Annotated in this window: 51 protein-coding genes and 3 pseudogenes (2 of these 54 running past the window's edge); 25 read left to right on the top strand and 29 right to left on the bottom strand. The window is 70.9% G+C overall.

All coding sequences use genetic code 11. The features are described from left to right. A protein-coding gene (locus B1L07_15880; protein ID AUZ56310.1) for a hypothetical protein crosses the window boundary here: on the bottom strand, window positions 1-431 show its 5' portion. It extends 430 nt beyond the left edge of the window; 431 of the gene's 861 nt are visible here — the first part of the coding sequence; it begins with the start codon at window positions 429-431; the stop codon falls past the left edge of the window. Between the two features lie 26 nt (window positions 432-457). Continuing rightward, entirely contained in the window at window positions 458-718 is a 261-nt protein-coding gene (locus tag B1L07_15885; GenBank protein ID AUZ56311.1) for a hypothetical protein, read from the bottom strand. A gap of 165 nt (window positions 719-883) precedes the next feature. On the opposite strand from B1L07_15885, the gene B1L07_15890 reads away from it, so the two are divergent. After that, window positions 884-1078 carry a hypothetical protein gene (locus B1L07_15890; GenBank protein AUZ56312.1) on the top strand — a complete coding sequence of 65 codons (195 nt, stop codon included), beginning with the start codon at window positions 884-886 and terminating at the stop codon, window positions 1076-1078. A 25-nt stretch (window positions 1079-1103) separates the two neighbouring features. Here B1L07_15890 and B1L07_15895 read toward each other — a convergent pair whose 3' ends face one another. The 5 genes from B1L07_15895 to B1L07_15915 form a co-directional block, all read right to left on the bottom strand. Continuing rightward, window positions 1104-1301 (bottom strand): hypothetical protein, encoded by a 198-nt coding sequence (locus tag B1L07_15895; GenBank protein ID AUZ56313.1) that lies wholly within the window; start codon window positions 1299-1301, stop codon window positions 1104-1106. 62 nt (window positions 1302-1363) lie between these two features. Further along, window positions 1364-3976, bottom strand: a complete 2613-nt coding sequence (locus B1L07_15900) for a glycerol-3-phosphate 1-O-acyltransferase (GenBank protein AUZ56314.1) — start codon at window positions 3974-3976, stop codon at window positions 1364-1366. After that, window positions 3976-4953 carry a hypothetical protein gene (locus B1L07_15905; GenBank protein ID AUZ56315.1) on the bottom strand — a complete coding sequence of 326 codons (978 nt, stop codon included), beginning with the start codon at window positions 4951-4953 and terminating at the stop codon, window positions 3976-3978. Before B1L07_15905 ends, B1L07_15900 begins: the two co-directional genes overlap by 1 nt. A gap of 257 nt (window positions 4954-5210) precedes the next feature. After that, window positions 5211-5930: an orotidine 5'-phosphate decarboxylase gene (locus B1L07_15910; GenBank protein ID AUZ56316.1), complete on the bottom strand. Its 720-nt coding sequence runs from the start codon at window positions 5928-5930 to the stop codon at window positions 5211-5213. After that, window positions 5927-6829, bottom strand: coding sequence for an acid phosphatase (locus B1L07_15915; GenBank protein ID AUZ56317.1), 903 nt, complete (start codon window positions 6827-6829; stop codon window positions 5927-5929). The genes B1L07_15910 and B1L07_15915 overlap by 4 nt, the downstream gene beginning before the upstream one ends. A 119-nt stretch (window positions 6830-6948) precedes the next feature. Here B1L07_15915 and B1L07_15920 point away from each other — a divergent pair, with 119 nt between their 5' ends. Next, a complete protein-coding gene (locus tag B1L07_15920; GenBank protein ID AUZ56318.1) occupies window positions 6949-7608 on the top strand; it encodes a hypothetical protein in 660 nt (219 codons plus the stop codon). A gap of 152 nt (window positions 7609-7760) precedes the next feature. On the opposite strand, the gene B1L07_15925 is transcribed toward B1L07_15920, so the two are convergent. From B1L07_15925 to B1L07_15935, 3 genes are all read right to left on the bottom strand, one after another. After that, window positions 7761-8705, bottom strand: coding sequence for an IS481 family transposase (locus tag B1L07_15925; GenBank protein ID AUZ56319.1), 945 nt, complete (start codon window positions 8703-8705; stop codon window positions 7761-7763). A gap of 83 nt (window positions 8706-8788) precedes the next feature. Beyond that, window positions 8789-9310 carry a hypothetical protein gene (locus tag B1L07_15930; protein AUZ56320.1) on the bottom strand — a complete coding sequence of 174 codons (522 nt, stop codon included), beginning with the start codon at window positions 9308-9310 and terminating at the stop codon, window positions 8789-8791. A 71-nt stretch (window positions 9311-9381) separates the two neighbouring features. Further along, entirely contained in the window at window positions 9382-11331 is a 1950-nt protein-coding gene (locus B1L07_15935) for an ATP-dependent DNA helicase Rep (GenBank protein AUZ56321.1), read from the bottom strand. 1024 nt (window positions 11332-12355) lie between these two features. Here B1L07_15935 and B1L07_15940 point away from each other — a divergent pair. Further along, window positions 12356-12976, top strand: a complete 621-nt coding sequence (locus B1L07_15940; GenBank protein AUZ56322.1) for a thymidine kinase — start codon at window positions 12356-12358, stop codon at window positions 12974-12976. 57 nt (window positions 12977-13033) lie between these two features. Here the strand turns inward: B1L07_15940 and B1L07_15945 are convergent, their stop codons facing one another. The 5 genes from B1L07_15945 to B1L07_15965 form a co-directional block, all read right to left on the bottom strand. After that, on the bottom strand, window positions 13034-14479 hold the full coding sequence (locus B1L07_15945) for an MFS transporter (GenBank protein ID AUZ56323.1): 1446 nt from the start codon (window positions 14477-14479) through the stop codon (window positions 13034-13036). A gap of 260 nt (window positions 14480-14739) precedes the next feature. Further along, the gene (locus B1L07_15950; GenBank protein ID AUZ56324.1) at window positions 14740-16335 is read right to left on the bottom strand and encodes a glucan biosynthesis protein D; all 1596 of its coding nucleotides are present in this window, start codon (window positions 16333-16335) and stop codon (window positions 14740-14742) included. 106 nt (window positions 16336-16441) lie between these two features. Continuing rightward, window positions 16442-17254 carry a DNA-formamidopyrimidine glycosylase gene (locus tag B1L07_15955; GenBank protein AUZ56325.1) on the bottom strand — a complete coding sequence of 271 codons (813 nt, stop codon included), beginning with the start codon at window positions 17252-17254 and terminating at the stop codon, window positions 16442-16444. A 245-nt stretch (window positions 17255-17499) separates the two neighbouring features. After that, window positions 17500-17871: a hypothetical protein gene (locus B1L07_15960; protein ID AUZ56326.1), complete on the bottom strand. Its 372-nt coding sequence runs from the start codon at window positions 17869-17871 to the stop codon at window positions 17500-17502. Continuing rightward, a complete protein-coding gene (locus B1L07_15965) occupies window positions 17868-19070 on the bottom strand; it encodes an acyl-CoA desaturase (protein AUZ56327.1) in 1203 nt (400 codons plus the stop codon). The genes B1L07_15960 and B1L07_15965 overlap by 4 nt, the downstream gene beginning before the upstream one ends. A gap of 142 nt (window positions 19071-19212) precedes the next feature. On the opposite strand from B1L07_15965, the gene B1L07_15970 reads away from it, so the two are divergent. The 6 genes from B1L07_15970 (at window position 19213) to B1L07_15995 (ending at window position 25132) form a co-directional block, all read left to right on the top strand. Beyond that, window positions 19213-20037 carry an ABC transporter ATP-binding protein gene (locus B1L07_15970; GenBank protein AUZ56328.1) on the top strand — a complete coding sequence of 275 codons (825 nt, stop codon included), beginning with the start codon at window positions 19213-19215 and terminating at the stop codon, window positions 20035-20037. A 58-nt stretch (window positions 20038-20095) separates the two neighbouring features. Next, window positions 20096-20938: a phosphatase gene (locus tag B1L07_15975; GenBank protein AUZ56329.1), complete on the top strand. Its 843-nt coding sequence runs from the start codon at window positions 20096-20098 to the stop codon at window positions 20936-20938. 132 nt (window positions 20939-21070) lie between these two features. Beyond that, entirely contained in the window at window positions 21071-22180 is a 1110-nt protein-coding gene (locus B1L07_15980; GenBank protein AUZ56330.1) for a hypothetical protein, read from the top strand. An 87-nt stretch (window positions 22181-22267) separates the two neighbouring features. After that, window positions 22268-23281 carry a TIGR00266 family protein gene (locus tag B1L07_15985; protein AUZ56331.1) on the top strand — a complete coding sequence of 338 codons (1014 nt, stop codon included), beginning with the start codon at window positions 22268-22270 and terminating at the stop codon, window positions 23279-23281. Between the two features lie 103 nt (window positions 23282-23384). After that, a complete protein-coding gene (locus B1L07_15990) occupies window positions 23385-23981 on the top strand; it encodes a hypothetical protein (protein AUZ56332.1) in 597 nt (198 codons plus the stop codon). A 116-nt stretch (window positions 23982-24097) separates the two neighbouring features. Then, window positions 24098-25132 carry a Patatin gene (locus B1L07_15995; GenBank protein AUZ56333.1) on the top strand — a complete coding sequence of 345 codons (1035 nt, stop codon included), beginning with the start codon at window positions 24098-24100 and terminating at the stop codon, window positions 25130-25132. A 16-nt stretch (window positions 25133-25148) separates the two neighbouring features. On the opposite strand, the gene B1L07_16000 is transcribed toward B1L07_15995, so the two are convergent. Next, window positions 25149-26378, bottom strand: coding sequence for a hypothetical protein (locus tag B1L07_16000; GenBank protein AUZ56656.1), 1230 nt, complete (start codon window positions 26376-26378; stop codon window positions 25149-25151). Between the two features lie 133 nt (window positions 26379-26511). Continuing rightward, window positions 26512-26997, bottom strand: a complete 486-nt coding sequence (locus B1L07_16005; GenBank protein AUZ56334.1) for an AsnC family transcriptional regulator — start codon at window positions 26995-26997, stop codon at window positions 26512-26514. A gap of 128 nt (window positions 26998-27125) precedes the next feature. Between B1L07_16005 and B1L07_16010 the strand changes: the two genes are divergently transcribed. Beyond that, window positions 27126-28016 carry a phenylalanine 4-monooxygenase gene (locus B1L07_16010; protein AUZ56335.1) on the top strand — a complete coding sequence of 297 codons (891 nt, stop codon included), beginning with the start codon at window positions 27126-27128 and terminating at the stop codon, window positions 28014-28016. 78 nt (window positions 28017-28094) lie between these two features. Here B1L07_16010 and B1L07_16015 read toward each other — a convergent pair whose 3' ends face one another. Further along, window positions 28095-28781: a hypothetical protein gene (locus B1L07_16015; GenBank protein ID AUZ56336.1), complete on the bottom strand. Its 687-nt coding sequence runs from the start codon at window positions 28779-28781 to the stop codon at window positions 28095-28097. Window positions 28782-28847: 66 nt separating this feature from the next. On the opposite strand from B1L07_16015, the gene B1L07_16020 reads away from it, so the two are divergent. Both B1L07_16020 and B1L07_16025 read left to right on the top strand, forming a co-directional pair. Further along, window positions 28848-30065, top strand: coding sequence for a hypothetical protein (locus B1L07_16020; GenBank protein AUZ56337.1), 1218 nt, complete (start codon window positions 28848-28850; stop codon window positions 30063-30065). After that, window positions 30062-30697: a DNA-binding response regulator gene (locus tag B1L07_16025; protein AUZ56338.1), complete on the top strand. Its 636-nt coding sequence runs from the start codon at window positions 30062-30064 to the stop codon at window positions 30695-30697. Before B1L07_16020 ends, B1L07_16025 begins: the two co-directional genes overlap by 4 nt. A 12-nt stretch (window positions 30698-30709) precedes the next feature. Here B1L07_16025 and B1L07_16030 read toward each other — a convergent pair whose 3' ends face one another. Beyond that, window positions 30710-31672: a cation transporter gene (locus B1L07_16030; protein AUZ56339.1), complete on the bottom strand. Its 963-nt coding sequence runs from the start codon at window positions 31670-31672 to the stop codon at window positions 30710-30712. 46 nt (window positions 31673-31718) lie between these two features. Here B1L07_16030 and B1L07_16035 point away from each other — a divergent pair, with 46 nt between their 5' ends. From B1L07_16035 to B1L07_16055, 5 genes are all read left to right on the top strand, one after another. After that, window positions 31719-31991 carry a transcriptional regulator gene (locus B1L07_16035; GenBank protein AUZ56340.1) on the top strand — a complete coding sequence of 91 codons (273 nt, stop codon included), beginning with the start codon at window positions 31719-31721 and terminating at the stop codon, window positions 31989-31991. A gap of 92 nt (window positions 31992-32083) precedes the next feature. Continuing rightward, window positions 32084-32815 (top strand): hypothetical protein, encoded by a 732-nt coding sequence (locus tag B1L07_16040; GenBank protein ID AUZ56341.1) that lies wholly within the window; start codon window positions 32084-32086, stop codon window positions 32813-32815. A 10-nt stretch (window positions 32816-32825) separates the two neighbouring features. Continuing rightward, window positions 32826-35222, top strand: a complete 2397-nt coding sequence (locus tag B1L07_16045) for a DUF802 domain-containing protein (GenBank protein AUZ56342.1) — start codon at window positions 32826-32828, stop codon at window positions 35220-35222. Continuing rightward, window positions 35219-35866 (top strand): hypothetical protein, encoded by a 648-nt coding sequence (locus tag B1L07_16050; GenBank protein AUZ56343.1) that lies wholly within the window; start codon window positions 35219-35221, stop codon window positions 35864-35866. Before B1L07_16045 ends, B1L07_16050 begins: the two co-directional genes overlap by 4 nt. Beyond that, the gene (locus B1L07_16055; GenBank protein ID AUZ56344.1) at window positions 35856-36530 is read left to right on the top strand and encodes a hypothetical protein; all 675 of its coding nucleotides are present in this window, start codon (window positions 35856-35858) and stop codon (window positions 36528-36530) included. The genes B1L07_16050 and B1L07_16055 overlap by 11 nt, the downstream gene beginning before the upstream one ends. A 124-nt stretch (window positions 36531-36654) precedes the next feature. Here the strand turns inward: B1L07_16055 and B1L07_16060 are convergent, their stop codons facing one another. The 3 genes from B1L07_16060 to B1L07_16070 all read right to left on the bottom strand — a co-directional run bounded on the left by B1L07_16060 (window position 36655) and on the right by B1L07_16070 (window position 38588). Then, a complete protein-coding gene (locus B1L07_16060; protein AUZ56345.1) occupies window positions 36655-37050 on the bottom strand; it encodes a hypothetical protein in 396 nt (131 codons plus the stop codon). Window positions 37051-37149: 99 nt separating this feature from the next. After that, window positions 37150-37503, bottom strand: a complete 354-nt coding sequence (locus B1L07_16065) for a hypothetical protein (GenBank protein AUZ56346.1) — start codon at window positions 37501-37503, stop codon at window positions 37150-37152. 380 nt (window positions 37504-37883) lie between these two features. After that, complete coding sequence (locus B1L07_16070; protein AUZ56347.1) at window positions 37884-38588, bottom strand: hypothetical protein; 705 nt, start codon at window positions 38586-38588, stop codon at window positions 37884-37886. A gap of 131 nt (window positions 38589-38719) precedes the next feature. On the opposite strand from B1L07_16070, the gene B1L07_16075 reads away from it, so the two are divergent. Together B1L07_16075 and B1L07_16080 are read left to right on the top strand one after the other, a co-directional pair. Beyond that, window positions 38720-39649: a LysR family transcriptional regulator gene (locus B1L07_16075; protein AUZ56348.1), complete on the top strand. Its 930-nt coding sequence runs from the start codon at window positions 38720-38722 to the stop codon at window positions 39647-39649. A 334-nt stretch (window positions 39650-39983) separates the two neighbouring features. After that, window positions 39984-40268 (top strand): hypothetical protein, encoded by a 285-nt coding sequence (locus tag B1L07_16080; GenBank protein ID AUZ56349.1) that lies wholly within the window; start codon window positions 39984-39986, stop codon window positions 40266-40268. A 100-nt stretch (window positions 40269-40368) separates the two neighbouring features. On the opposite strand, the gene B1L07_16085 is transcribed toward B1L07_16080, so the two are convergent. The 6 genes and pseudogenes from B1L07_16085 to B1L07_16110 all read right to left on the bottom strand — a co-directional run bounded on the left by B1L07_16085 (window position 40369) and on the right by B1L07_16110 (window position 51040). Next, window positions 40369-40614, bottom strand: a complete 246-nt coding sequence (locus tag B1L07_16085) for a hypothetical protein (protein AUZ56657.1) — start codon at window positions 40612-40614, stop codon at window positions 40369-40371. 43 nt (window positions 40615-40657) lie between these two features. Further along, complete coding sequence (locus tag B1L07_16090; GenBank protein ID AUZ56350.1) at window positions 40658-40948, bottom strand: CopG family transcriptional regulator; 291 nt, start codon at window positions 40946-40948, stop codon at window positions 40658-40660. A 100-nt stretch (window positions 40949-41048) separates the two neighbouring features. Further along, complete coding sequence (locus tag B1L07_16095) at window positions 41049-42986, bottom strand: exodeoxyribonuclease V subunit alpha (protein ID AUZ56351.1); 1938 nt, start codon at window positions 42984-42986, stop codon at window positions 41049-41051. Then, window positions 42983-46609, bottom strand: a complete 3627-nt coding sequence (locus B1L07_16100) for an exodeoxyribonuclease V subunit beta (protein ID AUZ56352.1) — start codon at window positions 46607-46609, stop codon at window positions 42983-42985. The genes B1L07_16095 and B1L07_16100 overlap by 4 nt, the downstream gene beginning before the upstream one ends. Further along, window positions 46606-49961, bottom strand: a pseudogene (locus tag B1L07_16105) (exodeoxyribonuclease V subunit gamma). The gene B1L07_16100 and the pseudogene B1L07_16105 overlap by 4 nt, the downstream one beginning before the upstream one ends. 47 nt (window positions 49962-50008) lie before the next feature. Continuing rightward, a complete protein-coding gene (locus tag B1L07_16110; GenBank protein ID AUZ56353.1) occupies window positions 50009-51040 on the bottom strand; it encodes a hydroxyacid dehydrogenase in 1032 nt (343 codons plus the stop codon). A gap of 253 nt (window positions 51041-51293) precedes the next feature. Here B1L07_16110 and B1L07_16115 point away from each other — a divergent pair, with 253 nt between their 5' ends. The 6 genes and pseudogenes from B1L07_16115 (at window position 51294) to B1L07_16140 (ending at window position 55469) form a co-directional block, all read left to right on the top strand. Next, the gene (locus B1L07_16115; protein ID AUZ56354.1) at window positions 51294-52082 is read left to right on the top strand and encodes an ABC transporter ATP-binding protein; all 789 of its coding nucleotides are present in this window, start codon (window positions 51294-51296) and stop codon (window positions 52080-52082) included. Then, entirely contained in the window at window positions 52082-52831 is a 750-nt protein-coding gene (locus B1L07_16120) for an ABC transporter permease (protein ID AUZ56355.1), read from the top strand. The genes B1L07_16115 and B1L07_16120 overlap by 1 nt, the downstream gene beginning before the upstream one ends. A 107-nt stretch (window positions 52832-52938) precedes the next feature. Then, window positions 52939-53421, top strand: a pseudogene (locus B1L07_16125) (outer membrane lipid asymmetry maintenance protein MlaD). A gap of 34 nt (window positions 53422-53455) precedes the next feature. Then, window positions 53456-54124, top strand: a complete 669-nt coding sequence (locus B1L07_16130; protein ID AUZ56356.1) for an organic solvent ABC transporter — start codon at window positions 53456-53458, stop codon at window positions 54122-54124. Beyond that, window positions 54114-54422, top strand: a complete 309-nt coding sequence (locus B1L07_16135; GenBank protein ID AUZ56357.1) for an anti-sigma B factor antagonist — start codon at window positions 54114-54116, stop codon at window positions 54420-54422. The genes B1L07_16130 and B1L07_16135 overlap by 11 nt, the downstream gene beginning before the upstream one ends. 1 nt (window position 54423) lies before the next feature. After that, a pseudogene (locus tag B1L07_16140) lies at window positions 54424-55469 on the top strand (hypothetical protein). Window positions 55470-55559: 90 nt separating this feature from the next. Here B1L07_16140 and B1L07_16145 read toward each other — a convergent pair. Beyond that, window positions 55560-55672: the 3' portion of an antitermination protein NusB gene (locus B1L07_16145; protein AUZ56358.1), read on the bottom strand. It continues 70 nt past the right edge of the window; 113 of the gene's 183 nt are visible here — the last part of the coding sequence; the start codon falls outside the window, past its right edge — the gene reads right to left on this strand; it ends in the stop codon at window positions 55560-55562.

Below are 55672 nucleotides of genomic sequence, written 5' to 3' on the forward strand. Positions count from 1 at the left end.
GCATGTCGCTCGTGCTCCCGGGCCAAGGCCTTTTCGATGTCTTCCGGGGTCTTCGGTGCAAGCGACACCTGGTCGGAGAACACGATGAGCCGGTCCGTTCGCGCCGGACGGGAGGCCCATTTGCGATCAGCGTCACCGATACCGGGAGCGTAGGTGTCCACCTTCAACGATGTGATCACCGTCGAGAAGTCCGGCGCCATGCTATAGGCTGCCGACAGTACGTGGCGGCTGGTCTTCGTATCGACCACGTCATCGATGTCGCTGTTCCCGCTGAGCACCACGTGCTGCGGGGAGACGCCCCGGGCCCACGGCGCGGCAGCCATGCTCTCGCTCACCGCGCTCGCGAGCGCCTGGCCACCGGGCAGGCGGCAGCCGGCCTCCTGCAGGCTCAGGTGCGCCGGCTCGACCAGCGACTTCGCTTCCTCCTTCATGGCGGCAGCGATGATGGCACCGGCAATCAGCCCCCCGCTGCGCCTGCCGCCATCATCTGCCCCATTGAGGCCCCGGGCACCGTGCTCAGTGTATTGGCGACCGCATTCTGGGCGAGCTGCTGGGTGAGATACGGGTCGTGGACGGAGCTTCCATACGGCAATTGCGTGCGCAGCTCCTCGTTCAGTACGACCACATGCCGCTGAAGACCGCCCAGGACCTGGGCATGTTCGACATAGAAGCCGGCAGGCTCCGCGGCTTGCACCGCATTCGTGGTCAACACCAACAATACACCTGCCCAGAATGGACAGGAAACGGCGGATCTCATCGATCATTCTCCGGTACGGTGCGTGCGGGTCCCCACCCGCTGCGACGACTCTACGGCTTTGAGCGTCCGCCTGCCATGGCCGGCCGTCACTCCTCTTGGGGGTATGCTTGCGCCGTGAACTCCCTCATGCCGCCCGCCGAGATCAGCCAGCGCATCGCCGAACTGCGGGCCGAGCACCGCAGCCTGGACGAACGTATCGGCAGGCTCGCCGCCAACCCGGATGACGAACTGGACGCGAAGCGGCTGAAGAAGCGCAGGCTGCAGCTCAAGGACTGCATCGCCCGCCTGGAAAGCATGCTGATTCCCGACGAGCCGGCCTGAACCGCAGCGCCGCCACGCCCGCCACTCAGGCCGCGTGGCGGGCGATGACCCGCTTCGCTTCCAGCAGCGATGCACCGCTTTGCCGGCGGTAGGCCCGGATCGCGGCGATCCTGTTCCCGCTGCGCAGCAGCGCCTTCACCGCGTCCGACGGGTCGGGCAAGGCGGAAACATCACGCGGCGGGCGCAGGGCGTGCAGCGCGGCGAACACGCTGGCGATCGCCACCCCCAAAAAAAATCCGATGGCCGCATTGCCGTCTCCTTCCACTGCCCGGTGCAGGGGAATCTTCAGCCCGCCGCCGGTTCCTCCGGCTTCACCGCCTCCGGGCTCACCCGCTCGATGGTGTGGCGCAGTTCGCGGCCGAGGATGAACTTGGCGTCCTTGGCCCAGGCGTCCAGGCGCTCGTCGAACAGCAGCTTGCTGTTCTCGTCCGGCCACACCAGGCGCAGCTCGCGCATCTTCTGGATGAAACCGCGGAACAGGGTTTTGTCGAAGAACTCCGGCGCGGCCGGAGCGTAGAGCAGGCTCAGGCGCTGCGCGGCCTGCTGGCACAGGCTCTCCAGTTCGGCCGCGCCGAGCACGCCGGGGCCGTTCTTCACCAGCACCGAGATGGCGATGTAATAGCGCTCGAACGCCTGTTGCAGCGAGTGGCCGATGGCGCGCAGGCGGAATACTTCATCGGTCTGGCCGGTGCTGCGCGCGAGCATACCGCCCTCGTCCTCGCCCACCTGCTGCAGCAGGCCTTCGCGCACGAACACGTTGATGGTCTGCTCGATGCGCGCGGCGAATTCGTCCTCGGTCCACGGCAGGAACAGCTCCTGCTGCAGGAACGGGTACAGCCCGCGGCCCAGCCGCAGCAGGCCGGCGCGGCTCATGCGGCGGTTGTTCTGGAAACAGCAGGCCACCCACGAGGACGCGGTGAACAGGTGCAGCACGTTGTTGCGGAAATAGCTCAGCAGCACCGCGGTATCGCCGCTGACGCTGAGCACGTCGCCCAGCGGGTGCTTGACCCGGGTGAGGACGTTGATCTCCTCGGCGTGGGCGATGATGCGCTCGGGCGAATGCGGGGTGACCGTCACCCGGTCCGAATACGGCAGCTCCACCAGCAGCTTCTTGCACAGCTCGATCTGCGCGATCAGGTCGGCCTCGCCCATGGCGTGCTTGGGCGTGGACAGCAGCGCCAGCGCCAACAGGTTGATCGGGTTGACGTCGGCGGCGCCGTTGATGCGCACCTGGATCTGCTCGGCCAGGGTATCGACCGTGCTCGACAGCCACGACGGCTTCTCGTCCTCGGACACCGGCTGGCCATCCCATTCCGGCGCCTTCTCGGCCAGCACGTCGTTCAGCGCGATCGGCTCACCGAAGTTGACCACCACCTGGCCGTAATTCTGCTTGAGCACCTTGGGGATGCCCCACAGCAGCGCCCAGATCGACTCCTTTTCCTTCGGCCGCCCGGACAGCTCGTCCAGGTAGCTGTTGCCCTCCATCAGCTTCTCGTAGCCGATGTAGATGGGCTGGAACAGCACCGGCTTGCGCGGCTGCCGCAGGAACGCGCGCAGGGTCATCGAGATCATGCCGCCCTTGGGCTGCAGCAGGCGCCCGGTACGCGAGCGCCCGCCCTCGACGAAGTACTCGATCGAATAGCCACCGGCCACCAGCTGCGCCACGTATTCGCTCAGCACCGCCGAGTACAGCGCGTTGCCGCGGATGCTGCGGCGGATGAAGAACGCGCCGCCCTTGCGCAGCAGCGTGCCGACCACCGGCAGGTTGAGGTTGATGCCGGCCACGATGTGCGGCGGCACGATGCCGCGGTCGTACAGCAGGTAGCTCAGCAGCAGGTAGTCCATGTGGCTGCGGTGGCTGGGCACGTAGATCACTTCGTGCCCGGGCGCGGCTTCCTTGAACTTGTCCAGGTGGTGGACCAGCACGCCGGCGTAGATGCGGTTCCAGACGTGGGTCAGCATGAAACTGGCCGAGCGCACCACCGGGCTGGAATAGTCGGCGGCGATCTCCCAGGCATAGCCCTGCGCCTTCTTCCAGGCATCGGCCGGCCGGGAGTTGTCGCGCTTGGCCTGGGCGGTGATGGCCTCGCGCACCGGCTCGGCTTCCAGCACCTTGTCCACCAGCAGGCGGCGGGTGGACAGGTCCGGGCCGATGATCGATTCACGGATGCGGCGGAAGTGCGCGCGCAGCACGCGCTGCAGCTTGCGCACGGTGCGTTCGGGCTCCAGCCCCTCTTCCACGGTCTCGCGCAGCGAAATCGGCGCGGCGAAGCGCACGATGCTGTCGCGGCCGTTGAGCAGCACCGCCAGCAGGCGGCGGAAGCGGCCGACCAGCGCCCAGTTCTCCGAGAACAGCACCGCGAACCAGCCGCTCTGCTTGTCCGGCGCGCGGCCGACGAAGATCGACACCGGCACCAGCTGCACGTCCAGCGCCGGGTTGGCGCGGTGCGCCTGCAGCAGCCGCGCCAGCGAGTCGGAGTGGGTGCGGGCGCCGCGCTGCTCGGGGATCAGCGCGTTGTTGCTGGAGCGCCGCGACAGCGCGACGTAGGCGCGCTTGCGCCCGGTCGGGTCGCCGGCCAGCGGCACCAGCGGCGACGGCAGCCCGGCGTCGCGGCAGGCCTTGTCCAGGATCAGCGCGTTGGACAGTCCGTAGTCCTCCAGCACGTAGACCACCGGCTGCGCCGGGTCGTGCTGCAGTTGCTCGGGCTCGATCTTCAGGCCGAGCCACGGCTCGATCAGGCGGCCCAGCAGGCGCGCCCACAGCGGGCGCCGGCCCGGGCGTACGGGCGGTCGGCCGGCCGTGGCCGGCAGGGGGGAGGCGGCCGCGGCGCTGGTGTCGCCCGGCGGCAGGAGTTCGCCCTGGTCGGGCCCTGGATTCTGTTTCGACATCGGCGACATTATGGCGTAGCTGCCGCCGCCCGGCTGTTCCCGGCGTGGGCATCCGCGTCGGCGGCGGTGCCGGCCCCGGGGGACACGGTGTCCGCCGGTGGCGGCGCGGCGGCACGCGCGGCCGCCAGTACCGCGTCCACTTCGGCCAGGGTGCGGGCCAGGTACCAGTGGCCCTCCCGGCGCTGCAGTGCCACCTGCAGGTCGATGTCGTGGCCGGCCAGCGGGTACTGCACGTGGACCACGGCATGGTCGCCGTCCTGGCTGGCCAGGCCGGTGCGCATCTGCGCCACGCTGTCGTCCAGCGACAACCCGTAACTGGCCAGCACCTGTTTGCTGGCCGCGGCGAACGGTGACAGCCGCTGCAGGCTGCCGGTCATGCCCGCCGCCTGCAGCGCGGCGTCGCTGTCCAGGCCGGTGGCGCGCGCGGCGGTGGTCAGGGTGGTGATGGTCGAGCGGGCCAGTTTGGGATCGGACAGCGGCGCGGCCTGGGCCCAGGCGCTGAGCGCCTTGACCAGCTGCACGTAGTGGGCGCGCTCGTCGTCGCTGTAGTCGCCCTGGTGGCTGATGTACTGCTCGCCGAACAGGCCCAGCGAGTGCGCGGCCTGGCGCACGCCGGCGGCCTGCCCGGCGATCTGCGCCTTGAACGCGCGCTGCAGCCGGGTTTCGGCATCGGGCGCGGACAGCGTGGCCAGCAGCGCCGGCAGTTTGTCGTGCAGGGGCAACTGGTCCAGCGGCCAGCGGCTGTGGCCCTGGGCCCAGGCCGCCTCCAGCTCCGCGTACTGCGCCGGCGGCACCGCCGCGCGGGCATAGCCGGCCAGGTCGTTGTCGTGCAGGTGCTGGACCAGCTGGCGCACGGCCGCTGCCGGCTCAGTGGCCGCACCCGGCAAGGGCTCGGGCGTGCGCCGGCACCCGGCGGCGAGGACCGCCACGGCGCACAGGGAGAGCAGGACCAGACGCGAACGGCTGCGAGATGAACGGCGTGGCATGGCGTCGTTGGTCCTCCCCCGGGGCCGTCGCATCTTGCGGCCTGCACGGTGACAGCGGCAAGCGCGGACGCGAAACCGGCGCCGCCCGGGTTGCAGGCAAAAAAAAGAGGCCGCCCCGTTGCCGGTGGCGAACCTCCTCAAGCCGGCGGAGCCGGGGACATGTGACACATCACCGGCAGGGCCGGGACGGGGCACAGCCTACGCGCCCGCTTCAGTTAATGCAACACTTCATAAATCAATACTTAACTCATTGATTTTCAATTGAAGAAATCCGCAATCTCGCGCTGCATGGCCTGGGCTGCGGCGCGCGGATCCGGCGCCAGCCGGATCGGCCGGCCGACGACGATGGCGTCGGCGCCATCGGCGAACGCCTGGTCCACGCCGACGGTGCGCTGCTGGTCGTCACCCACCGGGCCGCCGGGACGGATGCCCGGGCAGACGATGGAGAAACCACGGCCGGTGGCGGCGCGGATCGGCGCGGCCTCCTGGCCGGAGGCGATCACGCCGTCGATGCCGGCGCGCTGCGCGGCCAGCGCGCGTTCCACCACCACGTCCACCGGCTCGCGGTCGATGCCCATCTGCGCCAGGTCGGGGCGGCCCATCGAGGTCAGCACGGTCACCGCCAGCAGCCGCATGTCCGAGGTGTTGGCCGCGGCGGCAGCCTGCATCATCGCCGGATGCCAGCCGTGGATCGTGCAGTAGCTCACCGGCCACTGCGACAGCCGCCGGATGACGCCGGCGACGGTGGCCGGGATATCGAAGAACTTCAGGTCCACGAACACGCGCTTGTCGCGCCTGGCCAGTTCGTCCAGCACGGCGAAGTACTCGCCCGAAGCCAGCAGTTCCATGCCGATCTTGTAGAACGACACCGCATCGCCCAGCCGCTCGACCCAGTCGATGGCCTCGGCGCGCCCAGGCACGTCCAGCGCGAAGATCAGGCGCTCGTCGGTGCGCAGCGGCATCGGCCCGCGGCTCATTGGGCCAGCTCCAGCGCGGCGCGCTTGGCGGCGCGGCGCTCGGCTTCGGGCAACGACCAGGCATTGTTGAACTGCGCCGGCTCCCAGCCGCCATAGGTGGGATTGGACAGCATCCACCAGCGCTGCCCGAACCAGCCCTGGTGGGCCTGCAGCAGCGCATCGCGGCCGGCCTGGGTGTTGACCCCGATCGCGGCGAAGTCGCTGAGCTGGTCGCCGAACTGCATCAGCACCCGGTACTGCCGCGCCACCAGCTGGCGGCGGCAGGCCTTCTCGCTGCCTTCCTGCTCGCAGCCGGCCACGTACTTGTCCAGGCCCAGGTAGACGTCGTCGCCGGCCACCGGGAAGCCCAGCCGGCGCAGGTTGGCCAGGGTGACGTCCTTCATGTGCTCGGTGCGGTTGGTGACGTAGATCATGGTCACGCCCTTGGCCGCCGCGGCCTGCGCGAACTCGACCGCGCCCGGCACCGCGCCGGCCTTGCCTTCGGACACCCAGGCGTCCCAGCTGACGTCGTCGTAGCTGCCGCCGTTGCGCACCAGCCGCGCCTGGTAGGGCGAGTTGTCCAGCACGGTTTCGTCCACGTCCACCACCACCGCCGGCTTCAGCCCGGGCGACTGCTGGCTGCCGCCTTCCTGCGGCAGCAGCGCGGTCCAGGACGGGTCGGCGAGCGCGCGGTCCAGCTGCGCGGCGGCGGCACGCCAGGTCTGCAGGGCGTTGGCGCGGTATTCCTGCGAGCGCTGCACCCACAGCACCGCGTTCAGGTTGTCATTGGGGCCATCGCTGGCGGCCGCCAGCGGCGCCGGGACGGCGGGCTCGCCGTGGACCAGGGGCCGGGACGTGCTGCACGCGGCCAGCGACAGCAGCGCGCCAGCGAGCAGGAGGGAGTGGCGGATTCGGGACATGGGCACGGCTACCGGACAGAACGAAAACCCGGCAAGTTTACCGGCTCGCCACCCGCCCGGCGTCGGCGACGCGCCCTCGGCTATGCTTGCGCCCCCTCGCGCGACCGGATGCCGACACGATGACCGACACCCCTGCCCCCTTGCCCGTACCCGTGCTCGACGCCGCGCAGATGCGCGTGCTCGGCTGCCTGGTCGAGAAGGAAGCGACCACGCCCGAGACCTACCCGCTGACCGTCAACGCCGCCCAGACCGCGGCCAACCAGAAGACCGCGCGCGACCCGGTGATGAACCTGGATGCGGGTACCGTGCAGCACGCCCTGCGCCAGCTGGAAGCGATGGGCCTGGCGCGCCAGCATTTCTCCGCGCGCGCCGAACGCTATGAACACCTGCTTGGCGGCAAGCTGGACCTGCCACGGCAGCAGGTCGCGCTGCTGGGCCTGCTGTTGCTGCGCGGCCCGCAGACCGCCGGCGAGCTGGCCACGCGCAGCGAGCGGATGGCGAAGTTCGCCGACGCCGAGGACCTGCGCCACCAGCTCGGGCGCCTGATCCAGCGGGGGCTGGCGGTGCAGCTGCCACGCGCGGCCGGCCAGCGCGAGGACCGCTACATGCACCTGCTCGGCGGCCCGGTGGACGTGGACGCGCTGGCGGCGCAGTTCCGCGCACCCGCGGGCGCGGCCGCGGGCAACGGCGCGCTGGAAGACCGCGTGGCGCAGCTCGAAGCCACCGTGGCGGCGCTGCAGGAGCAGCTGGCACAGCTGCAGTCCCGGCTGGACGATTGAGCCAACGTAGCTGCGGGGCTTGCCCCGCAGGGGGCATCACCGTGGACGCCCCGCCAGCGGCCAAGGCCCACCGCCGCGCCGCGATGCATGCCGCGGCCATGCCTCCGGCAGGCGCGCCCCGCCGCCCGGGCACGTCCCAGGTGCGGCGCGGCCTAGGTGTGTAAACCCAGCAGGTTGTTCAGTGGTATGCGGGAGATGGGTGGTTTGTAGCCAAGACTGGCGTGAGGGCGGTGCCAGTTGTAGTGGTGCAACCAGCCATGGAGGGCATCGGCGCGCTGCCCGGAGTTGTCATAGGCGCGGGCATAGGCCCATTCGCGCAGGCTGGTCTGCACCAGACGTTCGGCCTTGCCGTTGGTGCGGGGCGTATAGGGACGCGTGCGCAGGTGGCGCAGGCCGAGCCGACGGACCAGGCGCTGGAAGCGGCGCGACCTGTAGCAGGTGCCATTGTCGGTCAACACCCGCTCGAAGCACACGCCCAGGCTGCGGTAGTAGCGCACCGTACGGATCAGGGCCTTGCAGGCACTGGTCCCGCGCTCGTCCGGCTCGATGGAGGCGAAGGCCACGCGCGAGTGATCGTCGATGGCCAGGTGGACGTATTCCCAGCCGATGCCCCGGTGCCGGCGCGACCGGTCGCCGGTGACACGGTGGCCGGGGGAGCCGATCCGCCCCAGCTTCTTGATATCCAGATGCAGCAGTTGGCCCGGTAGGGCGTATTCGTAGCGGTTGTGCGGCAGCGCCGGTTCCAGTTCGGCCAGCCGATGCAGGCCGGCGCGGCGCAGCACCCGGGCGATGGTGCTTGGCGCCACGGACAGGCGCTGGGCGATCTGGCGATAGGTCTGGCGTGAGCGGCGCTGCTCCAGCACCTGCGCCACGATCACCGGGGATAGGGCGTGGGGACTGGAATGCGGTCGGGAGCTGCGGTCCGTCAAACCACCCGGACCCTCCTCCCGGTAGCGCTTGAGCCACTTATAGGCCGTGCGTACGCTCACGCCGGCCGCGTGGGCGGCCTCTTCGATGCGCAGGCCCTGTACCAGGATGCGGTCCACAAGCAGGGCTCGACCGCGTGGGCTCAAACGGGCATGTTTATGCAGGTTCATCCGGGGCTCCTGGGGGCTGGTTGGCTTCGTAACCCCCATCTTCCAGCGATGCCCCGGATGAACAACCTACTGAGAGATCACAGCTAGCCCGTCGCCGGCGTGTTGAGGAACAGCAGCAGGTCCTCGTCCTTGCCGGGCAGGCGCACGCTGCCGTTGGCCTGGAATCCAAGCTTTTCCAGCAATGCGACCGACCGCGCGTTGCCCGGCGTCACGATCGCGCACAGCGCCCCCAGCCGCAGCACAGCGCGTGCATGGCCCAGCACCGCCCGCGCCGCCTCCAGCGCATAGCCCTGGCCGGTATGCCGCGCGAGCAGGGCGTAGCCGAGATCGGCATGCGGCAGCGCGGCGCGGTGCACCAGCCCGGCATTGCCCAGCCAGGCGCCGTCGCTGCGCCGCTCGACCGCGTACATGCCGTAGCCGTGCCGTTCGTAGCTCACCATCGGCCCGTTGCGGATGCAGTCCCGCGCCTGTTCCAGGGTCCGCACCCCGCGGTCGCCGATGTAGCGGTGGAAGCCCGGCTCGTTGAGCAGCTCCAGCATCGCCGCGGCATCGCCGTCGTCGTCGCGCAGCAGGCGCAGGCGCAGTCGTTCGGTTTCTATCAGCATTGCCTAGCCCGCCGCGGTCGTTGCATGCAGGGTCGCTCCACGCAGGCGTGGGCGCAAGCGCCCGCCGGCGGCTAGTCGAACAGCGCCTGGATCGCCGCCAGCCCGGCCTGCGCGCGTTCCTTCTTGTGCGCGGCGTCGGCCACCGGGTCGGCGCCGTCGCGCTGGATCTCGGCCGCCGGCAGCTCGTCGAAGAAGCGGCTGGGCTTGAGCCGCACGTGCTCGCCGAACTTGCGGGTCAGGCGGCTGTAGCTCATCCACAGCTGGATCTTGGCGCGGGTGATGCCCACGTACAGCAGGCGCCGCTCTTCCTGCAGGTTGCCCTCGTCGAGGCTGACCTGGTGCGGCAGCACGCCGTCCTCGCAGCCGACGATGAACACATACGGGAACTCCAGGCCCTTGGAGGCGTGCAGGGTCATCATCCGCACCTGGTTGCCGCCGTCGTCCTTGTCGCTGCGCGAGATCAGCGCCAGCTGCGCGGCCATGTCCGCGGCACTGGCGCCACGCGGGCCGTTCTCGAACCACGAGGCCAGCTCCTCGAGGTTGGCGGCGCGGCGCTCGTAGCCGGCGGTGTCCTTGGCCTGGTGGCGCAGCTCGGCCAGCAGGCCCGAATCCTTGGCCACGCGCCGCACCAGGTCGCCGGAGGACATCTGCCGCATGTCCATGCGCAGCGCGCGCAGGATGTCGGTGAAGCGGCTCAGGCTGTTGGCCGCGCGCGGCGGCAACTGCGCCAGCGCGCCCATCGCCTCGGCGGCCTGCGCCATCGACATGCCCTTGTCCGATGCCAGCTCCGCCAGCTTGGCCAGGGTACCGGCGCCGACGTCGCGCTTGGGCGCCTGTACCGCGCGCATGAACGCGGTGTCGTCGTCGGGGTTCACCAGCAGCCGCAGCCAGGCCAGGGTGTCCTTCACTTCCTGCCGTTCCAGGAACACGGTGCCGCCGGTCAGGTGGTAGGGCACCCCGACCATCTGCAGCGCCTTTTCCAGTGGCCGGCTCTGGAAGTTGCCGCGGAACAGGATGCAGAAATCGCTCCAGGGCGCGCGCCGGCTGGTGGCAATGAACTGGATCTCGGCGGCCACCTTTTCCGCTTCGTGCTCGCTGTTGCGGCATTCCCACACGCGGATGCGCTCGCCGTCGGCCTGGTCGGACCACAGCGTCTTCAGGTGCTCGTGCGGGTTGTGCGCGATCAGCGCGTTGGCCGCGCGCAGCACGCGGTTGGAACAACGGTAGTTCTGTTCGAGCTTGATGATCTGCAGCGACGGGTATTCCACCGCCATGTTCTGCAGGTTCTCGGGGTTGGCGCCACGCCAGGCGTAGATCGACTGGTCGTCGTCGCCCACGCAGGTGAAGTTGCCGGCCGGGCCGGCCAGCTGCTTGAGCAGCCGGTACTGGGCATCGTTGGTGTCCTGGCACTCGTCCACCAGCAGGTAGCCGATGCGTTCGCGCCAGGCCAGGGCGATGTCCGGGTTCTCTTCCAGCACCTGCACCGGCAACCGGATCAGGTCGTCGAAATCGACCGCGTTGAAGGCGGTCAGCCGCGCCTGGTACAGCGCGTAGACCATCGCTGCGTCCTTCTCGCGGTTGCTGCGCGCGGCGGCCATCGCCTGTTCCGGCGACAGGCCGCTGTTCTTGGCCCGCGAAATCAGGTTCTTCATGTCCTCGATGTCGTCGGGCTTGGCATTGCCGCCGCCGAGCAGGTCCTTGACCTGGGCGGCCGCATCGTCGGCATCGAAGATCGAGAACCCGCGCTTCAGCCCCACCGCGGCGTGTTCGATCTGCAGGAACTTCAGCCCCAGCGCGTGGAACGTGCAGATGGTCACGTCCTCGGCCTGCCCACCGTGCAGGCGCTTGGCCACGCGCTCGCGCATTTCCTTGGCCGACTTGTTGGTGAAGGTGATCGCGGCGATGCGGCGGGCGCTGTAGCGGCCACTGCCGATCAGGTGGGCGATCTTCTCCACGATCACCCGGGTCTTGCCGCTGCCGGCGCCGGCCAGCACCAACAGGGGGCCTTGGGTGTGCAGCACCGCCGCGCGTTGGGGGGATTGAGGGAGTCCAGCATGGGTATGGGGGGATATCGTTATGGATTCTAGCGAGAATCCATGTGCTACGCTCCGCCACAGCCAAGGATCCGGAGGCTGTATGCGCAGAATAGGGAATGTAGGGGTGTTGCTACTTGCAGCCGTCTGTATCGCTGTTTTACCCACCAGCGCCGCAACCGCACAGTCGTCGGGCGTGCCACAGGAATTCGACCAGGATCTTGTAGCTGCGGGGCTCCTGTCGTCCCACCCGGACATCCTGTATCGGAATTTCGGCATGGACCTTCTGGGACGCGGCCACCACGAGAGGGGGATGAAGGCGCTTCTGCGTGCAGCAAGCTATTCCGACAAGCCCTCACAGGCCATCATCGCCGAGGCCTACCTGGAAGGCCGGTTTGGACTTCACCGCGATCCCGCCACGGCCTACGTATGGATGGATATGGCCGCCGAACGGGGCTATCCGGAACTCGTAGTGCTTCGTGAAAAATACTGGGCCAACCTGACTGCGGCAGAACGCTCTCAGGCTCTGGCGTCCGGCTCTTCGATATATACACGCTACGGGGACGAAGTCGCCAGGCCGAAGCTGGCGAGGGTGCTGCGGCGAGGCATGCGCGAAGTGACCGGAAGCCGCACGGGTTTCGGGGGCAACGTGACCATCGTGGGGCCTCTGCTGGAAGGTGGAAGCGGGGCTCCATCGGCCTCTCACGATGCGGCGGCCGTCCCATCGACACGTATTCCGGGCGGCAAGTTCTATCACTCTTCGCTCTGGCAACCCCAGCAATACTTTCGACAACAGGACATGGACTGGAAGGAGCGTGTTGGTCCCACACTTTTCTCCCAGGTCAGGGTCGGCCGACCGGTCATGGACAGGCCGTAATCGCCTGCGTCTTGCGCGCCCGGGTTTCGGCAGCCGTCGGCATGAGCTGAGCTCGGTTTCCGGGTAACCGGTGCCCTTGGGGGAGCCCCTCGATACCGGTGCGCGCCTGGACCACGCGCCCGGCTAAAATGCCCCATGGCCAAGCTCTACTTCTACTACTCGGCGATGAACGCCGGGAAGACCACCACTTTGCTGCAATCGGCGCACAACTACCGCGAACGCGGCATGCGCGTGGCGATCCTGACCCCGCGCCTGGACCACCGCGCCGGCCACGGCGTGGTCGCCTCGCGGATCGGTCTGCAGGCCGAGGCCACCGCTTTCGACCACGACACCGACCTGCAGCGCCTGGTCGAAGGCGACATCGCCGCGCACGGGCGGCTGGGCTGCGTGCTGGTGGACGAGGCGCAGTTCCTGACCAAGGCGCAGGTGTGGCAACTGAGCGAGGTGGTGGACCAGCTGCGCATCCCGGTGCTGTGCTACGGCCTGCGCACCGATTTCCGCGGCGAGCTGTTCGAGGGCAGCCAGTACCTGCTGGCGTGGGCCGACGAGATGCAGGAGATCAAGACCATCTGCCACAGCGGCAAGAAGGCAACCATGACCGTGCGCGTGGACGGGAACGGCTTTGCGGTGCAGGACGGGCCGCAGGTGGAGATCGGTGGCAACGACCGCTACGTGTCGGTCAGCCGCGCCGAGTTCAAGAAGATCACCCGCGGCGAGGGCCGGATCGAACCGATGCAGGCGCCGCTGCCCCTGTGACCGCACGGCCGTGGCGCCGGCATCCGCGGCCGGCGCGGCGGCGGGCCAGCGGCGGGCTCAATGCCCGCCTTCGGCGGCCAGCCGGTCCAGGTCGATGCCCTGGCGGCGCAGGATCGCGGCCGAGCGCAGCGCGTAGAACGCCAGGTAGGCGAAGCACGCCACGCCCACCCAGAAGCTCATGTGGATGCCGGCGGTGTCGGCCAGCACGCCCTGCAGCAGCGGCACCAGCGCGCCGCCCATGATCATCATCACCAGCAGGCTGCTGCCCTGGTTGGTGTGGCGGCCGAGCCCGGCGATGGCCAGTGCGAACACGCACGGCCACATGGTGCTGCAGAACAGGCCCGAGCTGATGAAGGCCATGGCGCTGGTGCGGCCGTCGCTGGCCATGCCCACCAGCAGCGCGGCGATGCCGCACAAGGCGAAGTACAGCAGCATCCGCGCCGGGTTGCCGCGGCTGAGCAGGGTGGCGGCGATCATCACCACGATCACCCCGGCATAGCCGTAGAACTGCGCCACCTCGTGGCGCAGCGCCGCGTTCACCGCCAGGAACACACCGAAGGCGACGAACGGCAGGACCAGGGTCAGCATGCGCCTGGCGCCGCCGCCAATCTCGAACGCGCCGGCGGCGCCGGTCCAGCGGCCGATCATCAGGCTGGCCCAGTACAGCGACACGTAGGGCGCGACCGCGGCCGTGTCCACGCCCAGGTGCTCGCGCATGTAGGCCGGCAGGTGCGCGCCGGTGGACACCTCCACCCCGACGTAGAGGAAGATCGCGAGCATGCCCAGCAGCAGCTGCGGGTAGGCGAACGCCGAGGACCGGTGCGCCAGGCTGGCGGTGTCCTGCGCCTCGCTGCGGGCGACGCCCTCCAGGTCGATATGGTTGGGCACCGAGGAGAACTTCAGGAACAGCGCCACCAGCACGAAGGCCGCGCCCAGCACCAGGTAGGGCATCTTGACGCTCTCGATGCTGGCTTCGGTGTTGCCGCTGGCCACGCTGCCGAAGATCGCCACGCTGACCAGCAGCGGGCCGATGGTGGTGCCGAAGTTGTTGACCCCGCCGGCCAGGGTCAGGCGCTGCGCGCCGGTGGCCGGATTGCCCATCACGATGGCCAGCGGGTTGGCCGCGATCTGCTGCAGCGAGAACCCCAGGCCGACGATGAACAGGCCCGACAGCATCAGCACGAACGAGCCGCTGTTGGCCGCCGGATAGAACAGCAGCGTGCCCAGCGCCGACACCAGCAGGCCCAGGCAGATGCCGTTGCGGTAGCCGATGCGGCTGAGCAGGTCCTGGCCGGCGAGCCGGGAGACGCCGAAATAGACCAGCGAGCCGACCGTGTAGGCGATGTAGAACGCGAACGACACCAGCTGGCTCTGCGCGTGGCTGAGGTTGAAGGCCTTCTGGAAGACCGGGATCAGGATGTCGTTGCTGGCGGCGACGAAGCCCCAGAAAAAAAACACCGTGATGAGCACACCGAACTGCGACCAGCGGGTTTTCTGCGTCATGGCATCCCGATCTCGTTGTCGTCGTCACCGCGGGCGCGCCAGGTCCGCCCTTGCGGCGCCGTGGAGGGCCCTTGCGCTACGGTCGCCTCGCGCCATGCGCCTTCCCCGGGCGGCGACGGACCGTCGGCCGTTTTAGGCGCGATCGGGCGATGCTGTCAACGGATGCCTGCCGCTGTGCCGGCCGCTGCGCGGGTTCGGCATCGCCCAGCGGGCCGGGCGCACGCTGCCGGCGGCACCCGGCAGTGCACCGGCGCGGCGGCTCAGTACAGCGTGCGCTGGTCCGCCGGCGGCGGGTTGTACTGGTAGAGCCAGGTCTCGGTAAGGGCCCTGCCGCCGCTACGCAGGTACAGGCGGATGTCGATCTGCCCGGTCCCGTTGTCGGGCGGCACCAGGTCGAACATGGCGCGGTAGCCGTTGATCTCGCGCAGCGGCCGGGCCGACACCACTTCCACCCGGCCACTGCTGGCTTGCACCACCGCCTCGACCTCGGCCTTGTCGATCAGGCTGGCCAGGTCGCCGCCCTCGAAGTCCACCGCGAAGCGCCAGGAGAAGTACTCGCGCTTCTTGCCGATCACCCCGCCCAGCCCGGTGCGGCTGGCCACGCAGTAGCCCAGCGGCGGCCGCGCCGGCGGTTGCGCGCCCCAGTACAGCCGGTAGCCGACCAGCAGTTCCTGCCCCGGCTGCGGCTTCTGCTTCGGGTTCCAGAACGCGACGATGTTGTCGAAGGTCTCGTCGACGGTGGGAATCTCCACCAGTTGCACCGAGCCCTCTCCCCATTGCCCCTTCGGCTCGACCCACAGGCACGGGCGCTTCTCGTAGAATACGCCGTCGTCCTGGTAATGGTCGAAATTGCGGTCGCGCTGCAGCAGGCCGAAGCCGCGCGGGTTGTTGTCCACGAACATGTTGAAGCGCAGCTGCGCCGGGTTGCACAGCGGGCGCCAGATCCACTCGCCGGCGCCGCTCCACATCGACAGGCCGTCGGTATCGTGGATTTCCGGGCGCCAGTCCCAGGCCATGCGGCGGTCGTTCTCGCCCACCTGGTACATGCTGGTGCACGGGGCGATGCCCAGCCGCTCGATCTCGCGGCGCGGGTACAGCGCGCTGTCGATGTCCATCAGCAGCACGTCGCCGTTGGTGATGGCGAAGCGGTAGGCGCCGGCCACGCTCGGCGAATCCAGCAGGCCATAGACCACCACGGTGTCCGAATCGCGCGCCGGCTGTTCCAGGTAGTAGGCGATGAAATCGGGGAATTCCTCCGGCCTGCCGGTACCGGTGTCGATCGCCAGTCCGCGCGCGGACTGGCCGTACTGGCCCTCCTTGCCCACCGCGCGGAAGTAGCTGGCGCCCAGGAACGCGGCGAAGTCGCGCTCGGTGTCGCTGCGGGTGTTGAGGCGGAAGCCGGCGAAGCCCAGGTCTGGCGGCAGCCGCCCGCCGTGGATGCCGCTGTTGCCGTAATCGAACGCGGCGCCGTCGTAGGCCAGCTCCTGCGCCTGGCCGCCGACCACGTCGAACATGCGCACCGGCGAATGGAAGTACAGGCCCAGGTGGAAGAACCTGGCCTGGAACCTGCCGGGCTGGTCGGCCCACAGCGCGTGGTCCTGGCGGTAGCGGATGGACTGGTACTGGTCCCAGTCCAGCGCCTCCACTTCCGGCGGCAGGGTGCGCTTGTGGCTGCGGTACGGTGCCTGCGACAGCGCGCGCGCCTGGCCCTTGAGCGCGGCGAAGTCGAACGGCTGCGGCTGGCCGATGCGACGCAGGCCCACCTGCCGTTCGGCGGCGGCGCAGGCCGGCAGCGCCGGCAGTCCGAAGGCGGCCAAGGCCAGCGAGGCGCGCTGGAGGAAGTCGCGTCGATCCATGCGGTCGTCCGGTTAGGGGGTGGGCGGATGATAGGTAGCGGCGGGTGAACGAAGGTAAGCCGCGGGTGAAGGCGGGCCCGGCCGCGCGCCGGCCCGCCGCGGCCGCTCAGCGCTGGCAGTGGCCGCACCACACGCTGGCGCGCTGGCCGATGCTGGCATGGCGCAGCGGGCGCCCGCAGCGCACGCAGGCCTGGCCCTCGCGCCCGTACACCGACAACTCCTGCTCGAAGTAGCCGGGGGCGCCGTCGGGACTGATGAAATCACGCAGGGTGGTGCCGCCGCGGGTGATGGCATGGCCGAGGATGTCCTTCACCGCGGTGGCCAGGCGCTGGTAGCGCTCGCGCGACACCTTGCCGGCCTCGCGCAGCGGATTGATCCCGGCCATGAACAGGCTTTCGGCGGCATAGATGTTGCCGACGCCGACGACGATGCGCTGGTCCATCAGGAAGCTCTTGACCGGTGCGCTGCGGCCGCGGCTGCGCGCGAACAGGTAGTCGCCGTCGAACGCCGCGTCCAGCGGCTCGGGGCCGAGCCCGCGCAGCAGTTCGTGGGTCTGGCCCGGCGGCTGCCAGAGCAGGCAACCGAACCGGCGCGGGTCGTTGAAACGCAGCAGGCGCCCGTCCTCGAGGCTGATGTCGACGTGGTCGTGCGCGCGCACCGGGGTGTCGCCGGGCAGCACGCGCAGGCTGCCGGACATGCCCAGGTGCAGCAGCGCGCTGCCGGCATCGGTATCGAGCAGCAGGTACTTGGCGCGGCGGCGGATCGCGGCGATGCGCTGGCCGGGCAGCGCCCGCTCGATGTCCGGCGGAATCGGCCAGCGCAGGTCCGGCCGGCGCAGGATCACGCCATGGATGCGGCGCCCCTGCAGGTGCGGTTCCAGGCCGCGGCGGGTGGTTTCTACTTCGGGCAGTTCGGGCATGGCGGCCATTGTAGGCGTGGGACCACGCCGCCGCGCCGCGCTGTCGCTCCGGGCAGGCGGCAGGCCACCGGCAGAGGCGGGATTGCCGCGGGTGCGGCTTCACCGGGAATGCTGCATGCGCGGCAAGCCCCGCATCTACGACGCAGGCCACCCCACACAGCGCGGGTGCGGGGCTTGCCCCGCGCCCGGGCGTTCCCGGCATGGCCGCTTGTCGGGCAGGCCCCGCCAGGCCGGGAGAGCCACGGTCAACGCGGCGGCGCCATCAGCTCGCGTGCATCCAGGAAGCCATCGCCGTTGGCATCCTGCCGGTGGAATCGGGCGAGGATCGCCTGCTCGTGCTGGTCGCGGGTGATCGGCCGGCCGCGGCCGCCGGGCTGTTCCGCCGGCTCCAGCACGCCGTTGCCGTCGCGGTCCATGCGCTCGAAGGCGTAGCGCATCCACCGCAGGTATTCGTCCGGCGCGACCCGGCCGTCGCCATCCAGATCCATGCGCCGCAGGTAGTCGCCGGCGTCCTGCACCTGCGCCGGTGCGGCCCAGGGCAGCAGCGCCGCCAGCAGGGCCGGCAGGCGCCGCGCGGGGCGGCGCCCATGGCCCGGTGCGGCGGCGCGGGTGGTCATGCCGCGTTGAGCGAGTAACCCTTCAGCCGCGCCGCATAGGCCTGCAGCGCGGCCACGCCGCTGGCCTCGGCCTCGTGGCACCACTGCTGCAGGTGGCGCAGGCGTTCGGCGGCGTCATGGGTGCGCGCCTCCAGCAGTGCCGACAGGCGCGCACGGTGCTCCACCAGCAGCTGGATGCGCGGGCGCTGGCTCACCCACTGCTGCAGCTGCTCGCGGCAGGCCGGCTTGAGCCAGCGGCCGTCATTGACCAGGCCCTTGCGCATGCGCCGCGGCAGCATCTTGCGCAGCTTGGCGCCGGCGGCGGCCGCCTCTTCACGCAGGGCCGGGGCGAACACGTTGCGCTGGTAATCGGTCATCGCCTGGAAGCGGTGCGACAGCAGTGCCTTGAGGGTGTCGGTATCGGGCACGGCGATGTTCGGGCGGATGTCCATGGTCGGCGCCACGCGCAGCACCTTGGCCAGGCCCAGCGCCTGCAGCAGGCGGATCGCCTGCCAGCCGATGTCGAACTCCCAGCGGCGCATCGAGAAGCGCGCCGAACTGGGGAAGGCGTGGTGGTTGTTGTGCAGCTCCTCGCCGCCGATCCAGAACGCCCACGGCGTCAGGTTGGTCGAGGTGTCGGCCGATTCGAAGTTGCGGTAACCCCACCAGTGGCCCAGGCCGTTGACCACGCCGGCGGCCCAGAACGGGATCCATGCCATCTGGATCGCCCACAGGGCGATGCCCGGCAGGCCGAACAGCACGAAGTTCAGCGCGAACAGCACCACCGGGCCGAGGTTGGCGTGCGGGGTGTAGAGCCGGCGTTCGATCCAGTCCTCGGGCGCGCCGCGGCCGTACTGCTCGATGTCGGCGCGCATCGTGCGGGCCTCGCGGTACAGCTCGACGCCGCGCCAGAACACGCGGCCGATGCCCTTGGTCACCGGGCTGTGCGGGTCCTCGTCGGTTTCCACCTTGGCGTGGTGCTTGCGATGGATGGCCACCCACTCGCGGGTGATCATCGAGGTGGTCAGCCAGGTCCAGAAGCGGAAGAAGTGCGCGACCAGCGGGTGGAAGTCCACGCCGCGGTGGGCCTGGCTGCGGTGCAGGTACAGGGTGACCGCGAAGATGGTGAGCTGGGTGAACACCAGCAGCACTGCCAGCATGCCCCACCAGCCCAGGCCGGCGACGCCGCCGGTGAGGAAGTCGAGGAGGGTATCGGGCATCGCGGAACTCCAGGCCGTTCGGTGGCGGATGAAACTGTGGATACACATGATGGGGCCTGCGGCGGCAAACTTCATCCACCCGGCGCCCGACTTTGGTCCAATCCTTCAGGCTGCGCCGCCCCCGCCCACTCCCGCCTGAACGATGTCCACCGCCACCGCCGCCACCGCGGCCCCCCTGATCGAGCTCGACCACGCCTGCGTCGTCCGCGGCCAGGTCCGGGTCCTGCACGACCTGGCCCTGCGCATCGAGCAGGGCCAGCACACCGCCATCCTCGGCCCCAACGGCTGCGGAAAGTCCTCCTTCATCAAGCTGATCACCCGCGAGCTGTACCCGCTGGCGCGCGCCGACGGCCATGTGCCGGTCAAGGTGCTGGGCCAGACCCGCTGGCAGGTGGACCGGCTGCGCGCGCAGCTGGGCATCGTCAGCGGCGACCTGTCCGGCAACCTGGCCGACATGCCCGGGCTGGGGGTGGAGGAGGCGGTGATCTCCGGCTTCTTCGCCAGTTACGTGGTGCCGGCGCACCGCGACGTCACCGACAGCATGCGCGAGCGCGCGCGCCAGGCGCTCGCGCTGGCGCGCGCCCTGCCGCTGCTCGGCCGCAGCTACGCCGAACTTTCCGCCGGCGAGACCCGCCGCGTGCTGATCGCCCGCGCATTGGTCAACCAGCCGCGCGCACTGCTGCTCGACGAGCCATCCACCGGCCTGGACCTGGTATCGCGCCAGCACCTGATCGACAGCCTGCGCCACCTCGCCGGGCAGGGCATCACCCTGGTGCTGGTCACCCACCACATCGACGAGGTGATCCCCGAGATCCAGCGGGTGGTACTGATGAAGGGCGGGCGCATCTTCGCCGACGGCACGCGCGGCGAGCTGCTGCGCGCGGGCCCGCTGTCGGAGGTGTTCGGCGGCCCGATCGAGGTGCAGGAGGAAGACGGCCGGCTGAGCGCGTGGGCCCGCGCCATCTAGGTCGGCGGGGGCATCGGTGCGATGATGCCGGTCCGTTCCGCCGATCATGCCCGCGTTGATGTCACGTTCCCCGTTTGCGCTGCGCTTGGGCGCGGTCACCGTCCTGGCCGCCGCGCTCGCCGCCTGCGCCGGCACGCCTGCCCGGCACGCCCCCGGCCACGACGCGCCAGCTGCACCGGCGCCCACCGGTTACCTGCAGGCGGACGCGATTCCCGACAGCCTGGCACTGAGCCCGCCACCGCCCGCGCCGGGCTCGGCCTGGGCGGCGCTGGACGACGCCGTCGCCGGCGAGGCCATCGCACTGCGCGGCAGCGCGCGCTTCACCCAGGCCGGCGCCGACGCCGACCTGCGCTTTCCCGCCGGCGCCGGGCAGTTCAGCTGCGCGCTGGGGGTGGCGGTCGACGACACGCACACGCCGGCGCTGTACCGCCTGCTGCAGCGCAGCCTGATCGACGCCAGCGCGGCCACCCGCGCGGCCAAGAACCGGTACCAGCGGCCACGCCCGTTCATGGTCAACGGCCAGCCGACCTGTACCCCGGACGACGAACCGCACCTGCGCGGCAGCGGCTCCTACCCGTCGGGGCACACCGCCATCGGCTGGGCATGGGCGTTGATCCTGTCGGAGATCGCCCCCGGGCAAGCCACCGCGCTGCTCGAGCGCGGCCGCAACTACGGCCACAGCCGGCTGGTGTGCAACGTGCACTGGTACAGCGACGTGCAGCAGGGCCAGGCGTTGGGCGCGGCCACGGTCGCGCGCCTGCACGACAACGCGGCGTTCCGCGCCGACCTGGACGCGGCGAAGCGCGAAATCGCCGCCGCGCGCAGGCACCCGCGACCGCTGCCACGCGACTGTGCCGCCGAAGCCGCGGCGCTGGCGACCGATCTGCGCGAAGCGCGCTGACCCGGGCGCGGCTGGGCAGGGCCGGCGGCGTGCGCCCGCCCCGCCGCGCTTCACACGGTTTCAGGCGTTACCGCACGCGGCGGCGTCCGCCGTTGCGGCTAGAGTGGGCGCTGATCCATGCCGGGGCCTTCCATGTCCGCACCCCATCGCCGCCTGCGTGCCCTGCTGGCGACCGCGCTGCTCGCATTCGCCGCCACCGCACTGGCGCAGCCCTTCCGCCTGATCGGCTACGTGACCGACGGTCCGACGCCGCCGCGGCTGCCGGCCGCGCAGCTGGACGTGGTCAACTTCGCCTTCGCCAAAGTCGCACCCGATGGCAGCGTGTACCTGCCCGACAAGGTCGACCCGGCGCACGTGCACGCGCTCGTCGCGCATCGCGCCGACAACCCCGCGCTGAAGATCGTGCTGTCCATCGGCGGCTGGGGCGCCGGCAACTTCTCCGAGGCCGCGGCCACCGAAGCGGCGCGTGCGCGCTTCATCGACAGCGGCGTCGCCCTGCTGCGCCGCTTCGACCTGGACGGCCTGGACATCGACTGGGAGTACCCGACCCTGGGCGACGCCGACATCAGCCACAGCCCGGACGACCGCCGCAATTTCACCGTGCTGTTGGAAGCGCTGCGCGCGCGCCTGGACCGCGAAGGCGGCGGCAGGCGCCATTACCTGTTGACCATCGCCGCCGCCGAGGGCCGCTTCGCCGACGGCCTGGAACTGCCGCGCATCGTCCGCTCGCTGGACTGGATCAACCTGATGACCTACGACTTCCACGGCAGCCTGACCCCGACCACCGGCCACCACAGCGGGCTGGCCCGTTCGGCGCGGGCGCCGGCGGGCGCGCGTACCACAGAAGGCGCGGTGCGCTATTTCCTGGAGGCCGGCGTGCCGGCGGGCAAGATCAATGTCGGCGTGCCGTTCTATGGCCGCCGCTTCGGCGACGTGGAGCCGGTCGACGCCGGGCTGTACCGGAAGTACGGCAGCGAAGGCGGCTTCATCGACTGGAGCGAGATCGTGCGCGGCCGCCTCGGCGCGCCGGGCTGGGAGCGCCACTGGGATCCCCAGGCGCAGGCGCCGTGGCTGTGGAACCCCGCCACCCGCCAGCTGATCACCTACGACGACCCGCAGTCGCTGGCGATCAAGGCCGCGTACGTCAGGCGCAACCGGCTCGGCGGCATCATGTACTGGGAACAGCGGCTGGACGACGGCCAGTTGCTGGACGTATTGCACAAGGCGCTGCACGCGCGCTGACCGGCCAGCGGCCGGTGGAGCGATCGCAGGTGCCTGCGCATGCCACCGCGTCATAGACTGGCGGTCTTCTTCCCGCCAGGCACGCCCATGAGCCAGTGGTACTTCCACACCCCCGGACACTCCGACCGTATCGGCCCGCTCGACGACGAGGCCGCCCGCCGCCACGCCCAGCTGCACCGTGACGCCCTGGCCTGGCGCGAGGGGCTGCAGGGCTGGCAGCCGGCCGGGTCGCTGCCCGAGCTCGGCGGGCAGGCGTCGCCACCGCCGATGCCGCCACCGGTCGGCGGGCGCCGCAACCGCGCCGATGACATCGACTTCCGCATCGTCGGCCACGAGATGCAGTTCGTGGAGATCGAGCTGGACCCGGGCGAAAGCGCCATCGCCGAGGCCGGCGCGCTGATGTACAAGGACGCCGCGGTGCGCATGGATACCGTGTTCGGTGACGGCCGCCACGAAAGCGAGGGCGCCGGGTTCATGGACAAGCTGCTGTCGGCGGGCAAGCGCGTGATCACCGGTGAGAGCCTGTTCGCCACGCTCTACACGCACGGCGGCCAGGGCAAGGCCAGGGTCGCCTTCGCCGCGCCCTACCCGGGTACCGTGCTGCCGATGAAGCTCGACGAGCACGGCGGCAAGCTGATCTGCCAGAAGGACAGCTTCCTGGCCGGCGCGCGCGGGGTGCAGGTCGGGGTGCACCTGCAGCGCAAGGTGATGACCGGCCTGTTCGGCGGCGAGGGGTTCATCATGCAGAAGCTGGAGGGCGACGGCTGGGTGTTCGTGCATGCCGGCGGCTGCGTGGTCGAACGCGAGCTGGCCGCCGGCGAGCGCATCGACGTGGATACCGGCTGCGTGGTCGCCTACCACGCCGGGGTGGACATGGACGTGCGCCGCGTGGCCGGCCTGAAGAGCATGTTCTTCGGCGGCGAAGGCGTATTCCTGGCCACCCTCACCGGACCGGGCAAGGTGTGGCTGCAGTCGCTGCCGTTCTCGCGCCTGGCCGGGCGCATGTACGCGGCCGCACCGCAGGGCGGCGGCCAGAGCCGCGGCGAAGGCTCGGTGCTGGGCGGGCTGGGGCGCATCCTGGACGGCGACAACCGGTTCTGAGCCACCGCGGCCGGACAGGCCGCCGCGCGGGCCGGCGCCGCTTGTCGGCGTGCGCGCGCCCTCGCATACTCGCCGCAATCACCTGCAGGGATGGAGGGGTGGCATGGACGCGCAGGACGATGTCTACGCGGCACCACGGGCGGCGCTGGTCGCCGCTCCCACGGAACGGCCGCGCCTGCCGCCGTTCTACGTGGTGTCCGTGACCAAGCTGGTACTGCTCTCGTTCGCCACCCTGGGGCTGTATTCGCTGTACTGGTTCTGGCGTCACTGGAAACTGCACAAGCTCGACAGGAAGCTCGACATCTGGCCGGTCCCGCGCGCCCTCTTCTCGATCTTCTTCGCCCACGGCCTGAACCGCGAAATCGACCAGCGGCTGCAACGCTCCGGCAGCCGCCATGCCTGGTCACCTGGCGCCTGGGCCACGTTGTTCGTGGTCTCGGCGATCAGCGGCCGCATCATCAGCCGCGTCCCCGATTCGGTGCTGCCATTCGGGCCGGGTTTCGGGCTGATCGTACTGAGCCTGGCCGGCGGCACCCTGGCGATGGTCCACGCGCAGCGCGCAGCCAACCTGGCCAGCGGCGACCCCGCGGGCGCGGCGAATGCGCGGCTGACGCTGGCCAACTGGCTCTGGCTGGTGCCGGGCGGCCTGTTCTGGCTGATGTCGCTGGCCAGCCTGGTGCTGCTGACCGGCGACGCCTGATCGCCACCACGCGGCGGCAACGAAGTGGCGCCTAAACGGCCGCGCGGCCGGCGCGGCCCGTGCCCGGCGCAAAGCGCTATGCTGGCGCCCTTTTCAACGCCCCCCACCCGTTCATCATGAAGCCGCGCACCGTCCGCCTGCTGCTGTCCCTTTCGCTGTCCGGCCTGCTGGCCGCGTGCGGCGGCGAGAACGTGAAGCCCGCGGCGCCGGCCGCGGGCCGGCCGGTCACCGCGGCCAAGCCGGTGAAGATCGGCGTGGCGCTGGGCGGCGGCGCGGCCAAGGGCTTCGCCCATATCGGCGTGATCAAGATGCTGGAAGCCAACGGCTTCGAGCCGGTGGTGGTGTCAGGGACCAGTGCCGGCAGCGTGGTCGGCGCGCTGTACGCCAGTGGCATGAATGCCTTCGACATGCAGCAGAAGGCGGTATCGCTGGACCAGGCCAGCATCCGCGACGTGCGCCTGTTCTCCGGCGGCCTGATCCAGGGCCAGAAGCTGCAGGACTACGTCAACGCGCAGGTCGCCAACAAGCCCGCCGAGCAGCTGAAGAAGCCGTTCGCGGCGGTGGCCACGCAGCTGGAGACCGGCGAGCGCGCGGTGTTCGTGCGCGGCAACGTCGGCCAGGCGGTGCGCGCGTCCAGCGCGGTGCCGGGGGTGTTCGAACCGGTCACCATCGGCGGCAAGACGTTCGTCGATGGCGGCGTGGTCAGCCCGGTGCCGGTGGATGCCGCACGCCAGCTCGGCGCCGAGTTCGTCATCGCCGTGGACATTTCCAGCAAGGCCAGCGGGCAGCGCCCGAGCGGCCTGCTGGGCACGGTCAACCAGTCCATCGCGATCATGGGCCAGCGCCTGGGCGAACAGGAGCTGGCGCGTGCCGACGTGGTGATCCGGCCGCAGGTGCTGGACATCGGCGCGGCCGATTTCGAACAGCGCGGGCGCGCCATCCTCGAGGGCGAGAAAGCGGCGATGGCGGCGATGCCGCAGATCCGCGCCGGTGTCGCCCGCCTGCAGCAGGCGCACGCGGCCAGCGCACGCAACGCCGATGCGCGGGCCAGCGCCGCCGCGGCCGAGGCCTACCAGCGCTGCCTGGACGGGCGTTCGCGGCTGGACAAGCTGCGCGGCAAGGAAGGCAGCTGCACCGCGCCGTCGCGCTGAGCGCGGCACGCCGCGGCTAGGACCGCGTGTACTGCAGCTGCACCCAGAGTTTGTCGGCATCGCGGGTGCGCAGTGCGTCGGCACTGCGGTAGCGCGCGGCCTTGAGCAGCACGCTCAGGCCCTTGAGCTGCGGCACTGCGCGCTCCCACGACAGGTTGAGTTCGTGCCCGTAGCGGTAGCTGCCGCGATCGCTGCGGAAATCGTGGTACCACGCCTGCGCCTTGCCGCCGGCCAACGGCACCACCACGCCCGCATACGCATCGCGCAGGCCATCGGCGGGCGTGGTCAGGAACTGGTCGGCCCACCCCTGGAAGGCGTGCTTGGTCGCCAGCGGCGTCTGGAACGCGCGATTGCCGGGGCCACCCGCACCGGCGCCGAGCACTTCATAGCCGAGCGTGCTTTTCACCTCGCCGGCGGCATGGCTGGCCTCGCCCAGCCAGTAGCGGCTGTCCAGCGACCACGGGTTGCCGTGGCCATCGACCTGGCGCGCATGTTCCAGCACGTAGCCGAAGGCGCCGTGGCTGCCCTGCACGCGCAGGCCGGTGGTGTCGGCCGACAGCGTGCCGCGCGGCGCGCCCGCGGCCACCGCCACGTTCTCCAGGTCCAGGCGGTAGTGGTAGCCGGTGAACGCCAGCTGCGTGCCGGGCGCGAACCGCGCCTGCAGCAGGTGGCTGTCGCCGTGGATGTTGGCCGGCGCGGTGAGGCTGGGGGCCGGCGGTTGGTCCGGGCCGAACACGCTGTTGATGTTGGTCACGTAGGCGTAGGTCAGCTTCCAGCGGGCGGCCGGCGCCAGTTCCATCATCGCGCCGTCATAGGTCTGCTCGTTCTGGCGCCAGCCCACGCCGCCGACGAAACGCTGGTTGCCCAGGTTGATGCGCTGGCGGCCCAGCTGCACGTTGCCGTGGCCGCCGTCGTAGCGCAGCAGCGCCTGGTTGAGTTCGACGTAGTCCGGGTCGGCCACGGTCGGGTAGCGGGTGCGGCCGTTGCGGGTGTCGTTGAAGCGTTCGCCGCCCAGGTGGGCCACGCCATCCACCTCGCCCAGCGCCGACCAGCCATGCCAGCGCGCGGTGCGATAACCCAGCCGCAGCCGGGCGCTGTGGGCGTCGGCGTCGCGGGCGATGCCGTCCTGCGCGACATGCTCGTAGCGGTAGCGCAGGTCCAGCAACGGCACTCCGCCGGCATCGGCCGCCAGCGCCGGGGCGGCGACCAGCAGGAGAGGCAGGGCAGCAGCAAGGCGGATCGACATGGAGGTGCTCCGGGTGGGGATGGCGCCATCGTCGGCGCCGGCCCCCGCGACCACCATGACGCCGATCAAGCCAACGGCGATCACCGGTGGATCCGGCGCCCGGCCGCAGTGCGTCGGGCAGCGCCGGCCGGCGTCAACCGCGACCGAGCTGCGACAACGGCAGCGCGCGGAACTCCTTGACGGTACGCAGCACGAAGCTGGAATTCACGTCGGCCACGCCGGTGGCGTCCAGCAGCTTGTCGAGCAGGAACGCCGAGAAGTGGTCCAGGTCGCGCACGTAGATGTGCAGCAGGTAATCCATGTCGCCGGTGAGCGCATGGCAGGCCACGACTTCGTCCCACAACTGCACTGCCTCGACGAAATGGCCGATCGCCGCCTGCCCGTGCTTGGACAACTGCACGCGCACGAACGCCTGCAGGCCCAGGCCGATGGCGCGCGGCTCCAGGCGCGCGCCATAACCGGCGATCACCCCGTCCGCTTCCAGCCGCTGCACCCGGCGCAGGCAGGCCGACGGCGAGAGGTTCACCCGCGTGGCCAGTTCGGCATTGGTGGCGCGACCGTGCTGCTGGATCTCCGCCAGCAGGCGCAGATCAGTGCGGTCGAGGGAGATGGCGTTCATTTTGTTGCCCCGCAACATTGAATCGACGCAATAATCTTGCGCCATGCCGCTTGCCAAGCGCAATTTCGCACACCTGTTGCGCGGCCGGATTTCTACCATCAGGGCGATCCACTTTCCGGAATGCCGCCATGGACACGTCCCCGCGCCGCGTAGAACACCAGCAGACCGACAAGGGCTATGTGCCGGTCTACACCACCGCCGTGGTGGAGCAGCCGTGGGACGGCTACAGCGCCGACGACCACGCCACCTGGAGCACGCTGTACCGGCGCCAGCGCGAACTGCTGGTCGGCCGCGCCTGCCGCGAATTCCTCGATGCCCAGGACGAGATGGGCATGAGCGAGCACATGATCCCGCGCTTCGACCAGCTCAACGAGGTACTGGGCGCGGCCACCGGCTGGACCCTGGTGGGCGTGGAGGGACTGCTGCCGGAACTGGACTTCTTCGAGCACCTGGCCAACCGCCGGTTCCCGGTGACGTGGTGGATCCGCCGCCCCGACCAGATCGACTACATCGCCGAGCCGGACCTGTTCCACGACCTGTTCGGCCACGTGCCGCTGTTGATGAACCCGGTGTTCGCCGACTACATGGCCGCCTACGGCCGCGGCGGCGTCAAGGCGCACGCCATCGGCGCGGACGCGCTGCAGAACCTCACCCGCCTGTACTGGTACACGGTGGAGTTCGGCCTGATCGACACCGCCGACGGCCTGCGCATCTACGGCGCCGGCATCGTCTCGTCCAAGGGCGAGTCGCTGTATTCGCTGGAGTCGGCGGCGCCCAACCGCATCGGTTTCGATCTGGAGCGGATCATGCGTACCCGCTACCGCATCGACACCTTCCAGAAGACCTACTTCGTGATCGACAGCTTCGAGCAGCTGATGGCGGCGACCGAGCCGGATTTCACCCCGCTCTACGCACGGCTCGCCGACCAGGCGCACCTGCCGGCCGGCGACGTGCAGGACGGCGACCGGGTGTTGCAGCGCGGCAGCGGCGAAGGCTGGGCCGACGGCGGCGACGTCTGAGCGGCGCATCGCGGGACATGCACACCAAAGCGCCGCCCACGGGCGGCGTTTTCGTTGGCAGCTGGCGCACGCCGCGGCTCACCGCGCGGGCACGGGCCGGCGGCCGTACCTGCGGTCCAGGCGGAGGCCGATGACCACCGCCACCACCACCGGCGCCATCCACGGGAACAGCTCGACCAGCAGCGGCGGCACCGCGGCGTGCGCCTGCAGCCACTGCCACAGCGGGCGCATGCCGATGCCAAGGAACGCCACGTGGGTGGCGATGCCCGCGCCCAGCATGGACTGGTAGTGCTGGCGCAGTGCCCAGTCCGGGCGCGACGGGCCGCGACGGGCGAACTTCCACATGCGCCCGCCCACCCACAGGCCGATCGTGGAGAAGCCCAGGAACAGCAGCTGGCCATGGCGGACGCCGACCACCAGCGTGGCCAGCGCCAGCAGCAGCACCGGCCACAGCGCCAGTTTCCAGCCGACGCGCGCCACCAGCCGCTTCCAGTCGCGCTTGTCGGTGACCGCGCGCCATGCCAGCCAGGCAGCGTTGCCGGTGAGGGCCATCAGGTAGGCCAGGAACAGCGCCGACAGCGGCTGCTTGCGGAACCAGGCGTACTCCACGGTGATCGGCAGCGCGGTGGCGACGATCGCCGCCATCGCCAGCAGGTACACCTTGCCCAGCGCACGATGCCGCGGCGAGCCCTTCTTCATCAGCGCCGCCGACCAGAAGCCGGCCAGCGCGACCACCCCGGCCAGCACATGCAGCGCGACGAACAACGAATACCCAGGCATGACATCCTCCGATGGCGGCCGGCGGAATGCGGCGGCTGGTGCACAGATTCGTTGCACGGCGTCGGCCACGGCAGTCGCCGTGGTCACCTCCGGACCCTGCCGGAAGTCACTTTCTGCAGCGTCCCCCTTGCCGCCGGCCGGCGCGCCCACCAGCATGCATGCATGGAACTCGGCTCGCAGTCGCGCTGGCGCGGACTTCTCCACCCCCTCAATCTGGCCGGACTGCTCACCTGGTGTGCGGTGGCCTTCACCCTGTCCTATGGCGACACCGCGCTGCTGCCCTGGCGCTGGGGCAGTGCCCTGCTGTTCCTGGCCGCCTTCCTGGTGGCCACGGCGCTGCCGCGGGCGTCCTGGCAACGCGCCGCGCTGCTGCTGGTGGAAGCCATTGCGGCGCTGGCGCTGGTACGGCTGGCGCATTACAGCGGGGTGGCGCCGGCGTTGCTGGTGATGCTGGCGGCGCAGGTCGCCGCCACCTGGCCGCTGCGCATCGCCCTGCTGGCGGTCGCCGCGCTGGACCTGGGCATGTACGCCGTGCTGCACGGGGTCAACGCGCATGCCGGGGTGGTGGTGGTGATCTTCGCCGGCTTCCAGGCCTTCGCCATGCTGACCACGCACTACGCGCGCAGCGCCGAGCTGGCCCGCGACCGCCTGGCGCTGGTCAACGCCGACCTGCTCGCCACCCGTGCGCTGCTGGCCGAAAGCTCGCGCGACGCCGAGCGCCTGCGGCTGTCGCGCGACCTGCACGATGTCGCCGGGCACACGCTCACCGCGCTGCGCCTGCAGCTGCGCGCGCTGGCCACGCAGCCGGGCGCACCGGCTGGGCTGGCATCGTGCGAACGGCTTTCCGCCGAACTGCTGGGCGACATCCGCGCCGTGGTGCAGTCACTGCGCGACGGCGGCGGGCTGGACATCGCCACCGCCCTGCACGCGCTGGCCGCGCCGCTGCCGCGGCCACGCCTGCACCTGCAGCTGGACGACAACGTGCGGGTGCGCGACACCGCGCTGGCCGAGGCGCTGCTGCGCTGTGTGCAGGAAGCGCTGACCAACAGCGCGCGCCACGGCGACGCGCAGGTGCTGCACGTCGCCCTGCGGCAGCACGACGGGCGCCTGCTGCTGGACATGCACGACGACGGCCGCCTGCGCGGCGAACTGCGCGAGGGCAACGGCCTGACCGGCATGCGCGAACGCGTCGCCGAGCACGGCGGCAGGCTGCAGCTGCGGCGCAAGCCGGACGGCGCGCTGCACATCCAGGCGGAGTTCGCGGCATGAGCCGCACCCCGCGCATCGCCCTGGTCGACGACCAGGCCCTGATCCGCGCCGGCCTGCGCGCGTTGCTGCAGCAACAGGGCATCGACATCGCTTTCGAGGCCGACAGCGGCGAGGCGCTGCTGGCACGCCTGGCGCAGCAGCCGGTGCAGCTGATCGTCTCCGACATCCGCATGCCGGGCATGGATGGCATCCAGGCGTTGCAGGCGCTGCGCGCGCGCGGCGACCTGACGCCCTGCCTGTTCCTGACCACCTTCGACGAGAGCGACCTGCTGCTGCGTGCCACCGCGGCCGGCGCGCAGGGTTTCCTGCTCAAGGACGCCGCGCCGGAAGACCTGCGCGACGCCATCGTGCGCATCGTCGCCGGGCGGACCCTGCTGCAACCGGTCAGCACCGACCCGGTACGCCAGCGCTATCGCTACCACGCCGACGATGCGCCGCGCGAGCTGTTCAGCCAGAAGGAAGTGGCGGTGCTGCGGCTGATGGCCGGCGGCTACAGCAACCGCGAGATCGCCGCCAGCCTGTTCCTGGCCGAGGGCACGGTGAAGAACTACGTCTCGGCCATCCTGGACAAGCTCGACACCCGCGACCGTACCCGCGCGGTGCTCAAGGCGATCACGCTGCGGGTCATCTGAGCGCCGCCGTGCTCAGGGCGCGGCGCTGCGCACTTCCACGGTGACATGCACGATCTCCTCGTGCACCGACAGCGCGCGGTGGAACAGCTCGGCGTCGACACCCGGCACGGTCGCCACTTCCATCGCGCAGGCGAAGCGGCCGCGGCCGACCTGCCAGACATGCAGGTCGCTGATATGGGCCGGCACCGGCCCCTGTTCCACCGCCTCGCGGATCTCGGCCACCACCGGCGCGTCCATCTCCGCGTCGAGCAGCACCCGGCCGGTCTGCCGGATCAGGCCCCAGGCCCACACCGATACCAGCACCGCGCCGACGATACCCATCAGCGGGTCCAGCCACCACGCATTGAAGTACAGCCCGCCGAGCAGCGCGATGATCGCCAGCACCGAGGTGGCGGCATCGGCCAGCACGTGCAGGTAGGCCGAACGCTGGTTGAGGTCGTGCTCATGGTGGCCGTGGGGTTCGTGGCCATGGTCGTGATGAGGGTGGTGGTGCCCATGGTCGTGGTGGTGGTGGTCGTGCTGGTCGCGCAGCCACCACGCGCACAACAGGTTCACCGCCAGCCCCACCACGGCGATGGCGATGGCCTGCTGGTAGTGGATCGGGCTGGGCTTGAACACCCGCGCGATCGACTCGAAGGCCATCAGCCCGGCCACGCCCAGCAGCAGGATCGCGCTGGTGTAGCCGGCCAGGATCTCGATCTTCCAGGTGCCGAAGGCGAAGCGCGGGTCGTCGCGGTAGCGCCGCGCGCAGGCGTAGGCGAACGCGGCCAGGCCCAATGCCAGCGCATGCGAGCTCATGTGCCAGCCGTCGGCCAGCACCGCCATGGAGTTGAACCACCAGCCGCCGGCGATCTCCACCACCATCATCACCAGGGTCAGCGCCATGGCACGGCGGGTGTTCTTTTCGGCCATCGGGTTGCCATGGCTGAACGCGTGGCTGTGCTGGCGGGAGCGGGCAAGGGTTTCGGGATTCATGGCGTGACACCTTCTCAGATACCCCCATAGGGTATACGATCCGGCCATGGCCCATATCCAGCGCGACAGGAAGAAGCTGCTCACCCGGGTGCGCCGCATCGCCGGCCAGGTGGCCGCGCTGCAGCAGGCGCTGGAAGCCGGCGACGACTGCGACGCGGTCCTGGTGCAGATCGCCGCCGCCAAGGGCGCCATGCACGGGCTGATGCTGGAGGTGATGGCCGGCCATCTCAGCGACCATGTCGTGGCCGAGGCCGATCCGGCGCGGCGCGCGGACGAGGCCGGGGTGCTGCTGGAACTGCTCAGGCGGCACGCGCGGTGACGCCGCCCGGGCCCGCCGGCCAGGCATGAATGCGGGCTGCCGGGGCACCCCCTGGCGGGCCATGTAAAATGCCCGATTTTTCGGTCAGGACCATGGCGAAAGCTTCCACACGGGCGCCCGTGCTGGGCCCGGCGTTCATTCGCCTGCTGGCCCGCTTCGGCGACGCCGACCTCCCGCGCACGCCGCCGGTACTGACCGAGCGGCTGGCGCAGTGGTTCGACTGGAACCGCGCCATCACCCTGTCGCGCGCGCTGGACAACCGGCTGCCGGCCCCCGCCGACGGTCCCGCCTTCGACACCGCCCAGGAAGCCGAATGCGCGCGCCTGCGCCGTTCGCTGCTGGACACCATCGACGCCGACGTCGACCTGTCCGCGCCGCGCCGCAAGGACGCCAGCGCCGCCAACATCGACCCCGGCTACCTGCCCTACCGGCAGCACTGCCTGGCCGCGCAGCGCGCGATGCAGGCGACCACCGGCCTGCTGCGCGGCCGCCTGCGCGACATGCTGGCACTGCAGTCGCCGGCCAAGGCACGCCTGGCCGAGGTCGACGCAGTGATGGAAGCCACGCTCAGCCCGCGCGAACAGGCGCTGCTGGCGATCGTCCCCGGCCTGCTCGGCCTGCACTTCCAGCGCCTGCGCGATGCCGGCGCCCCGGATACCCCCGATACCGCCGCCGCCGACGCGGCGGACGACACTCCCGCTGCTCCCGCCGCCGGCCCCTGGCTGGCACGGTTCCGCCAGGACATGCGCACCGCGCTGCTGGCCGAACTGGACGTCCGCTTCCACCCCATCGACGGCCTGCTCGCCGCGTTGCGCACCCGGTAACCGCCTCTCCATGTCCAGAAACCCCATCGTTCCCGTCGTGTTCCTTGCCGGCCTGCTGGCCGTGTGCTGGATCGGCATCGGCTACCTCGGCAGCCATCCGCTGGCCGCCGCGGTGGCCGCGCTGATCGCCGCGTGCTACCTGGCCGGCGGCTTCGAACTGCTGCGCTACCGGCAGGCCACCGCCACCCTGGTGCAGGCGCTGCCATCGCTGGGCGAGGCCGCCGGCGACCTCGACGGCTGGCTGTCGCGGCTGCAGCCGGGCCTGCGCCATGGCGTGCGGCTGCGCATCCAGGGCGACCGCGTCGGCCTGCCGGCACCGGCGTTGACCCCCTACCTGGTCGGCCTGCTGGTGTTGCTGGGCATGCTCGGCACCCTGCTGGGCATGATGGCGACCCTGCGCGGCACCGGGCTGGCGCTGGAAAGCGCCACCGACCTGGACGCCATCCGCAGTTCGCTGGCCGCGCCGGTCAAGGGCCTGGGTTTCGCGTTCGGCACCTCCATCGCCGGCGTCGCCAGCTCGGCCGCGCTGGGCCTGCTGTCGGCGCTGCTGCGGCGCGAACGCGCGCAGGCGGTACAGCAGCTCGATGCGGGCATCGCCACGCACCTGGGGCACCTGTCGCACGCGGTGCAGCGCCGCGAGACCTTCCGCCTGCTGCAGGAACAGAACGCGCTGATGCCGGCCCTGGTCGAGCGCCTGCAGGCCCTGGCCGACACCCTGGAGCGGCAGCAGCACGACGCCGGGCAACGCCTGCAGGCCAGCCAGCAGGCATTCCACCAGCACAGCGAGGCGGCATGGACGCAGCTGGCCGGTTCGCTGCAGCAGGCGCTGCGTGACGGCATCGCCCAGCAGGCCAACGCCGTCGGTGCCGCGCTGCAGCCGGTGGTGGACACCACCATGGCCGCGCTGGCGCAGAAGTCCGACCGCCTGCAGGCGGCCATTGAACAGGCCGTGCACCGCCAGCTCGACGGCCTGGACAGTGCCGTGCAGGGCACGGCCAGCGCCGCGCGCGAGAGCTGGAGCGCCGCCGTCGCCGAGCAGCAGCGCGGCAACGCAGCACTGGCCGATGGCCTGCAGCAGGCGCTGCAGCAGTTCGCCGCCACCTTCGAGCAGCGCTCGGCCGCGCTGGTCGACGGCGTGGCGACGCGGCTGGAAGACAGCAGCAGCCGGACCGCCGACGCCTGGAACAGCGCACTGGCGCGCCAGCACGACGCCCATGCGGCGCTGGCCGAGCGCAACGAGCAGGCACTGGTGGCCGCCGCCGAACACCTCGACCGGCATGCACGCGCGCTGGTCGACACGCTGGCACAGGCGCACGGCGAACTGCAGGCGGCACTGGCCGCGCGCGACGAACAGCAGCTGGCGCACTGGTCGCAGTCGCTGGCGGCGATGCTCGCCACGCTGGAGGAGAACTGGCAGCGCAACGGCGCGCAGGTCGCGCAGCAGCAGCAGCAGGTGTGCGACGCGCTGGCGCGCACCGCAGGCGAGGTCTCGGCCCAGCTGCAGGCCGCGGCCGGCGGCGCGCTGGAGGGCATCGCCGGCAACGCGCAGGCGCTGACCGACGCCGCCGCCGACTTCGCCCGGCGCAGCGACGCCATGATCGACGCCCTGCAGCGTTCGCATGGCGAACTGCAGGACGCCCTGCAGGCGCGCGACGCCGAGCGCTTGGCGCAATGGCGCGCTGCCTTCGCTACGCTGACCGGCGAGTTCGGCCAGCGCTGGGAACACAGCAGCGCCCAGGTCGCCGCGCAGCAGCAGCAGGTCTGCGACACCCTGGTACAGACCACCCAGGCGATCCACGCACAGGCGCAGGCACAGGCGCGCGATACCCTGGCCGAGATCGGGCGGCTGGTCGCCACCGCGTCCGAGGCGCCGCGCGCGGCCGCCGAAGTGGTCGCCGAGCTGCGCCAGAAGCTGTCCGACAGCATGGTCCGCGACACCGCCATGCTGGAAGAGCGCGGGCGCCTGTTGGAAACCCTGCAGACCCTGCTCGACGCGGTCAACCATGCATCGCACGAACAACGCGGCGCCATCGACGCGCTGGTCTCGACCTCGGCCGAGCTGCTGGAGCGCGTGGGCAGCCGCTTCAGCGCGCAGGTCGAAGGCGAGGCCGGGCGGCTCGACGCCGCCGCCGCGCACGTCACCGGCAGCGCGCTGGAAGTGGCGAGCCTGGGCGAAGCGTTCGGCGGCGCGGTGCAGGCGTTCGGCGACGCCACCGGCAGCCTCAATGAACGCCTGCAGGCCATCGAATCGGCGCTGGAGAAATCGCTGGCGCGCAGCGACGAGCAGCTCGCCTACTACGTGGCGCAGGCACGCGAAGTGATCGAGCTGAGCATGCTGTCGCAGAAGCAGATCATCGGCCAGCTGCAGCAACTGGCCGGGACCGGCGACGGGGCCGCCGGCGCATGAGCGACGAGATCGAGTTCGACGCCGAATCCAGCGCCACCACCTGGGCCGCGTTCGGCGACCTGATGTCGGTGCTGCTGGGCGCGTTCGTGCTGATCCTGGCCAGCGTCATCGGCATCCAGCTGCTGCTGCACAACCGCCTGGACGAGGAAGTGAAGCAGCGCCAGGCCGAGGCCGCGCGGCTGAAGACCCTGGAGCAGGCACTGGCCGCGCCGCTGGCGGCCGGCCGGGTGACCGTGATCGACGGCCGCATCGGCATCAGCGGCAGCGTGCTGTTCGCGCTCAACTCCGACCAACTGCAGCCCGAGGGCCGCGAGCTGCTGCAGAGCATCGCCGGACCGCTGCGCGACTACCTGTCCGCGCGCGACGAGATCCTGATGGTCAGCGGCTTCACCGACAACCAGCCGGTGCGCGCGGCCAACGCCCGCTTCGCCGACAACCTGGAACTGTCGGCGGCGCGCGCGCTCACCGTCACCCGCACCCTGATCACCGACGGCGTGCCGTCGTCGTCGGTGTTCGCCGCCGCGTTCGGCGCCGAGCAGCCGGTCAGCTCCAACGACGACGAGGCCGGGCGCGCGAAGAACCGGCGCGTGGAGATCGCGCCGATCCCGCGCCACGCGCCCGATGGCAAGGCCGATGGCCGCTGAGGCCGGCGATGTCCACGCGCGGCTGGAAGCCTGGCAGCAGCAGGGCGCCGACCGCATCGATCCGCTGCGCTTCGCGCTGATGCGCGCGCTGGCGCGGCACGCGGCGCGCCACGACGGCGCGCTGCGGCAGCACCTGGACGCGCGCCTGCGGGAACTGGCCGATGCCTATGCCGCACTGCCACCGCCCACCGGGCTGCCGCGATCGACGCACGCCGCCGGCGCCAGCCCGCTGCGACAACTGCTGGACCGGTTCGGCCAGGCGCGGCCGGCGGCGGCACCGGCGCAGTCCGCCGCCCCGGCTGCACCCGGTGCAGCGGGCGACGCCGGCGACACCGTGCCGGTCGTCGATCTGGCCGCGCCGATGCCGGTACTGGACGAGTTCCAGCAGCTGTGGACCCGCATCCGCATCGACGGCCTGCTGCGACACTGCCTCGACGGCCTGCCCGAGGACGCCGGCCCGCTGCATTCCAGCGTGCTCACTTACCGCGCCATGGCGCTGATGCGCGAGGTCTGCCCCGATTACCTGCAGCATTTCGTCGCCTACACCGACGCGTTGTCGTGGCTGGAGCAGCTCGGCGGCGGTACCGCCGGTGGCAATGACGGCGATGGCGCCGCGGCCGCCCGCAGGCCCACGCGCAGCCAGCGGCGCAAAAAGCCGCAATGACCCGCGCACCCGCAGGAGCGCACTTCAATGCGCGACGGGGCCTGACAGGAAGAACTTCATCGCGCACCGCAGCACGCTCCTGCAAACGCGCTCCTGGGCGGACGCGGGCGGCCTGGCTTTCGCCTCAGGTATCGCGGAAGCCGTAATCGAAGGTGTAGTGGTGCCTGCCGTCGACGATGTCGATGGCGATGCGGCCGTGCAGGCCGGCCAGCTCGCCGGTGCCGCTGTCGGGCACCACGGTGAGGTCGAGCCGGGGCGCGCCGCGGTCCATGACACCGTTGTGCTGGGCATGGAAGCTGCCGCGGCGGCCGTCGAGAGTGCCTTCGATGCGCTCGAGGGCGACGTAGGCGCCGGAGCCGGATACCGGCGACATCATCGCCAGCATGTGCACCACGCTGCTGGCGTCCAACGGGCCATGGAAGCGCTTGTCGAAACGCACATGGCCGACGACCGCGCCGCCGCCGATGTCCAGTGATTCCTGCGGGACGCGCGTGATGTCGAACTCGCCCTTGGCCTGCATGACGGGATTCCCGGGTTGGCAAGGAAAGCAGTCTAGGCGGGGACCGCGCATGCCGCCATTGCCGGCGCCGGCGCTACCCGCAAAGCCCACGGTGGACCATCAGCGGAACCAGATCTTCAGCGTCACGTACATTCCATAACCCAGCGCCAGCACCAGCCACACCAGAAACAGAACGTTGGCCCAGTACGCGCCCGCATGCGCGACCAGCGTATACACCTGCCCGGCGCAGCCCTTGCCGAGGCAAGGTATCTGGCCCCGCACCAGCGCGCGCATGACGGCGAACAGCGCATAGCCCGCCACGCCAGCGGTCATCAGGAAGCCCACCGGCCCCACCAGCCCCTGGGTCGGTGCGCCGTTCTCGTCGAAGGGCGCTTTCTGGAGCTGCTTCTGCCCGAACCGGTACCAGGCCCATCCCAGCAGGAGCAGGGAGGAGTAGTAGAGGAAGTCACGCATGTCGTCGCGGTACCGTGGCCGGCCAATCCGCAGTATGGCGGCAAGCGCAACCGCTGCCTGTGGCGCCCTGCACGGATTGGCGGACAAGGTGCCTGCTTCCTGCGGCTCCCGGGCCCGGCGCTGTCCGCGCATGCGCAGGCCGGTCGCCTCCGACCCGCCGTCGCGAAGCGATGCGCTGACCCACCCGCGTTCGTACGCCATGCCGGGAGAACCCGCGCGGCGCCGGGAATGTCGCGGCGAATCCGCAGCGGCAGTGGCGCCCGGGTTCTAGCGGAAGGCACGGGTGTCTGCGTCGCTCCTGCATCCGGCTTGCCTTCGCCGACGACGGCAAGGGCGCGGTCGCCCGCGCCCTTGCGTCGATCACCAGGCGGTCCCGCCGCTCAGGCGGCGGTATCCACCAGCACCAGTTCGGCGTCTTCCAGCGCGCGGACGGTGATGCTGCCCTCACCGGCAATGGCGGCACCGTCGCGGGCTTCGAGCGGCACGCCGTTCACTTCCACCTTGCCGGTGTTGGGCACCAGGTAGCCGTGGCGGGTGGCGTCGCGGAAGTGGTACGTGGTGCTCTCGCCGGCCTTCAGCGACGCGCCCAGTACGCGGGCGTCGGCGCGGATCGGCAGGGCCTCCTCGTCACCCTGCATGCCACTGGCCAGGGCGATGAAGCGACCGGAGCGCCCGCCCTTGGGAAAGGGCTTGGTACCCCACGCCGGGGCGCCGCCGCGCGCATCCGGGATGATCCAGATCTGGAAGATGCGGGTCACCCCCGGCTCCAGGTTGTACTCGGCATGGCGGATACCGGTGCCGGCACTCATCACCTGCACGTCGCCGGCCTCGGTACGGCCCTTGTTGCCCTGGTCGTCCTGGTGGCTGATGGCGCCCTCGCGCACATAGGTGACGATCTCCATGTCCGCGTGCGGATGCGGCGGGAAGCCGGTGCCGGGCTGGATGGTGTCGTCGTTCCACACCCGCAGGGCGCCCCAGTGGACGCGCGCCGGGTCGTGGTAGCCGGCAAAGGAAAAGTGGTGCCTGGCATCCAGCCAACCGTGGTTGGCTCCGCCAAGGGTGGCAAACGGGCGACGCTCGATCATGGTCGTGTCCTGCGGGGTGGTTGCGATGGGGCCAGTCTAGGCACGCGCGTTTGCATCCGGAATGGAAGGAATGAAAATACATCCTTTCCGTTTGTGCCATGATCCAGTCTTCTCCCATCGCGGTGTGCACCATGAGCCAACTGCCCGACCTGGAAGCCTGGGCCATCTTTGCCAGGGTCGCCGAGGCCGGCTCCTTCGCCCGTGCGGCCGAAGCGCTGGGGCTGTCGCAGGCCACCGTGTCCAAGGCCATCACCCGGCTCGAAGCACGCATCGGCACCACCCTGTTCCACCGCACCTCGCGGCGCATGTCGCTGACCGACGCCGGCGCCGCGGCACTGGAGCGCGCCGCGCGCATCCTCGACGAGGGCGAGGCGGTGGAGGCCGAGGTCGCCGACCGTTCGGCGACGCTGCGCGGGATGGTGCGGGTGGCCGCGCCGATGTCCTTCGGCGTGGCGCAGCTGGCGCCGCTGCTGCCGGCGTTCATGCGCGCGCACCCGGACGTGGAGCTGGATATCCAGCTCAGCGACGCGCAGGTGGACCTGGTGGCCGAGCGCTTCGACCTGGCGCTGCGCATTTCCACCCTGGCCGACTCCAGTCTGCGCGCGCGCCGCCTGTGCCAGGTGCGGATCCTGCTGGTCGGCGCGCCGGGCTACTTCGCCGAACACGGCAGGCCGCAGCACCCGCGCGACCTCGCCGGCCACCGCGGCTTCCAGTACAGCTACACCCGCAGTGGCAACACCTGGCGCTTCCGCCACCGGCGCCACGGCGAATATGCGCAGACCGTGCCGCGCCAGTTGCAGGCCAACAACGCCGAAGTGTTCGCCGCGGCGCTGCGCGGCGGGCTGGGACTGGCCCTGCAACCGGAGTTCATGGTCTGGGACGACCTGCGCGCCGGCCGCCTGGAAACGGCGATGGACGACTGGCAGGTGGAGCCGATCGCGCTGCACATCGTCACCCCGCCCGGCCTGCGCCGCCCGGCGCGCGTACAGCGGCTGATCGACTACCTCGCCGCCGGGCTGGAACGCGCGCCGTGGGCGACGGGCGCGGGCGCAAGCCGCTGACCTCGCGGCTGGACGAGGCCCACGGGGAAGGCGATGACCCTGGCGATGCGCATGCTGCTGGCGGGGCTGCTGCTGGGGCTGGCCGCAACCGCCGGCGCGACCGCGCAGGTCCCGGACCGTATCTTCATTGAAGGCCGCGACGACGCGCTCGATACCAACCCGCTGGAAAGCCAGCTGCGCGATCGCCCCGATTTCCCGCCGGAGAACGTCTCGCGCGGCACCGCCAACTGGCGCGGTTGCGTGGCGCACCGGCGATCGACGGCGACCGGCTGCTGCTGCGCAGGGTCGAGGTACGCCTGTACGACAGCGGCAACGAAAGCTCCAGCAGCTCGACTTGCTGGCCCGGCTGTTTCGTGAAGGCGCCCCGGCGGCCGCCAGCTGGTACAGCGGCGCGCTGATCGTCCCCGACGGGCGCCTGGTCGATTACGTGCACATGGGCCATGGCTCCATCTACGCGCATTACCGCGTCTACCGCATCGCCCAGGGACGGATGGTCGAGGCGCCGTCGATCGATCCCGAACCGTTCCGCGCCTGGCGCGAGTGGAAGTTCCAGGCGTTCAGGCAGACCGCGCAGTACCACCAGGCGGTGGAGCATATCCGCGGAAAGCTGAGGACATGAGTGCGGACGATATCGACGGCTTCGTGCGTGGCTTTCATGCCGGGTAGTGCATGGGGCGGTAGGAGCCAGCAGGCTGAAGACCCTCTGGACTCGCCGCGGATCAGCGTACGTACCCGGCCTCGCGCTGCGCCCTGATGACAGGGACGAACACGGTGTCGATACCGGCAACATACCGGTACAACGCCATGTATCCGGCTGCGCCCCTGCCGATCACCAGCTCACGCATGTCCTCGCCACAGTGGCGGCCGATCAGGGGGCTGCTTTCCAGCACGTTGAAGGCGTCGATGATGCCGCCAAGCCGTGCCGTGCGTTGTCCGGCATCGTATGGCTCGAGATGCAGGAGGATGCGCTCGAAATCTCCCCGACCTCGGGCGCAAGTTCGATCCGCGTCACCGCTGTTCCGCCAGCTTGCGGGCGGCGGGGTGCCGGGCGGTCTGGCCCACCACCCGACGTTCCAGATAGCTGCGCATCTCGTTCCAGGGGAAGGTTTTTCCCGATGCGGCGATGCCGGCATGGCGTCGTTCCGCCTCGGCTTCGAAGTCGGCGCGGCGTTGGGCCAGCGCCGCTTTCTCGGCGATCGCTTCCAGGATGAATCCATGCGGCGTCATGCCGGTTTCCTTCGCCATCTCGGCGACGCGGGCCTTCAACTCGTCCGGAAGGCGGATGGTGGGGGTGCCCATGAGCTGCCCCGTGGGATCACTGATTCCGGACCGAAGTAGCACACATGTGCTACTTGTCGGCACGAGTACTGATCGCCGGTCATGCAGGGCACAGCGGGCACTATCCCTGCGCCTGGCCCAGCCGCTGCGCCAGGCCCGACCAGCGGCTGGCGTGGCGCGACAGCGCGGCTTCGATCACCGCCGCGTCGCCCGCCAGGTGCAGGGCGTGGCGGGCGCGGGTGATGCCGGTGTAGAGCAGTTCGCGGCTGAGCACGCGGTTGTCGCGGTGCGGCAGCTGCAGCCAGACCTCGTCGAACTCCGAACCCTGCGCCTTGTGCACGGTCATGGCAAAGGCACTTTCGTGCGCCGGCAATGCCGCCGGGTGGAACGGCCGCGGCGCGTCGGGATCGTCGCCGGCGAACCAGGCGGTGGTACCGCGGCCGGTGCCGTCCCGCAGGCAGATGCCGACATCGCCGTTGAACAGGCGGTGGCGATAGCTGTTCTCGGTGACCAGCAGCAGGCGCCCGTGGAAGTGGGCAGGTGCGCCGCCGCGCGGGGTCGTGCCGCCGAGCAGCTCTTCGATGCGCGCGTTGAGCCCGCGCGCGCCCTGCGGGCCTTCGCGCACGGCGGTGAGCAGGCGCAGGCGCCCGGCCAGGGCCAGCGCCTGTGCCGGCGTCTGCGCGGCGGCCAGTGCTTCCCAGTAGCGCTGCAGTGGTTCACGCCAGGCCTGCAGCGGATCGTCCTCGTTCTCGTGGAAGTGCACGCCGGGCAGCTGCGCGTCGCGCAGCAGCGACAGCGCGCGGGCGGCGTCGCCGCCGCGCATCGCCGCGGCCAGCGGTGCCAGCTGCAGCGCCTCGCTCTGCCGGTAGCCGCGCTGCAACTGCACGCGGGTGCCGGCGAAACCGGTCGCCGGCGGCGCGATGGATGCCGCCGGCAGCGCGCCCAGCAGGCCCTGCAACGCCTGCGCGTCGTCGGGCGCAATGCGCGTGCCGTCGCCGGCGGCGCGCAGGATGGCGCCGAGCACGTCGCCGGCTTCCACCGAGGGCAGCTGGTCCGGGTCGCCCAGCAGCACCAGCCGGGTGCCGTCGGCCACCGCCTCGACCAGCTTGGCCATCAGCGGCAGATCGATCATCGAGGCCTCGTCCACCACGATCGTGTCGTACGCCAGTGGGTTGTCGGCGTGGTGGCGGAAGCGCGGCGAATCCGGAATCACGCCCAGCAGGCGGTGCAGGGTGGTGCCGGTGGTCGGCAGCTGCGCGCACAGCGCCGCGTCCACGCCCAGCCGCGGCAGCTGCTGCACGGCGTTGCGCAGGCTTTCGGCCATGCGCTCGGCAGCGCGGCCGGTGGGCGCGGCCAGCGCCACCCGCGGCGGCGCGCGGCCGGCAGCTTGGGCCTGCGCGGCCAGCAGCACCAGCAGGCGCGCGATGGTGGTGGTCTTGCCGGTACCCGGCCCGCCGGTGACCAGCAGCAGCGCGTGGCGCAGGGCCAGCGCCGCGGCGCGGGCCTGCTGGTCGACGGCGGGGGAAGCGTCGGTGGATGCGGCGGCCGCAGCGGCGGGCACCTGGGCGAACAGGTCACCCTGCCGGGCCGCCGGGCCCGGCGCGGCGGCCGCGTTGCCGGGAAACAGCCGCGCGAACAGCGGCGCCAGCGCCGCCGGATCGGCGGCCTGCAGCGGGGCCTGGCCGATGCGCTGCAGGCCCAGCGCCAGCCGCCGCTCGTACTCGCGGTAGCGCCGCAGGTACAACAGGCCGTGTTCCCAGGCCAGCGGCGCCTGCGTGGCCTCGTCGGCATCGTCGTCGGGCCGCGCCACCCAGGGCGATGCCTGCAGCTGCGCGATCCAGCCCTGCGCGTCGGGCCAGGGCAGCGCGGCCTCGACCAGCCGCGCCGGCCGCGCCGGGTCGAACCCGGCGTGGCCGTGGGCGACGGCCAGCGAGGCCAGCGCGGCGGCGGCCAGTACCGCGTCGGGGGTATCGGGATCGAGCCGGCGCAGGCTTTGCGCCAACGCGTGGTCGAGCGCACGCAGCGCCCCGGCCTTGTTGAGTGCGGCCAGCAGGCTCATGGCTGGCCTCCCAGCCGCGCCAGCAGCGCGGCGTGGGCGTCGTCACCGCCGGCGAACAGCGCGTCCACCGCGTGCACCAGTTCCGGCGCGAAGGCATGCGCGTACACCCCCGGCGAAGGCGTGCGGGTCGCATCCAGGCCACGGCAGAACAGGTAGCGGATGCCGCCGAAATCACGCGCGTAGTCATAGCCGTCGCCCAACCGGAAGCGCAGCCAGCGGTGCAGCGCCACGGTGTAGATCAGCGCCTGCAGGTCGTACTCGCTGTGGCGCATGGCCGCCTCCAGCTGCGCCGGGGCGTAGCCGGGCAGGCGGTTGGACTTGTAGTCGAGCACGTACCAGCGACCGTCGCGCAGGTAGGTCAGGTCGATCTTGCCGGTCATCAGTCCTTCCAGGCGGCCACGCGCACCGAAGCCGTGGCGGCCGCGCACCACGCCATGCGCATGCAGCACGCGCAGCAGCGCCGGCACCGCGGTGGGCTGCATGGCGAAGTGGAACTCGATCTCGGCACGGCGCTCGCCCGCGGCCAGCGCATGCAGCGCGCCGCCTTCGGGCAGGTCCACGGTCAGGGTCTGCCCGACCAGCATGGTGAGCAGGGCCACGCCGTCGTCGATGTCGGGCCCGGCATAGCCTTCGGCGCGCAGTGCCGCGGCGATTACTCCGGCCTGTCCCGCAGGCGCCGCGTCGCCGGGCCGCCAGCCTCGCCAGGCGCCGAAGTCGGTGTTCTCCAGCGCGGCATGCAGCACGTTGCCGAAGCGGCTGCCGGCGAAGCGCGGATCGAAGGCCTCCTGCACCGTGACGGGATCCTGCCCGGCATCGTCTTCGCCCTGCGCCGGTTCGTCGGCGGCGCCGCCGCTGTCCTGCGTGGCGGCGGCCGACGTGTCGTGGCCGGCCTCGGCGTGGGCGAGCTGGGTGAAGCTATAGACCCACCAGTCCAGCGACAGCGCGCGGCGCACCCCACGCACCGGCGGTACTGCCGGCTCGTGCGCGGGCGGCAGCCGCGCGGGCAGCGCATCCACGCTGCCCGCGACGATCTGGATGTCGGCGTGCGCGGCCAGCCGCTGCATGTCATCCAGCAGCGGCCCCAGCCGCGAACCGGGCAGCCCGGCCAGCGCGCCGCCGGCGATCCACAGCGCGTGCTCGGCGCGGGTGAGGCCGACGTACAGCAGGCGCGCGGCTTCGGCCGCCTCCTCGGCGGCGGCCTGCTGGCCGACCGCCTTCCACTCTGCCGCGTCCTTGTCGATCTTCCAGTGCAGTACGCGGCGCTCACCATCGTGCACGATGCGGTGGCCGTCGGTGGCCGGCGCGCCGCCGTCGATGCCGACGAACGGCAGGTACACCAGCGGGTACTCCAGGCCCTTGCTCTTGTGCAGGGTGATGACCTGCACCCGGTGCGCGTCCGATTCCAGGCGCAGCAGCTGGGTCTCGTCGCCGTCGTCGGCATGGGCGATGCGCGCCTGCAGCCAGTCGAGCAGGCCATGCAGGCCGATGCTGCGGGTGCCGGCTTCCTGCAGCAGTTCGCCCAGCTGCAGGTAGTTGGTCAGGCGGCGTTCGCCGTCGACCAGCGCCAGCAGGCGCTCGGCCTGTTCGGCGCACAGGTCCGACAGCATCGCCAGCACGCCGCCGCGCTGCCAGCGCTCGCGCCATTGCAGCAGGCGTTCCTGGTGCCGGCGCTGGCGGTCGCCCTCGTGCTCCATCGTGGCGATGGCCGCGGCGCTTTCGCCCAGCAGCACGGTGGCCAGCGCGGCGCGCAGGCGGCCTTCGTCGGCCGGTTGCAGCAGCGCCAGCAGCAACAGGCGCAGCTCGTGCGCCTCGGCGGTCGCGAACAGGCTGTGTTTGCCGGCGGCCACCGCGGGAATGGCGGCAGCGGCCAGCGCCTGCTGGATGCGCGTGGCCTCGCGGTGCGAGCGCACCAGCACGGCGATGTCGCCGGGGCGCACCGGGCGGCCATCGACCAGCGCCCTGCCCTGGCGCGCCGCGGACAGCACGCGGTGGATGTCGGCCACGCAGGCCACGGTGGCGGCGTGGCGCGAGTCATCGGCCTTGAGCGGCTTGCCATCGGCGTCGGCGTCGAGCAGGTGCAGGGTCAGCGCCGGCGCGGGGACGCCGTCGAGCAGGTAGTCGGCATCGCTGCGCTTGGAGCCGGGCTCGACCGGCTCGAAGCGGATGCGCGGGTCGAGGAAAGCCTGTTCGCCGGCGTTGGCGTACAGCGCGTCGATCGCGCGCAGCAGCCCGGGGCGCGAACGGAAGTTGTGCGCCAGCCGCGGCGCCTCGGCGGCGCGCTCGCGGGCCTGCAGGTAGGTGTGCACGTCGCCGCCACGGAAGCCGTAGATGGCCTGCTTGGGGTCGCCGATCAGGAACAGCGCGGCGGCGGCGGGCGGTTCGGCGAACACCCGGCGGAAGATGTCCCACTGGCGCGGGTCGGTGTCCTGGAATTCGTCGACCAGGGCAAAGCAGTACTGCGCGCGCAGGCGTTCGGCCAGCACCATGCCGGCTTCGCCGTCCAGCGCCGCATGCACGCCGTCGATCAGGTCGTCGTAGGTCTGCACCCGGTACTGCTGCTTGTGCCGCGCCAGGCGCTGGCGGGCGTCGTCGCGCAGTGCATGCAGCAGGACGATGGACTGCTGCCGGCGCCATTCGGCGAAGCGCGCCTGCGCCTGCACGTAGTCGGCGATCAATGGCTGCAGCGGCGACACCGGGGTGCTGCCGGCCTTGGCCTTCACGGTGCGGGCGGTCAGCGCGTCGAGGGTGAGCCGCTGCAGCCGCTCGTCCAGCGCGGCGGCCGGATCGGGATGGCGCGCCCAGTGCAGCACCTGCCGGAACAGCGGTTCGATCCATTCGGCCTTGTAGCTGCTCCTGTTGAGCACACCGCCCTCCAGCGCGGCGCGCAGCTGCTGCAGGTAGGCGTCGCCATGCGCGGCCAGCCCGCCGGCAAGGCGCAGCGCGGCGGCGTCGCGCAGCGGGCCGGCATCGTCCAGCGGCGCTGGCGGCAGCGCCGGCAGCAGCGGCAGGTCGGCGACCAGCACCGGCAGGTCGGCCGCCAGGGCGTCGGGGCCCTTCCACAGCGCGGTCAGGGCCGCCAGCGCATCGCCGCGGGCGGCATGCTGCCGCCACAGGTCGGCCGCGAGCCCGGCGTGGAGCGCGCGGGTATTGGTCAGCAGTTCCGGCGCGGCGAAGCTGTGGCCGCTCTCCAGCGCGTGTTCGGCCAGTACCCGGGCGCAGAAGCCATGGATGGTGAAGATCGCCGCCAGGTCGGTTTCCTCGGCGGCGATGCGCAGGCGCCGCGCCAGCTGCGCGGCACTTTCGGTGCCCAGCTGCAGGTAACGCCGCAGGATGGCGCCGGTCAGCGCGGCCTCATGGCCCACGTCCGCCGCTGGCGCGGCCTCGGCCAGCCGCGCCGCCAGGTCCAGGCGCTCGCGGATACGCCGGCGCAGTTCCTGGGTCGCCGCTTCGGTGAAGGTGACGGCCAGGATCTGGCCCATGCGCAGGTGCCGTTCCACCACCAGGCGGGTGAACAGGGTGGCCAGGGTGAAGGTCTTGCCGGTACCGGCGCTGGCCTCGATCAGGCGCAGGCCGTCCAGCGGCAGCTCCAGGTACGGGTCGTTCGCAGGTGCTGCGGTGCTCATGCGCGGTCCCCGCCGCCGGTCGCCACCCGGCCCTCGCGCAGCGCGGTGAACACCACCAGGCTGTTGTGGATAAATCTGTTGGTAGTGGCCGCGTCGGCGAACGGATCGGCGCCGCGCAACGCCAGTTGCACGGCTTCGCCGTCACGCTCGCCCCAGCTGCGGTCGCTGCCATGCCACTTCTCGCGCGCGACCTTTTCGCGGGCGTCCGGATCGGCGTTGTAGATCGCCCAGCCGGTGTAGGGGGCGAACGGCAGCGGCGCCTGCAATCCCCGCGCACGCAGCTGCAGCAGGGCCTGCAGGGCGGCGCGGGCCTGTTCAGCCGGTGGCGGCGGCAGGATGTGCGGGCCAAAGCCGCCATCGCCGGCATCAATGAACTGCAGCAGCGGCAGCGGCACGCCGGCGGCATTGGCCAGCAACCATTCCAACCCGCTGCGCAGCACCCAGGCCACGCCCGGCGCACCGGCCTGCAGGCGGGGCAGCCCCTGTGGATGGATCTGTGCGACACGGCCGTGGACGGTGGTGCCGTCGATCGCCACTTCCAGCCGCTGCGACTGCAATGGCGCGCCGTCGTACCACTGCGCGAAGCTGTCCGCGCACGGGCGGATGCGACCCAGCAGCTGCTCGAACTGCTGCCGGCCCAGCGCCCCGGAGGGCAGCAGCGCGCGCGCCCGCAGGCGCTCGTACAGGCCCTGTTCGCTGCCTTCCAGCAATGCGCCGAGTACCTGCTGCTGCAACGCGCTGTGCTCGCGCCCGCGTTCGGGCAGCACCAGCGGTTCGAGGTCGTCGCCGGGCAGGATCTCGCCGCCCAGGCGCAGCCCCAGCCGCTGTTCCAGGAACTGCCCGGCCGGGTCGGCCAGGAAGCGGCGCAGCGCATCCAGCGACAGCGCGGGTTCGCGCAGGGCGTCGGGCAGCGGCGCGTCCAGTGCACCGGCGGACCAGGGCGCCAGCGGCTGGCGCTGGCCACCGACCGCACCGGCGGCCGGGTGCCACTGGCGGCGGTAGCTGAAACGCCGCGGCTCGCCATCGCCGCCGAACGCGGCCGGGGCGAAGGGCTGCAGCGGATGGCGCACGACCATCGCCTGGCGCGCGCTGGCCGCATCGGCATGGCAGGCGGCCACCGCGTCGATCAGCTCGCTGACCAGCACCGAAGGCTCGCGCTCGCTGCCGTCGCGCGCGTCGGCGCCGAGGTAGCTCAGGTAGAACACGTCCTGCGCCGACGCCAGCAACTGCAGGAACAGGAAGCGGTCGTCCTCGCGCAGCGAACGGTCGCCGTGGCGGCGCCGCCCGGTGCCGAGTTCGGCGGTGAGCCGGCTCAGGCCGGCGGCCGGGTCGCGGCGCGGGAAGTCGCCATCGTTCAGGCCCAGCACGCAGATCGCGCGGAACGGCAGCAGCCGCATCGGCACCATGCGCCCGAAACTGACGCCGCCGGTGAGCAGCGGCGCGCGGGTGTCGGCCTCGGACAACACCGTGGAAAAGTGCGCACGCACCACCTCGGCGGGCACCGCCGCATCGAAGCCGGCCTTTTCCGCGTCCTCGGCGAAGGCGTTGATCAGCTTGCGCAGCCGGTCCAGCGCGCGCTGGGTGGACGGCTCGGCGGGCGTTTCCGGCAGCAGCGCGTCCAGCAGGCCAAGCAGGCGTTCGCGCCACTGCGCCGGCGCCAGCGCCTCGGCCAGCGCCTTCTGGTGGCGGGCGAGCACGCGCAGCAGGCGGATCAGCGCATCCAGCGCGGCCAGTGCGCTGCCTTCCAGCTCCGGCCACGGCGCGACGCCGGCCAGGTCGTCGTCGCTGCCGCTGGCGTGGCCGAGCAGCAGCCGGTCCAGGGCGAACTGCCAGGTGCAGGCGTCGTCGAGCGGCGCCTGGTGCTGGCCGCGGTGCGCCGCATCCAGCCCCCAGCGCGCGCCGGCGGCCTGCAGCCAGCCGTGCAGGCGCTCGAACGCGGCCGCGTCCAGTCCGGCGGCGGCGGCCAGCGGCGGGCTGGCGAGCAGGTCGAGGATCTCGTTGAGGCCAAAGCGCGACACCGGCAGCCCCAGCAGCTGCATGAACACGTCGGCCAGTGGCTCGCCCTGCAGCGGACTGGCGTCGGCCAGTGCCCACGGAATGTGGCCCTCGCCGCCGCCGCGGCCGCCGAACACCGATTCCAGGTACGGCACGTAGGGGTCGATGTCCGGCGCCAGCACCGCGATCTCGCGCGGCTGCAGCGGCGGGTCGAAGCGCGGATCGTCCAGCAGCGCGCGCAACTGGTCGTGCAGCACCTGCATTTCCCGCAGGCGGGTATGGCAGGCGTGGACCTGCACGCTGGGGTCGTCCAGCCGCAGCGCCGGGCGCAGCGGCGCCGGCGGCCGCGCGCGGCGGTGGAACAGGTCGGCCTGCAGGCGGTGCAGCAGGCTGTCGCGCAGGCCGCCCTGGTCCAGCGTCGGCCCGTCGCGCCGCTCGGGATCGGCATAGGCGGCGATCTCGCCGGACGGGTGCACCACTTCGTAGCTGCCCAGCACCGCCATGAAGTCGCGCCCGGCCGCGCCCCAGGCCTGCAGCAGCGGGTTCTCGCCGGCGTCGCTGCCGAACGGATCGTCGACGCCGCCGCGCAGCCGTTCGGCCAGGGTCTGCAGGTCGCCCCAATAGGCGCGCGTGGGCGTGGGCAGGTAGAAATGCAGCGTACCGACCCGCGCCTGGGTGGCGATCACCCGCAGCACGTCGGGCGAAACGTTGAGCGTGGCGAAGGCGAACAGGCGCGACGGCAGGCCGCGCGGCAGCGGCTGGCCGGCGCCCTCGAACCGCGCCAGGTAGTCGTTGATGCGGCGCGCGCGATGCTGCTGGCCGCCGGCGATGCGGCGCCAGAGGATGGCCTGCGGATCGGCGGGATCGGCGCCGGCCTCCCAGCGCAGCAGCCAGTCGCGGCGCCAGGCCTGGTACTTCTCGAATACCCCGCCCAGTTCGGCGGCCAGCGACCAGGCCCGCAGCGGGTCGCCGGCGCCGGGCGCGTCGCCCCCAGATAGGTGCGCAGCGCGGCCATCGCCGGCTGCCGCATCAGCGCCGGGTCGGTCAGGGCCGCGTACAGCCGCCACTGCAGCCCCGGCGCGCCGAGGTCGTCCTGCTCGCCGGGCACGTTTTCCTGCAACGCGCGGGCAACGAACTCACCCGGCGTGAGGAATTCGAGATTGGCGGCGATGCCGTATTCGGCGGCCAGCGTGGACTGCAGCCAGCGGCGCATCGCCACCTGCGGGATCAGGACCGTGTCGGCCGCCAGCAGCGGCTGCCCGGGCGCGGGCGCGCGCAGCGCGTGGGCCAGCAACGAGGCGAGCACGTCCAGCGCATTGGAGTGGTAGAGGCGGAAATCCGCGGCGGCATCAGGCATGGCCGCGCCATTGTGCCGGAGCGGCGTCGCGTTGACTGCGACGAAAGCTACCGCGATGCCCGCTTCCGGGCCGAAACCAGCTGCTTGGCTTCGACCTGCAGTTGTCTCAGTTCGTCGACCGCCTCCTGCTCGGCGGCCAAAGCTTCCGCGGTGCGCCGGCGCATGTCGAAAGCGGCATAGCGGTCAGCCACAATGGCCTCCATCTGCTCGCGCGATATCCGGCCAGAGCCCATTAGTACGGAACGTTCGTTGAAATCGAGGAAGCGGTCGGTCTGGGCGATCCAGTCGGCCATCCGCGTTTCGATCCGGCGCATGGCTCGGTCTTCGGCGAAATCCAGGAACATGGTGACCAGCCGGTTGAGCTGGTCCAGCTCCTGCGCATCCAGATAGTTCTTCGACACGACCGCATCGGCTTTGCGCACACGCTCCCCGACCCAGTTTGTCAGCGCCATGTTGTCGGCTGCTGGATCGGCCCGTTCCACGATCAGTTCGGCAGCGGTGCGGCCGGTGATCGCATACACCAACTTGTTCTGGATGGTGGCGAAGAAGGTCTTTGCGGTATGCGCGCTTCCGTCATAGTCGCTGCTGCTCGCTTTGAACAGATCCCGCAGCTTCTGGTAGAAGCGTTTCTCCGAACTGCGGATATCGCGGATGCGGCGCAGCAGTTCGTCGAAGTAGTCCGCCCGTTCGGCGTCCTTGAGGCGCTGGTCATTGAGCAGGAAGCCCTTGACCAGGTACTCGGCCAAGGTGGTTCCCGCCCAGCGCCGGAACTGGTTCCCACGTGGGGAGCGCACCCGGAAACCGATCGCCAGGATCAGGTCTAGCCGGTAAAGCATTGTTTTATAACGCTTTTCATCTGCGGCAGTTGTCAAGTAAAACTTGACAACTGCCTCCTCGGATAGCTCTCCCTCCGCAAAGATCTTGCGGATATGCAGGCTGATGTTCTGCTTGGTGGTTTCAAACAGATCCGCCATCTCACCCTGGGTCAGCCAGACCGTACCGTCGGTAGCACGCAGGTGGATATCGGTACGACCGTCCTCGGTCCGGTAGAGAATCAATTCGCCATTGTTTTCGCTCATGCGATCTCCTTGGTCATGCAACCTCGCATGCGTGCGGCTGCGCCGGGGCAATGTACTGACTGGCATCCGACGACTCCATACCTGTGTCGTCCACATAGGCCGAACCGCCGCAACGACACCCGGAAGACTGGGCGTTCCACGCATGGCCACTGACGCCCGGCGCCGGTCCGGCGACAATACTGCACGGTCCAGTTCTCTTTTGTTCAGGCGGACCCGATAATCCTGCCACGTTGGTTTTCCGTTAAAGGCCGCCATGTCCCTTCCCCGGACACCCCTGGTGCAGTTGTCCGACGTCCGCATCGACCGCGGCGGGCGCACGATCCTGCGCGACGTTTCGCTGGACGTGCCGCGCGGCAGCATCACCGCCGTGCTCGGCCCCTCGGGCACCGGCAAATCGACGCTGCTGGCGGCGTTGACCGGCGAGCTGCGCCCGGTCAGCGGCCAGGTGCGCCTGTTCGGGCAGGACATCCCGCAGGGCAACCGCGCGCTGCTGGAAATGCGCAAGAACATCGGCGTGCTGCTGCAGGGCAACGGCCTGCTGACCGACCTGACGGTCGCCGAGAACGTCGCCCTGCCGCTGCGGACCCACACCCGCCTGCCCGAGCCGGTGCTGCAGCGCCTGGTGCGGATGAAGCTGCACGCGGTGGGCCTGCTGGCCGCGGCCGATGCATGGCCGCGCGAACTGTCCGGTGGCATGGCGCGGCGCGTGGCGCTGGCCCGCGCGCTGGCGCTGGACCCGCCGCTGATGATCTACGACGAGCCGCTGACCGGGCTGGATCCGATCGCCTCGGGGGTGATCATGAGCCTGATCCAGCGCCTGAACCACAGCTTGGGGCTGACCAGCGTCATCGTCAGCCACCACGTGCACGAGACCCTGCCGATCTGCGACCACGCCGTGGTCATCGCCAACGCCGGCATCGTGTTCTCGGGCACGCCTGACCAGCTGCAGGCCAGCAGCGACCCGCTGGTGCGGCAGTTCCTGCACGGCCAGCCCGACGGCCCGATCCCGTTCGACGCCGCGCCGCGGCCGAGGGCTGCCTGATGCCGTTCGTGTCCTCGATCCGCTCGCTGGGCCGCGCCGGCCTGTTCTCGCTGACGGTGCTGCGCGGCTCGCTGCCGACGCCCGATTTCCTCGCCGAGCTGACCCGCGAGATCTACAAGATCGGCGCGCGCTCGCTGCCGATCATCGCCGTGGGCGGCGCCTTCGTCGGCCTGGTGCTGACCCTGCAGGGCTACCGCACGCTGACCACCTTCGGCGCCGCCGATGCGCTGTCCACCCTGCTCGGGCTGTCGCTGTACCGCGAACTGGCGCCGGTGCTGACCGCGCTGCTGTTCATCGGCCGCGCCGGCAGTTCCATTGCCGCCGAGCTGGGGCTGATGCGTGCCACCGACCAGATCAAGGCACTGGAACTGATGGCCATCGACCCAGTGGCCAAGGCGGTGGCCCCCCGCTTCTGGGCAGCGGTGCTGACCGTGCCGCTGCTGACCGGCGTGTTCTGTTCGCTGGCCATCACCGGCGGCTGGTTCGAGGCGGTGAAGGTGCTGGGCCAGGACAACGGCACGTTCTGGTCGGGGCTGCGCAGCAGCGTCGATTTCTGGGACGACTTCGCCGTGGCGCTGCTCAAGTCGGCGATCTTCGGCGGCACCGCCGCATTGGTCGCCGCCTATGTCGGCTTCCACGCCGAACCCACCATCGAAGGCACCTCGGTGGCCACCACCCGCGCGGTGGTGAATGCCTCGCTGCTGGTGCTGATGTTCAACTTCGTGCTTTCCGCACTGATGTTCCATTGATGCCAATCCCTGCCGGGTACCCGCGCGTGGCGGTGCGCGGATCCGACGAACAACCCGCTTCGCCCGCACCGGCGAGGCACCTGCTGGATCAGGAGTGAGACAACAACATGGCCATTCGTGGACCTCGACTCGAATTCTCCGTCGGCGCCTTCCTGCTGCTGGCGCTGGCGTCGCTGCTGGTACTGGCGGTGGCATCCACCAACCAGCGCTTCGGCATCGGCGGCGGCGACTACGTGCTCAAGGCGCGTTTCAGCCAGATCGGCCAGCTGCGGCCGCAGGCGCCAGTGAAGGTAGGGGGGGTGACCATCGGCCAAGTGGCCGATATTCAGCTGGACCCCGTTAAATACGACTCCATCGTCACCCTGTCGCTGGACGGCAAGTTCAAGGACCTGCCCGCCGACACCTCGGCCGGCATCTTCACCAGCGGCCTGCTGGGCGAAAGCTACATCGGCCTGCAGCCGGGCGGCGACCCGGACGTGCTCAAGTCCGGCGACGAGATCGTGTTCACGCAGCCGGCGGTGGACCTGATCCAACTGGTCGGCAAGTACATGTTCAGCGGCGGCGGCAACAACGCCGCGTCCCCCCGGGCCCCCACGAGACGCCCACCAAGGAAGAACCCTAATCATGAAAACCCGACTGCTCACCACCGCGCTCGCCGCGGCCCTGCTCGCCGCCGCCCCGTCGCTGGCGATGGCGCAGGCGCGCCCGGCGGCCAGCGCCGCGCAGCCTTCGGCCGCCGCGCGTACCGTGCTCGACGCCAGCTCGCGCATCCTGTCCACGCTGGAAACCCGCCGCGGCGAGTTCCGCGCCAACCCGACCGCGCTGCGCGGCTTCATCGACAGCGAACTGAGCCGCGGCTTCGACCGCGACTACGCCGCCCGCCTGGTGCTGGGCGTGCATGGCCGCGGCGCGGCCGATGCCGACGTCAAGCTGTTCGCCGACGCGATGGCCGACAACCTGATGGCCCGCTACGGCTCGGCCCTGCTCGACATCCAGGGCAAGCCCAGCTTCCGCTACAAGGGCGAGGCCGCGCTGCCGGGCAACCGTGGCGTGAAGGTGTCGACCGAACTGGTGCGCGCCGGCGCCGAGCCGACCCCGGTCGAATACCTGATGCGCAACGTCGGCGGCCAGTGGAAGATCTTCGACGTGATGATCGAAGGCATCTCCTACGTGCAGACCTTCAAGAACCAGTTCGACGCCCCGCTGCGGCAGAAGTCGATCAAGGAAGTGGCGGCCGAACTGCGCAACGGCAGCATGCAGGCCACCGCGGGCCCGGCACCCCGTGGCAAGTGACGCCACCGCACGCGTCGAGGGCGACGCCCTGCACCTGGCCGGCACGCTGGACCGCGCCGCGGCGGTGGCGCTGTGGCCGCAGTTGCTGCGCCAGGTGGGCGGGCTGCGCCGGCTCGACCTGAACGCCGTCGAGCGCGTGGACAGCGCCGGGGTGGCGCTGCTGGCCGAGCTGTCTGCACGCATGCGTAGCAATGGCGGCGCTACCATCGTCGGCGCACCGGTGGGCCTGGACGAGCTGCGCGCGGCGTACCGGCTGTCACCGGACCTGGATTTCAACGCCTCTTCGGCGGAACACTGACATGAACCTCTTCCGCACCCTCCCGCTCCTGGCCGCCGTGCTCGTGCTGGGCGCCTGCGCCGGCAAGCCCGTGCGCGCGACCGCACCGCCCGCCAGCGCAAGCGTCGGCGCGGAGCCCTCCGGCTGCGCGGACGCCGCGTCCTGCGCGGGCGCACCGGCGCCGGCCACTGCACCGGCGCCGGTCCCGGTCGCCGACGTGGCGGCGCAGCCCACCCGGGCATCCGACGACACGCTCGCGGGTACCCCGGCGGAGGCGCAGGCGACCCCGCCCAGCCCGGCCGCGGCGACCGATGCCGAGGACGATTTCGCCGCGCTGTACGGCCCCCCGGTACGGAGCCCGGCAGCGGCGGCGATGGCGCCACGCCGACCTACGATCCGTGGGAGAAGTACAACCGCCGTATGCACCGCTTCAACCTGGCGGTGGACCGCGGCATCGCCCGTCCGCTGGCCACCGCCTACGTGCAGGTGGTGCCGCGCGTGGCGCGCACCGGGGTCAGCAACTTCTTCAGCAACCTGCGCTTGCCGGTGACCATGGTCAACCAGCTGCTGCAGGGCCATGCCGACGACGCCTGGGACTCGCTGGGCCGGTTCCTGATGAACTCCACGCTCGGCATCGGCGGCCTGTTCGACCCCGCCAGCAAGGCCATGGTGCCGCGCCGCAGCGAGGACTTCGGACAGACCCTGGGTACCTGGGGCTGGCGCCAGTCGCGCTACGTGGAGCTGCCGTTCTTCGGCCCGCGTACCGTGCGCGACGTGTTCGGCCTGGCCGGCGACGTACCGTTGTCGCCGCTACGCCGGGTGGACACGGACACACTGCGCATCGGCCTGCAGGGCCTGCAGCTGGTCGACACCCGGGTGCAGTTGCTGTCGCTGGACGACATCCGCGACAACGCGGTGGACGAGTACGCGCTCACCCGCGATGCCTGGCTGCAGCGGCGCAATTACCAGATCGAGAAGGACCTGCGCCACGACCGCCGCCGCCATGGCGACGACGAGCAGACCACCATCCCGGTCGATGCGATGCCGATGCCCGAATGGGGGCGCTGAGCGCGCGGTGTGCAATGCAGGTACGAAAAAAGCCCGGGGTAATCCCGGGCTTTCTTTTTCCGGGCCGGCGTCGGCGCCCTGGACCGGGACTCAACTGCCGTCCGGGTGCCGGGATGCCTGGAGCACCAGCAACAGCGTGGCGAGCGGGCCAAGCAGCAGCGACAGCAGCCCCCAGTTCATGCCACTGCGTCCCTTGCCCTGGG

Origin of the sequence: Stenotrophomonas acidaminiphila (assembly GCA_002951995.1) — a bacterium.
Lineage (GTDB): Bacteria > Pseudomonadota > Gammaproteobacteria > Xanthomonadales > Xanthomonadaceae > Stenotrophomonas > Stenotrophomonas acidaminiphila_A.

What these genes read in the sequence shown, in the direction of transcription:
- B1L07_15890 (AUZ56312.1), top strand. Translation starts at nt 884, where the DNA reads ATGCCGCCCGCCGAGATCAGCCAGCGCATCGCCGAACTGCGGGCCGAG.
- B1L07_15900 (AUZ56314.1), bottom strand. Translation starts at nt 3,976, where the DNA reads ATGTCGCCGATGTCGAAACAGAATCCAGGGCCCGACCAGGGCGAACTC.
- B1L07_15905 (AUZ56315.1), bottom strand. Translation starts at nt 4,953, where the DNA reads ATGCCACGCCGTTCATCTCGCAGCCGTTCGCGTCTGGTCCTGCTCTCC.
- B1L07_15910 (AUZ56316.1), bottom strand. Translation starts at nt 5,930, where the DNA reads ATGAGCCGCGGGCCGATGCCGCTGCGCACCGACGAGCGCCTGATCTTC.
- B1L07_15915 (AUZ56317.1), bottom strand. Translation starts at nt 6,829, where the DNA reads ATGTCCCGAATCCGCCACTCCCTCCTGCTCGCTGGCGCGCTGCTGTCG.
- B1L07_15920 (AUZ56318.1), top strand. Translation starts at nt 6,949, where the DNA reads ATGACCGACACCCCTGCCCCCTTGCCCGTACCCGTGCTCGACGCCGCG.
- B1L07_15925 (AUZ56319.1), bottom strand. Translation starts at nt 8,705, where the DNA reads ATGAACCTGCATAAACATGCCCGTTTGAGCCCACGCGGTCGAGCCCTG.
- B1L07_15930 (AUZ56320.1), bottom strand. Translation starts at nt 9,310, where the DNA reads ATGCTGATAGAAACCGAACGACTGCGCCTGCGCCTGCTGCGCGACGAC.
- B1L07_15940 (AUZ56322.1), top strand. Translation starts at nt 12,356, where the DNA reads ATGGCCAAGCTCTACTTCTACTACTCGGCGATGAACGCCGGGAAGACC.
- B1L07_15945 (AUZ56323.1), bottom strand. Translation starts at nt 14,479, where the DNA reads ATGACGCAGAAAACCCGCTGGTCGCAGTTCGGTGTGCTCATCACGGTG.
- B1L07_15950 (AUZ56324.1), bottom strand. Translation starts at nt 16,335, where the DNA reads ATGGATCGACGCGACTTCCTCCAGCGCGCCTCGCTGGCCTTGGCCGCC.
- B1L07_15955 (AUZ56325.1), bottom strand. Translation starts at nt 17,254, where the DNA reads ATGCCCGAACTGCCCGAAGTAGAAACCACCCGCCGCGGCCTGGAACCG.
- B1L07_15960 (AUZ56326.1), bottom strand. Translation starts at nt 17,871, where the DNA reads ATGACCACCCGCGCCGCCGCACCGGGCCATGGGCGCCGCCCCGCGCGG.
- B1L07_15965 (AUZ56327.1), bottom strand. Translation starts at nt 19,070, where the DNA reads ATGCCCGATACCCTCCTCGACTTCCTCACCGGCGGCGTCGCCGGCCTG.
- B1L07_15970 (AUZ56328.1), top strand. Translation starts at nt 19,213, where the DNA reads ATGTCCACCGCCACCGCCGCCACCGCGGCCCCCCTGATCGAGCTCGAC.
- B1L07_15975 (AUZ56329.1), top strand. Translation starts at nt 20,096, where the DNA reads ATGTCACGTTCCCCGTTTGCGCTGCGCTTGGGCGCGGTCACCGTCCTG.
- B1L07_15980 (AUZ56330.1), top strand. Translation starts at nt 21,071, where the DNA reads ATGTCCGCACCCCATCGCCGCCTGCGTGCCCTGCTGGCGACCGCGCTG.
- B1L07_15985 (AUZ56331.1), top strand. Translation starts at nt 22,268, where the DNA reads ATGAGCCAGTGGTACTTCCACACCCCCGGACACTCCGACCGTATCGGC.
- B1L07_15990 (AUZ56332.1), top strand. Translation starts at nt 23,385, where the DNA reads ATGGACGCGCAGGACGATGTCTACGCGGCACCACGGGCGGCGCTGGTC.
- B1L07_15995 (AUZ56333.1), top strand. Translation starts at nt 24,098, where the DNA reads ATGAAGCCGCGCACCGTCCGCCTGCTGCTGTCCCTTTCGCTGTCCGGC.
- B1L07_16000 (AUZ56656.1), bottom strand. Translation starts at nt 26,378, where the DNA reads ATGTCGATCCGCCTTGCTGCTGCCCTGCCTCTCCTGCTGGTCGCCGCC.
- B1L07_16005 (AUZ56334.1), bottom strand. Translation starts at nt 26,997, where the DNA reads ATGAACGCCATCTCCCTCGACCGCACTGATCTGCGCCTGCTGGCGGAG.
- B1L07_16010 (AUZ56335.1), top strand. Translation starts at nt 27,126, where the DNA reads ATGGACACGTCCCCGCGCCGCGTAGAACACCAGCAGACCGACAAGGGC.
- B1L07_16025 (AUZ56338.1), top strand. Translation starts at nt 30,062, where the DNA reads ATGAGCCGCACCCCGCGCATCGCCCTGGTCGACGACCAGGCCCTGATC.
- B1L07_16030 (AUZ56339.1), bottom strand. Translation starts at nt 31,672, where the DNA reads ATGAATCCCGAAACCCTTGCCCGCTCCCGCCAGCACAGCCACGCGTTC.
- B1L07_16035 (AUZ56340.1), top strand. Translation starts at nt 31,719, where the DNA reads ATGGCCCATATCCAGCGCGACAGGAAGAAGCTGCTCACCCGGGTGCGC.
- B1L07_16040 (AUZ56341.1), top strand. Translation starts at nt 32,084, where the DNA reads ATGGCGAAAGCTTCCACACGGGCGCCCGTGCTGGGCCCGGCGTTCATT.
- B1L07_16045 (AUZ56342.1), top strand. Translation starts at nt 32,826, where the DNA reads ATGTCCAGAAACCCCATCGTTCCCGTCGTGTTCCTTGCCGGCCTGCTG.
- B1L07_16050 (AUZ56343.1), top strand. Translation starts at nt 35,219, where the DNA reads ATGAGCGACGAGATCGAGTTCGACGCCGAATCCAGCGCCACCACCTGG.
- B1L07_16055 (AUZ56344.1), top strand. Translation starts at nt 35,856, where the DNA reads ATGGCCGCTGAGGCCGGCGATGTCCACGCGCGGCTGGAAGCCTGGCAG.
- B1L07_16060 (AUZ56345.1), bottom strand. Translation starts at nt 37,050, where the DNA reads ATGCAGGCCAAGGGCGAGTTCGACATCACGCGCGTCCCGCAGGAATCA.
- B1L07_16065 (AUZ56346.1), bottom strand. Translation starts at nt 37,503, where the DNA reads ATGCGTGACTTCCTCTACTACTCCTCCCTGCTCCTGCTGGGATGGGCC.
- B1L07_16070 (AUZ56347.1), bottom strand. Translation starts at nt 38,588, where the DNA reads ATGATCGAGCGTCGCCCGTTTGCCACCCTTGGCGGAGCCAACCACGGT.
- B1L07_16075 (AUZ56348.1), top strand. Translation starts at nt 38,720, where the DNA reads ATGAGCCAACTGCCCGACCTGGAAGCCTGGGCCATCTTTGCCAGGGTC.
- B1L07_16090 (AUZ56350.1), bottom strand. Translation starts at nt 40,948, where the DNA reads ATGGGCACCCCCACCATCCGCCTTCCGGACGAGTTGAAGGCCCGCGTC.
- B1L07_16095 (AUZ56351.1), bottom strand. Translation starts at nt 42,986, where the DNA reads ATGAGCCTGCTGGCCGCACTCAACAAGGCCGGGGCGCTGCGTGCGCTC.
- B1L07_16100 (AUZ56352.1), bottom strand. Translation starts at nt 46,609, where the DNA reads ATGAGCACCGCAGCACCTGCGAACGACCCGTACCTGGAGCTGCCGCTG.
- B1L07_16110 (AUZ56353.1), bottom strand. Translation starts at nt 51,040, where the DNA reads ATGAGCGAAAACAATGGCGAATTGATTCTCTACCGGACCGAGGACGGT.
- B1L07_16115 (AUZ56354.1), top strand. Translation starts at nt 51,294, where the DNA reads ATGTCCCTTCCCCGGACACCCCTGGTGCAGTTGTCCGACGTCCGCATC.
- B1L07_16120 (AUZ56355.1), top strand. Translation starts at nt 52,082, where the DNA reads ATGCCGTTCGTGTCCTCGATCCGCTCGCTGGGCCGCGCCGGCCTGTTC.
- B1L07_16130 (AUZ56356.1), top strand. Translation starts at nt 53,456, where the DNA reads ATGAAAACCCGACTGCTCACCACCGCGCTCGCCGCGGCCCTGCTCGCC.